The 57,671-nt window shown below is 58.8% G+C and carries 48 protein-coding genes (2 of these 48 cut by a window edge); 29 read left to right on the forward strand and 19 right to left on the reverse strand.

Annotated features, from left to right (window positions below; all coding sequences use genetic code 11):
- From F451_RS25730 to F451_RS0115960, 5 genes are all read left to right on the forward strand, one after another.
- On the forward strand, positions 1-1,928 hold the 3' portion of the coding sequence (locus F451_RS25730; protein WP_156826514.1) for an ATP-binding protein. Its footprint begins 403 nt before the window's first position; 1,928 of the gene's 2,331 nt are visible here — the last part of the coding sequence; its start codon lies beyond the left edge, outside the window; the stop codon is at positions 1,926-1,928.
- 70 nt (positions 1,929-1,998) lie between these two features.
- Positions 1,999-2,619 (forward strand): guanylate kinase, encoded by a 621-nt coding sequence (gene gmk / locus F451_RS0115945; RefSeq protein WP_020682393.1) that lies wholly within the window; start codon positions 1,999-2,001, stop codon positions 2,617-2,619.
- A gap of 62 nt (positions 2,620-2,681) precedes the next feature.
- A complete protein-coding gene (rpoZ, locus tag F451_RS0115950) occupies positions 2,682-2,894 on the forward strand; it encodes a DNA-directed RNA polymerase subunit omega (protein ID WP_026291818.1) in 213 nt (70 codons plus the stop codon).
- Positions 2,895-2,980: 86 nt separating this feature from the next.
- Positions 2,981-5,104 carry a bifunctional GTP diphosphokinase/guanosine-3',5'-bis pyrophosphate 3'-pyrophosphohydrolase gene (gene spoT, locus F451_RS0115955; protein WP_020682395.1) on the forward strand — a complete coding sequence of 708 codons (2,124 nt, stop codon included), beginning with the start codon at positions 2,981-2,983 and terminating at the stop codon, positions 5,102-5,104.
- 303 nt (positions 5,105-5,407) lie between these two features.
- Positions 5,408-6,739 (forward strand): HDOD domain-containing protein, encoded by a 1,332-nt coding sequence (locus F451_RS0115960; RefSeq protein WP_020682396.1) that lies wholly within the window; start codon positions 5,408-5,410, stop codon positions 6,737-6,739.
- A 13-nt stretch (positions 6,740-6,752) separates the two neighbouring features.
- Here F451_RS0115960 and F451_RS0115965 read toward each other — a convergent pair whose 3' ends face one another.
- Complete coding sequence (locus F451_RS0115965) at positions 6,753-8,672, reverse strand: ATP-binding cassette domain-containing protein (protein WP_020682397.1); 1,920 nt, start codon at positions 8,670-8,672, stop codon at positions 6,753-6,755.
- A 121-nt stretch (positions 8,673-8,793) separates the two neighbouring features.
- On the opposite strand from F451_RS0115965, the gene F451_RS25735 reads away from it, so the two are divergent.
- Both F451_RS25735 and F451_RS0115975 read left to right on the forward strand, forming a co-directional pair.
- Entirely contained in the window at positions 8,794-9,318 is a 525-nt protein-coding gene (locus tag F451_RS25735) for a TIGR02444 family protein (protein WP_020682398.1), read from the forward strand.
- 69 nt (positions 9,319-9,387) lie between these two features.
- On the forward strand, positions 9,388-10,116 hold the full coding sequence (locus tag F451_RS0115975; protein ID WP_020682399.1) for an FKBP-type peptidyl-prolyl cis-trans isomerase: 729 nt from the start codon (positions 9,388-9,390) through the stop codon (positions 10,114-10,116).
- Positions 10,117-10,268: 152 nt separating this feature from the next.
- Here the strand turns inward: F451_RS0115975 and F451_RS0115980 are convergent, their stop codons facing one another.
- Together F451_RS0115980 and F451_RS0115985 are read right to left on the reverse strand one after the other, a co-directional pair.
- A complete protein-coding gene (locus F451_RS0115980; RefSeq protein WP_020682400.1) occupies positions 10,269-11,246 on the reverse strand; it encodes a WD40 repeat domain-containing protein in 978 nt (325 codons plus the stop codon).
- 3 nt (positions 11,247-11,249) lie between these two features.
- A complete protein-coding gene (locus F451_RS0115985) occupies positions 11,250-11,735 on the reverse strand; it encodes an Rsd/AlgQ family anti-sigma factor (RefSeq protein ID WP_020682401.1) in 486 nt (161 codons plus the stop codon).
- Between the two features lie 183 nt (positions 11,736-11,918).
- On the opposite strand from F451_RS0115985, the gene F451_RS0115990 reads away from it, so the two are divergent.
- Positions 11,919-12,320, forward strand: a complete 402-nt coding sequence (locus F451_RS0115990; protein ID WP_051103952.1) for a flagellar basal body-associated FliL family protein — start codon at positions 11,919-11,921, stop codon at positions 12,318-12,320.
- Positions 12,321-12,426: 106 nt separating this feature from the next.
- Here F451_RS0115990 and gshA read toward each other — a convergent pair whose 3' ends face one another.
- Together gshA and F451_RS0116000 are read right to left on the reverse strand one after the other, a co-directional pair.
- Complete coding sequence (gene gshA / locus F451_RS0115995) at positions 12,427-13,992, reverse strand: glutamate--cysteine ligase (protein WP_020682403.1); 1,566 nt, start codon at positions 13,990-13,992, stop codon at positions 12,427-12,429.
- 105 nt (positions 13,993-14,097) lie between these two features.
- Positions 14,098-16,395 carry a Tex family protein gene (locus F451_RS0116000; protein WP_020682404.1) on the reverse strand — a complete coding sequence of 766 codons (2,298 nt, stop codon included), beginning with the start codon at positions 16,393-16,395 and terminating at the stop codon, positions 14,098-14,100.
- Positions 16,396-16,584: 189 nt separating this feature from the next.
- Here F451_RS0116000 and F451_RS0116005 point away from each other — a divergent pair, with 189 nt between their 5' ends.
- The 8 genes from F451_RS0116005 to F451_RS0116040 all read left to right on the forward strand — a co-directional run bounded on the left by F451_RS0116005 (position 16,585) and on the right by F451_RS0116040 (position 25,947).
- Positions 16,585-18,864, forward strand: coding sequence for an ATP-binding protein (locus F451_RS0116005; protein WP_020682405.1), 2,280 nt, complete (start codon positions 16,585-16,587; stop codon positions 18,862-18,864).
- Positions 18,865-18,886: 22 nt separating this feature from the next.
- A complete protein-coding gene (locus tag F451_RS0116010) occupies positions 18,887-20,260 on the forward strand; it encodes a sigma-54-dependent transcriptional regulator (RefSeq protein ID WP_020682406.1) in 1,374 nt (457 codons plus the stop codon).
- A 422-nt stretch (positions 20,261-20,682) separates the two neighbouring features.
- Positions 20,683-21,672, forward strand: coding sequence for a TRAP transporter substrate-binding protein (locus F451_RS0116015; protein WP_020682407.1), 990 nt, complete (start codon positions 20,683-20,685; stop codon positions 21,670-21,672).
- 162 nt (positions 21,673-21,834) lie between these two features.
- On the forward strand, positions 21,835-22,512 hold the full coding sequence (locus tag F451_RS0116020) for a TRAP transporter small permease (protein ID WP_020682408.1): 678 nt from the start codon (positions 21,835-21,837) through the stop codon (positions 22,510-22,512).
- A gap of 16 nt (positions 22,513-22,528) precedes the next feature.
- Positions 22,529-24,145 carry a TRAP transporter large permease gene (locus F451_RS0116025; RefSeq protein ID WP_026291822.1) on the forward strand — a complete coding sequence of 539 codons (1,617 nt, stop codon included), beginning with the start codon at positions 22,529-22,531 and terminating at the stop codon, positions 24,143-24,145.
- A gap of 161 nt (positions 24,146-24,306) precedes the next feature.
- Positions 24,307-24,807, forward strand: coding sequence for a hypothetical protein (locus F451_RS0116030; RefSeq protein ID WP_026291823.1), 501 nt, complete (start codon positions 24,307-24,309; stop codon positions 24,805-24,807).
- Positions 24,808-25,005: 198 nt separating this feature from the next.
- Complete coding sequence (locus F451_RS0116035) at positions 25,006-25,311, forward strand: hypothetical protein (protein ID WP_020682411.1); 306 nt, start codon at positions 25,006-25,008, stop codon at positions 25,309-25,311.
- Positions 25,312-25,641: 330 nt separating this feature from the next.
- The gene (locus F451_RS0116040) at positions 25,642-25,947 is read left to right on the forward strand and encodes a hypothetical protein (protein WP_020682412.1); all 306 of its coding nucleotides are present in this window, start codon (positions 25,642-25,644) and stop codon (positions 25,945-25,947) included.
- An 82-nt stretch (positions 25,948-26,029) separates the two neighbouring features.
- Here F451_RS0116040 and ilvA read toward each other — a convergent pair whose 3' ends face one another.
- Complete coding sequence (ilvA, locus tag F451_RS0116045) at positions 26,030-27,553, reverse strand: threonine ammonia-lyase, biosynthetic (RefSeq protein ID WP_020682413.1); 1,524 nt, start codon at positions 27,551-27,553, stop codon at positions 26,030-26,032.
- 148 nt (positions 27,554-27,701) lie between these two features.
- Here ilvA and rpiA point away from each other — a divergent pair, with 148 nt between their 5' ends.
- Positions 27,702-28,373 (forward strand): ribose-5-phosphate isomerase RpiA, encoded by a 672-nt coding sequence (gene rpiA, locus F451_RS0116050; RefSeq protein ID WP_020682414.1) that lies wholly within the window; start codon positions 27,702-27,704, stop codon positions 28,371-28,373.
- A 135-nt stretch (positions 28,374-28,508) separates the two neighbouring features.
- Here rpiA and F451_RS28850 read toward each other — a convergent pair whose 3' ends face one another.
- Both F451_RS28850 and F451_RS28625 read right to left on the reverse strand, forming a co-directional pair.
- Positions 28,509-28,667: a MerR family DNA-binding transcriptional regulator gene (locus F451_RS28850; RefSeq protein WP_083928453.1), complete on the reverse strand. Its 159-nt coding sequence runs from the start codon at positions 28,665-28,667 to the stop codon at positions 28,509-28,511.
- 36 nt (positions 28,668-28,703) lie between these two features.
- Complete coding sequence (locus F451_RS28625) at positions 28,704-28,829, reverse strand: hypothetical protein (RefSeq protein ID WP_020682415.1); 126 nt, start codon at positions 28,827-28,829, stop codon at positions 28,704-28,706.
- A gap of 226 nt (positions 28,830-29,055) precedes the next feature.
- On the opposite strand from F451_RS28625, the gene F451_RS0116060 reads away from it, so the two are divergent.
- A complete protein-coding gene (locus tag F451_RS0116060; protein ID WP_169434523.1) occupies positions 29,056-32,472 on the forward strand; it encodes a DUF748 domain-containing protein in 3,417 nt (1,138 codons plus the stop codon).
- 13 nt (positions 32,473-32,485) lie between these two features.
- Here F451_RS0116060 and F451_RS0116065 read toward each other — a convergent pair whose 3' ends face one another.
- Positions 32,486-34,945 (reverse strand): ABC transporter permease, encoded by a 2,460-nt coding sequence (locus tag F451_RS0116065; RefSeq protein ID WP_020682417.1) that lies wholly within the window; start codon positions 34,943-34,945, stop codon positions 32,486-32,488.
- Positions 34,942-35,637, reverse strand: coding sequence for an ABC transporter ATP-binding protein (locus F451_RS0116070; protein ID WP_020682418.1), 696 nt, complete (start codon positions 35,635-35,637; stop codon positions 34,942-34,944). The genes F451_RS0116065 and F451_RS0116070 overlap by 4 nt, the downstream gene beginning before the upstream one ends.
- Between F451_RS0116070 and F451_RS25740 the strand changes: the two genes are divergently transcribed.
- On the forward strand, positions 35,636-36,271 hold the full coding sequence (locus F451_RS25740; RefSeq protein ID WP_020682419.1) for an arylesterase: 636 nt from the start codon (positions 35,636-35,638) through the stop codon (positions 36,269-36,271). The two genes, F451_RS0116070 and F451_RS25740, sit on opposite strands and share 2 nt — an antisense overlap.
- 69 nt (positions 36,272-36,340) lie before the next feature.
- Here F451_RS25740 and F451_RS0116080 read toward each other — a convergent pair whose 3' ends face one another.
- Complete coding sequence (locus F451_RS0116080; RefSeq protein ID WP_020682420.1) at positions 36,341-36,925, reverse strand: superoxide dismutase; 585 nt, start codon at positions 36,923-36,925, stop codon at positions 36,341-36,343.
- Positions 36,926-37,190: 265 nt separating this feature from the next.
- Positions 37,191-37,742 (reverse strand): ADP compounds hydrolase NudE, encoded by a 552-nt coding sequence (gene nudE / locus F451_RS0116085; RefSeq protein ID WP_020682421.1) that lies wholly within the window; start codon positions 37,740-37,742, stop codon positions 37,191-37,193.
- 49 nt (positions 37,743-37,791) lie between these two features.
- Between nudE and yrfG the strand changes: the two genes are divergently transcribed.
- The 4 genes from yrfG (at position 37,792) to F451_RS0116105 (ending at position 41,786) form a co-directional block, all read left to right on the forward strand.
- Entirely contained in the window at positions 37,792-38,463 is a 672-nt protein-coding gene (gene yrfG, locus F451_RS0116090) for a GMP/IMP nucleotidase (protein WP_020682422.1), read from the forward strand.
- The gene (gene hslR, locus F451_RS0116095) at positions 38,456-38,857 is read left to right on the forward strand and encodes a ribosome-associated heat shock protein Hsp15 (protein ID WP_020682423.1); all 402 of its coding nucleotides are present in this window, start codon (positions 38,456-38,458) and stop codon (positions 38,855-38,857) included. Before yrfG ends, hslR begins: the two co-directional genes overlap by 8 nt.
- 328 nt (positions 38,858-39,185) lie before the next feature.
- Positions 39,186-40,058, forward strand: coding sequence for an Hsp33 family molecular chaperone HslO (gene hslO, locus F451_RS0116100; protein WP_020682424.1), 873 nt, complete (start codon positions 39,186-39,188; stop codon positions 40,056-40,058).
- Positions 40,059-40,238: 180 nt separating this feature from the next.
- Entirely contained in the window at positions 40,239-41,786 is a 1,548-nt protein-coding gene (locus F451_RS0116105; RefSeq protein ID WP_020682425.1) for a phosphoenolpyruvate carboxykinase, read from the forward strand.
- Between the two features lie 93 nt (positions 41,787-41,879).
- Here the strand turns inward: F451_RS0116105 and F451_RS0116110 are convergent, their stop codons facing one another.
- Positions 41,880-43,394: a Ppx/GppA phosphatase family protein gene (locus F451_RS0116110; protein ID WP_020682426.1), complete on the reverse strand. Its 1,515-nt coding sequence runs from the start codon at positions 43,392-43,394 to the stop codon at positions 41,880-41,882.
- A 276-nt stretch (positions 43,395-43,670) separates the two neighbouring features.
- Here F451_RS0116110 and trxA point away from each other — a divergent pair, with 276 nt between their 5' ends.
- From trxA to F451_RS0116130, 4 genes are all read left to right on the forward strand, one after another.
- Positions 43,671-43,997, forward strand: coding sequence for a thioredoxin TrxA (gene trxA / locus F451_RS0116115; protein WP_020682427.1), 327 nt, complete (start codon positions 43,671-43,673; stop codon positions 43,995-43,997).
- A 221-nt stretch (positions 43,998-44,218) separates the two neighbouring features.
- Entirely contained in the window at positions 44,219-45,478 is a 1,260-nt protein-coding gene (gene rho / locus F451_RS0116120; protein WP_020682428.1) for a transcription termination factor Rho, read from the forward strand.
- 208 nt (positions 45,479-45,686) lie between these two features.
- Positions 45,687-47,168, forward strand: coding sequence for a 4-hydroxy-3-polyprenylbenzoate decarboxylase (ubiD, locus tag F451_RS0116125; protein WP_020682429.1), 1,482 nt, complete (start codon positions 45,687-45,689; stop codon positions 47,166-47,168).
- Positions 47,161-48,219: a 2Fe-2S iron-sulfur cluster-binding protein gene (locus tag F451_RS0116130; RefSeq protein ID WP_020682430.1), complete on the forward strand. Its 1,059-nt coding sequence runs from the start codon at positions 47,161-47,163 to the stop codon at positions 48,217-48,219. Before ubiD ends, F451_RS0116130 begins: the two co-directional genes overlap by 8 nt.
- A gap of 106 nt (positions 48,220-48,325) precedes the next feature.
- On the opposite strand, the gene F451_RS0116135 is transcribed toward F451_RS0116130, so the two are convergent.
- Positions 48,326-48,559 (reverse strand): HP1242/YdcH family protein, encoded by a 234-nt coding sequence (locus F451_RS0116135; protein ID WP_020682431.1) that lies wholly within the window; start codon positions 48,557-48,559, stop codon positions 48,326-48,328.
- 442 nt (positions 48,560-49,001) lie between these two features.
- On the opposite strand from F451_RS0116135, the gene fusA reads away from it, so the two are divergent.
- Positions 49,002-51,080, forward strand: coding sequence for an elongation factor G (fusA, locus tag F451_RS0116140; RefSeq protein ID WP_020682432.1), 2,079 nt, complete (start codon positions 49,002-49,004; stop codon positions 51,078-51,080).
- Positions 51,081-51,136: 56 nt separating this feature from the next.
- Here fusA and F451_RS0116145 read toward each other — a convergent pair whose 3' ends face one another.
- Genes F451_RS0116145 through hemC form a run of 4 tightly spaced genes read right to left on the reverse strand, consistent with a single transcriptional unit; the run spans position 51,137 to position 55,316 of the window.
- Positions 51,137-52,393, reverse strand: a complete 1,257-nt coding sequence (locus F451_RS0116145; protein ID WP_020682433.1) for a heme biosynthesis HemY N-terminal domain-containing protein — start codon at positions 52,391-52,393, stop codon at positions 51,137-51,139.
- 1 nt (position 52,394) lies between these two features.
- Positions 52,395-53,561, reverse strand: coding sequence for a uroporphyrinogen-III C-methyltransferase (locus F451_RS0116150; protein WP_020682434.1), 1,167 nt, complete (start codon positions 53,559-53,561; stop codon positions 52,395-52,397).
- A complete protein-coding gene (locus F451_RS0116155) occupies positions 53,561-54,382 on the reverse strand; it encodes a uroporphyrinogen-III synthase (protein ID WP_020682435.1) in 822 nt (273 codons plus the stop codon). The genes F451_RS0116150 and F451_RS0116155 overlap by 1 nt, the downstream gene beginning before the upstream one ends.
- On the reverse strand, positions 54,372-55,316 hold the full coding sequence (gene hemC, locus F451_RS0116160) for a hydroxymethylbilane synthase (protein WP_026291824.1): 945 nt from the start codon (positions 55,314-55,316) through the stop codon (positions 54,372-54,374). Before hemC ends, F451_RS0116155 begins: the two co-directional genes overlap by 11 nt.
- Positions 55,317-55,524: 208 nt before the next feature.
- Between hemC and argH the strand changes: the two genes are divergently transcribed.
- Positions 55,525-56,925 carry an argininosuccinate lyase gene (gene argH / locus F451_RS0116165; protein ID WP_020682437.1) on the forward strand — a complete coding sequence of 467 codons (1,401 nt, stop codon included), beginning with the start codon at positions 55,525-55,527 and terminating at the stop codon, positions 56,923-56,925.
- A 323-nt stretch (positions 56,926-57,248) separates the two neighbouring features.
- On the opposite strand, the gene F451_RS0116170 is transcribed toward argH, so the two are convergent.
- Positions 57,249-57,671 carry the 3' portion of a glycine cleavage system transcriptional repressor gene (locus tag F451_RS0116170; RefSeq protein WP_020682438.1) on the reverse strand. 93 nt of this gene lie beyond the right edge of the window, so 423 of the gene's 516 nt are visible here — the last part of the coding sequence; its start codon lies off the right edge, out of view — the gene reads right to left on this strand; its stop codon occupies positions 57,249-57,251.

The raw sequence follows: 57,671 nt of genomic DNA on the forward strand, positions 1-57,671 counted from the left end.
CCCTGTTGCGTCGGCAGGGACCGACGGCGTCTTCCTCACTTCTCAATATCGCAACCGAGATTAACAACAGCGCCGAGGCGCTGATCTTCAAGGTCCTGCAAGTACGCGCCGAACAGAAAACCGCCAGTCGTAATGATTTCTTTCAGCTGCTGGGCTACCTCGGCAGCATGGGCGTTCTGTTGCTGTTTGGTATCGGCGGCATCATGACGCTGTTGTTCCGACAAATGATGCTGGAGCAGCGCGCACGTGAACAGGCGGAACAGCTCAGCGAACAGCTCAGGCTCAGTGCAGCCCAGGCCGATACGGCGAACCAGGCCAAATCCGAGTTTCTGGCGACGATGAGCCACGAAATTCGCACGCCCCTGAACGGCGTGATCGGCATGAGCAGTCTGCTGCTCGATACCCCGTTGGCGCCACAGCAGCGCCACTATGCCCGCACCATCGGCGAATCCGCTGAAGCGCTGCTGAAAATTCTCAACGATGTGCTGGATATTTCCAAGATGGAAGCGGGCCGGCTGGAACTGGATCTGAGCGAGTTTGACCTGCAGACGCTGCTCGCGGGCAGTGTGGAGCTGCTCTCCGTGCGGCTCGATGACAAGCAGGTCAGCCTGAGTCTTGAAATTGATGCATCCGTGCGCGGCTATTACCGGGGGGATGCCGGGCGACTGCGCCAGGTGCTACTGAATCTGCTGGGCAACGCGGTCAAATTTACCGAACGTGGCCAGGTGCGGCTGCGGGTCAGTCCGGTACCGGGAGCTGAACCTGGCTGGCAGAAGCTGCTGTTTGAAGTTGAGGACACGGGCATCGGCATTTCACCAGAGGCGCAGCCCCGGCTGTTTGCGATGTTTGTGCAGGGAGATGCGCGCACTGCCAGGCGCTATGGGGGAACGGGGCTGGGGCTTGCAATCTGCAAGCGCATTGTCGAGCAGATGCACGGCCGGATTGGCTTTGACAGCGAGGCGGGCAAGGGCAGCCGGTTCTGGTTCCGCCTGGCGCTGGAGCGGTGCGAGGGCAGCACTCTGCCGGCGGATGGCACGGATGACGCGGCCGATGTAGCGCGACTCAGGGAGCGCCCCATGCAGGTGCTCATAGTCGAGGATAACCCGGTCAATCAGCAGGTCGCCCAGGGTATTCTGGCGTTCCTGGGCCAGCAGGTAATACTGGCTGAAAACGGTGTACAGGCGCTGCAGTGCCTTGAAAACAGTCACATCGATCTGATTCTCATGGATGTGCAGATGCCCGTCATGGATGGGCTGGAGGCCACCCGGGCGATTCGCGCCATGCCGGCACCGCTGAACCGGGTGCCGATTATCGGTATGACCGCCAATGTCATGCAGCAGGATCAGCGTGCCTGTCTGGAGGCCGGTATGGATGCGTGCCTGGGCAAGCCGGTCAGGCGCCAAAGCCTGGCGGCCATGCTGCGCCGCTTTAATGAACAGATGCCCGAGGCAGCAGAGTCCTGCGCTCAAAGCCTGGCAGGGCCCAGCATCACGAGCCCGGTCGAGCCTGCCGTCCATGCGTTCAGCCAGGTACTGCAAAGTCCCACGGACGTGCAGGCGTTGCTGGACTCGAGTCGGCTGGATACGGCGTTGCTCGGCTCTTTGGCGGACACGATCGGGACCGACAACTGTCTGGGGTTGCTGGCAGATTTTCGCGCCAGCCTGGCCGATTGCCGCGCGCGTTTGACCGACGCGCTGGCCCAGGCCGATCAGGTCGAAATGAAACGGCTGTGCCACGGCGCGCGCGGCTCTGCCCTTAATCTGGGCTTCACCCAGCTGAGCGGTCAGCTGGCGGCGGTGGAGGCCGCCATCACCCAGGGGGCAGAGCTTGAGGGTCCCCTGGCGCAGCTACACCTGGGTTTCGAGGCCGCCGAGACCATCATGGCGCCAACCATTTTGCGTCAGGTACTGGATGCCACCGATGTATGAGGTTCGGCGCCGGGCGCGGATTGGTTTATCATGTGCGCCTGTCAGCCTTATGTTTACCCGGAGCGGCTAAATGAGCCTTAGTGGAACCCTGTACATTATTTCGGCCCCGTCGGGCGCCGGCAAAACCAGTCTCGTGCGTCAGCTGCTGTCCCGGGACAGTCAGGTACGGGTCTCGGTTTCCCATACCACACGCGCCATGCGTCCCGGCGAAGTGAATGGTTCAGACTACAATTTCGTCAGCCTGGATCAGTTCAACGACATGATCGACAAGGGCCAGTTCCTTGAGTTCGCCGAGGTGTTCGACAACAAGTACGGCACCTCCCAGGCCTGGGTGCAGGAGCAGTTGAATCAGGGCATCGATGTGATTCTGGAAATTGACTGGCAGGGTGCGCAGCAGGTGCGCCGACTGATGCCAGATGCGGTTTCCATCTTTATTCTGCCGCCCTCGTGTGAGGCGCTGCGCGCACGGCTTACCGGGCGGGGGCAGGATGACGCCAGCGTGATCGAGCGGCGCATGAAAGATGCGGTGAACGAAATGAGCCATTACGCCGAATACGACTATCTGGTGATCAACGATCAGTTCGAGCAGGCGCTGGGTGAACTGCAGGCGGTTCTGGTCGCGCGCCGGTTACGGCAGTCGGTACAGCAGCAACGCCAGCAGGCGCTGATAACGGCTCTCTTGTCAGAGTAAGCGCACTCGAGTAGAATCCCCCGTCTTTTTGTTTGCAGTTTACTGCCTTTTCGAGGTTCAAGATGGCACGAGTAACAGTTGAAGATTGCCTGGAAAACGTTGATAACCGTTTCGAACTCGTTATGGTTGCAGCAAAACGTGCGCGTCAGCTGGCCACCGGTGGCAAAGAAGCCAAGGTCGACTGGGAAAACGACAAGGTTACCGTTGTTGCTTTGCGTGAAATTGCCGAAGGTTTTACCGATAAGCGCGTATTGGACGATCAGGAAGAAGACTGATCTTCCAGAAAGCTTCGTGATACGGCATCATTTCAGGTAACACTCGAGGGCATAGCCGACGCTAGCCCCGTACTGCCGGAGTCTCGATGCCAACAATAGACGCACTTTGCCAGCGACTGACCGAATATCTCGAGCAGGACCAGATCCGCAAAGTGCGGCGCGCTTACTATTTTGCCGAGCAGGCGCACGACGGGCAGCGGCGTAAAAGCGGCGAGCCCTATGTGACCCACCCCCTGGCGGCGGCTGGCATCCTTGCCGGCATGCACATGGACCATCAGAGCCTGATGGCGGCCATGTTGCACGACGTCATCGAAGATACCGAAATTAACTATGACTCTATCGAGTCACAGTTCGGCAGTGCCGTGGCGGATATCGTCGACGGTGTATCCAAGCTGACCCATCTGGAGTTCGAAACCAAGGCGGAGGCCCAGGCGGAGAATTTCCAGAAAATGGTGCTGGCCATGGCCGAGGATATTCGGGTCATCCTGGTGAAACTTGCCGACCGGCTGCACAACATGCGCACCCTGGGTGCCATGCCTGCGGTCAAGCAGCGACGCATTGCGCGTGAAACCCTCGATATCTACGCGCCCATTGCCGCCCGTCTGGGCATGCGCGACCTGCAGGTCGAGCTCGAAGACCTGGCATTTCAGTCCTACTACCCGATGCGGGCCCGCTATATCCGCCGTGCGGTGGTCAAGGCGCGCGGGCAGCGGCGGGACATCATCACCGAAATCCAGCAGACCATCCAGCGCAGGCTGGATGAGGAAGGCCTCAAGGGCGTGGTCACCGGGCGGGAAAAACATCTGTACAGCATCTATCGCAAGATGCGCCAGCAGCGCAAATCCTTCGCCGAAATCATGGACATGTTCGCGTTTCGCATCGTGACTGACAAGGTGGACGACTGCTACCGCATCCTGGGTGCCGTGCATAACCTCTACAAGCCGGTACCGGGCCGCTTCAAGGACTATATCGCCATTCCCAAGGCCAATGGCTACCAGTCGTTGCACACCGACCTGTTTGGTACTCGGGACATCGCGCTCGAGGTGCAGATCCGCACGCGCGAAATGGATGCCGTCGCCAGCCAGGGCATTGCTGAACACAGCCATTACAAGGCCTACGGCGGCTCCGACAGTGCCGTGGGGTCCTATAACCGGGCCCGCAAGTGGGTGCAGGGGCTGCTGGAGATGCAGCGCAATGCCGGTGACTCGATGGAGTTCATCGAGCACGTAAAGAAAGACCTGTTTCCCGACGAGGTTTACGTGTTCACGCCCAAGGGGCGGATTCTCGAGCTGCCCCGCGGTGCCACGCCGGTGGACTTTGCCTATGCGGTACACACCGATATCGGCAACTCGTGCGTGTCCTGTCGCATTAACCGTCGCCTGGCGCCGCTGTCGGAGCCGCTGTTCAGTGGCGCCACGGTCGAGATCATCACCACGCCCAGCGCCCAGCCCAACATGGCCTGGCTCAACTTTGTCGTCACCGGCAAGGCGCGCGCCAGTATCCGTCATTTCCTCAAGAATCAGCAGCGCCACGAGTCGGTGGAGCTGGGGCGGCGCCTGCTGAATCAGTTTCTGGGTAACTATGGCAGTAGCCTGGACAAGGTCAAGCGCAGCCGGCTCAGCGCCGTGCTCAAAGATGCGGAGCTGTCCTCCCTGGACGACCTGCTGGAAGATGTCGGCATGGGTAACCGCATGGCGTATGTGGTGGCGCGGCGCCTGAAGCCGGAAGCACCGGTGGAGGAAGACGAGCTTGCCGCAGCGCGGCGCGGTAACAAGCCGCTGGCGATCCAGGGTACCGAGGGCATGGTGCTGAATTATGCCAAATGCTGCCATCCGATTCCCGGCGATACCATCGTGGCGCACATCAGCACCGGGCGCGGCCTGGTCATCCATCGTACCGACTGCCCCAATATCGGCTATTTGCGGGATGACCCCGAGAAATGCATTTATCTTGAGTGGTCCAAGAGCATTGAAGACGAGTTTCGCGTCAGCCTGAAGCTTGAGGTCATGTCACAACGCGGAATTATTGCAAACCTGGCCACTACCGTGGCGACGGCCGGTGCTAATATCATTAAGATCGACAGCGGCGAGAAGGACGGGCAACTGAGCCAGGTACAGCTGGATATATCGGTCCAGAACCGGGTTCATTTGGCGTCGGTGATGAAAAAACTGCGAGTAATCAAGGCTGTGACCCATATCCAGCGTCACTAGGAGGCTGTCCGAGAATGCTGGCCGTAGCGAGAGCCGGCTGATTTGAGTTGGTTTTTGCGGTGTTTTAAGGCGAATAGTGGTTCTATTTAACACTTGGAACGAAGTGGAAAGAACCGCTTTAGCGGGGTCGCAGACCGAGGAGCCTGCGACGAGTAATAAACAGCACAAAAAACAGCCAAACTCAGATGGTTCGCAGTAGGTTGCGTGTTCTAGGACAGCCTCCTAGGAGGCTGTGGTTCTGGTGGTAATAGCCTGCGTGCCAGCCGATCCGGTTCTGGCCGGATAATCGAAGGGAGAAACGATTTGGCAATTGGTGTACGTTCCCTGGAAGGTGACGCCCAGTACGACGGTGTGGCCCGTATTCTGTTGATGCATGACGGTGATGGCAAAGTGCTCGTTCTGCTGCCCTGGGAAGGGCTGCTGAACCTGGAGGCCATCTGGAAAGGCTCAGGCCGACAGCTGCAGCCGGCCCGCAGTGACGATGCGCGGCGCTTTTTCAGCCAGCCCGGGCTTAATCAGGACGCCGGTTTGCGCAAGTTGCTGTCCCTGCCGCTTTATATTGATCTGTCGCTCCAGTCCCGTCCCGACCTGCATGTCTATGAGCCGCATTCTGACCGCACCTTTGTCGTGCAGGGGCACTGGCTCAGCGAAGATCACATACAGGCACATCCGCTGGCGCTGACCCGCGCCGACATCGATGCGGGCCAGCCCGGTGGCGATGATCGAGCCGTGATTACGCGGGCGGTGGAGAAATTCACCGCGTTGCGCATTCGTCAGCGTCTCGAAGATACCCTGGGACTGCCGTCACTCTCACCCACCATGCAGAAAATACTCATGATGCGCTGTGACCCGGAGGCGGGCGTGGATTCGCTGGTGCCGGTGGTGCGGCTGGACCCGAGTCTGTCGGCCCAAGTCATGAGCTGGGCATCATCGTCTTACTATGCAGCACCTGGCAAGGTGCACTCGCTGGAAGACGCTATTATCCGTGTGCTGGGGTTTGACCTGGTGGTTAATCTGGCACTGGGGGTCGCGCTAGGGAAAACACTGCAGATACCCCATGACACGCCCCGTGGAGCCACCGATTACTGGCAGCAGGCCGTCTATACAGCCACGCTGGCCGAAGGGCTGTGTCGCAAGATGTCCATGGCGGAACGCTTGCGGCCGGGACTGGCCTATCTGGCCGGGTTGCTGCACAATTTTGGCTATCTTGTGCTGGCGCACCTCTTTCCACCACATTTCTCGCTGCTGTCTCGTTATATCGAGGCCAATCCGCATATCAGTACCGAATATATCGAGAAGCAGGTGCTTAACGTAACGCGTGAGCAGGTGGGCAGCTGGCTGCTTGAAAGCTGGTCAGTGCCGGCGGAGGTGTGTGTCGCGGTGCGGCGGCAGAATGATACGGACTATGACGGCGAGTACTGCGGCTATGCGCAGCTGGTGCATCTGAGCAATCGTCTGTTGCGCGAGCAAGGCTTGAGCGATGGCCCCATCGAGACGATCCCGGCGGGGCTGACTGAGTCGCTTGGCTTGAGTCGTACCCAAATCAGCGAAGCCATGCAGTATGTGCTCGATTCAAAGAGCAGGTTGGGTGAGGTAACCGAGGCGTTCATCACCCATGGAAGGCACGCGGGTTAGGGCGTTAGCGGCCCTATTCGCCCGCGTCCAGGCTTTGCTCCAGTGCCTCCAGGGCTTCCTGCTGCTCCAGCCAGCTGGTTTCAATCTGCTGTGACTTGCGTGTCAGGTCGGCTTGCTGGCCCAGCAGTGTTCTGAGCCTGTCCTTGTTGGCATCCTGGTAAATGTCGCTGTCACCGAGCTGGGATTCAACGTCGCTCAGTTGCGTGCTGCAAAGCTCCAGCTGCTGTTCCAGTTTTTCTATCATCTGGCGCAGGGGCCGCAGTTTGGCCCGATTCTGCGCTTGCAGGCGCTTTTGCTCCTTGCGATCGGCCGCGCTATTGCCGCGGCTGCCGTCCTGCTTCTCGACTTCGACGGGCGTCTGGCGACGACGTTCGCTCAACCAGGCATGGTAGTCCTCGAGATCGCCGTCGAACGGGCGTGCCTGGCCGTCGGCCACGAGCAGGAACTCGTCAACGGTATTACGCAGCAGGTGCCTGTCGTGGGATACCAGAATCAGTGCGCCTTCGAAGGTCTGCAGCGCCACGGTGAGGGCATGGCGAACTTCCAGATCCAGGTGGTTGGTCGGTTCGTCCATCAGCAGCAGGTTGGGTCTTTCCCAGGCGATGAGCGCCAGCGCGACGCGGGCCTTTTCACCGCCGGAAAATCGCTTGACCGGCTCCAGCGCATCGTCGCCGATAAAACCGAAACTGCCGAGAAAGTCACGAATCTGCTGCTCGCTCGTTTTCGGCGAACGGCGTTTGATGTGTAGCAGCGGTGACGCCTCAAGATCCAGTGCTTCCAGCTGATGCTGGGCAAAATAGCCGACCTTGAGGTGCTCTCCTGCGCGTATCTCGCCGCCGAGCAGGGGCAGGTCGCCGACCAGGGTTTTGATCAGCGTCGACTTGCCGGCGCCGTTGGGGCCCAGCAGGCCAATCCGGGCACCGGGTGCCAGGGACAGGTTGAGCTGCTGCATGATCGGTTTGCCGGCATAGCCGCAGTCGGCTTTGTGCAGTGTCAGCAGCGGGTTGGATACCTTGTCGGCCGGGGTGAAACGGAAGCTGAACGGGCTGTCGACATGGGCCGGTGCGATCAGCTCCATGCGCTCAAGTTCCTTGAGGCGGCTCTGCGCCTGTTTGGCCTTGGTGGCCTTGGCGCGGAAGCGGCGCACAAAGTTTTCGATCTCGGATACACGCTGCTGTTGCTTCTGGAACTGGGCGTCCTGCTGTGCCAGGCGCTCGGCGCGCATGCGTTCAAAGGCGCTGTAGTTGCCCTTGTACAGATCGAGTTGCTCGTGGTGCATATGCACGATGTGACTGACGACATTATCGATAAAGTCCCGGTCATGGGACACCAGCAGCAGGGTGCCGGGATATTGGCGTAGCCATTGCTCCAGCCAGAGCGTTGCATCCAGATCCAGGTGGTTGGTGGGCTCGTCCAGCAGCAGTATGTCGGAGCGGCACATCAGCGCCTGGGCCAGGTTGAGGCGGATACGCCAACCACCGGACAGGTCTCCTACCGGCCGGTTGGCGTCGCCCGGCAGAAAGCCCAGCCCATTCAGCAACAGATGGGCCCGGGCCTCGGCGGTGTAGCCATCGATACTGTCCAGCCGGGCGTGGAGTTCGCCCAGGTGGTGATGTTGCTGGTCGGCTTCCGCTGCAGCAATTTGCTGCTGAACCTGACGCAGCTGGGCATCGCCATCGAGTACATAGTCGAGTACCCGCCTTTCAACCGAGGTGACCTCCTGCGCCATGTGTGAGATGGTCAGGTTGCCGGCGATCTGCAGATCACCCGAATCGGGTTGCAGCTCGCCCAGAATCAGTTTGAACAGGCTGGACTTGCCGACGCCATTGGCGCCAATGATGCCCACTTTCCACCCGTGGTGAATGGTCAGGTTGGCCTGGTGCAGCAGGCGCTGGATGCCGCGTTGTAGGTTAAGCTGGGATATCTGGATCATGGTGGCGAATTTTAACAACCTGTCGAGGTGAAGACTATTTCAATGGCGCTGTTTATCAACTTGCTGCCGTGCACCCGTCGCAATTCGGCTTGGCGGCGCTCAACCGCGTGGAAGGCGCTCGATGAAACTGCATAACGAACTCTGGGATTATGCCGCGCAACTCTACGCTCAGCCGGGCGTTGAAGCGGCTTGCCTGCAGTTGCAGCAGGAATGGTCGCTCAGCGTCAACCGTGTGCTGTTCTGCTGCTGGTTGGCGGCCGAGGGCCGGGGCTTGCAGGTTGAACAGCTGGGTGCCTCGCAGGCGTCGCAGTGGCAGAACAGTACCACAGTGCCGCTGCGCGCGCTGCGCTACCAGGTGCGGGAACAGCGCCAGCAGGAACCGGCACTGGAACACTGCTACCAGGCGCTACGCCGCGCTGAGTTGGTCGCCGAGCAGGTCGAGCTGGGCTGGCTTTTTGCGCTGGGCCGAGACTGGCCTGTCGTGGCAACTGTCGGGTGCCCTGACCTGCTGCTGCAGAACATCGTACAGTATCTGCGGTTTGAAGGTCTCGTGCCGGAATCACGACTGCTGGCCGTATTGCAGGTTCTGGTGCAAGCGGCAGCAGGACCACTGCCCGCCCGGCGGGTACCGCAATTGCAGTGGTAATGGCGTGAACTTTAGAGTTAAATCGGTCACTAAACAACGACATTCAGCATTATCAGTAGGGAATTTGTAATGAAGAAAACGTTTCTGGCAGTAGCCATGGCCTCTCTGGTCGCAGTGACATCGGCCGTTCAGGCTGACGCGCTGGATACCGAAGACAAGAAGCTCAGCTACAGCCTCGGTCTGATCCTTGGCGACAAGCTCAAGCAGGATCTCGATACGCTGGACATCGAGTCGTTCCGCCAGGGTATTGAGGCCATCTACAAAGGCGAGGAGCCGCTGCTCAACAAGGACCAGGTCGGTGAGGTCATGCAGGCCTTCCAGATGAAGAAGATGGAAGAGCAGCGTCAAGAGTTTGCCAAGATCGCTCAGGACAACCTCGACAAGGGCACGGCTTACCAGGCCGATAACGGCAAGAACGAGGCGGTTACGACCACTGAGTCCGGTTTGCAGTACGAAGAACTGACCGCCGGTAGCGGCAAGAACCCCGTTGCGGCCGATACGGTCAAGGTACATTACAAGGGCCAGCTGATCGACGGGACCGAGTTCGACAGTTCATATTCCCGTGGCGAGCCGGTTTCTTTCCCGCTTAACGGCGTGATTCCGGGCTGGACCGAGGGTCTGCAGCTGATGAAGGAAGGTGGCAAGGCGCGTCTGGTTATTCCGGCTGACCTGGCCTACGGCCCGGGCGGCATGGGCAATGCGATCGGCCCCAACGAGACGCTGGTGTTCGAGGTTGAGCTGTTGGAAATCAATCCCAAGGCGGACGACGCTCAGGCAGAGGCTGCGGCCGAGAAATAATCCGGCGCCGGTCTAGTCTGGCAACCCAATGGGTGTTCCCGCCTGTTGGGTTGTTCCATGCAGGATGTGCTATATCCGCTAACCCGCAGTGTTGTGCTGCGGGTTTTTTCGTTTGGGGCAGAGCAGGGTGCTGCGGTATCGGTCGGCGTGACTTAACGCAGCAGATTGATAATGCCGTTGGAGCCGATGGCGTAGTAGCCATCGCTGGCGAACGCCACGGCGTAAGCTGCGGTGCTGGTGGGGCCGTAGGGGGCACGTTGGTGGATTTTCCAGCGCCGCAGTTCCTGGCCGCTGGTGATATCCCAGAGCTGGACCACGCCTGCGGCACTGCCGGTGAGTAACTGTTCGCCACTGGCAGAAAAACGCGCGCTGAGAAAGCTCATGCGGCGTTGAAACAGGCTGCCGAAGTTGGACAGGGTATGCAGTACTTCGCCGCTGGCAGTATCCCAGATGAGGGCCTTGTCGAGGCTGCCGGCACTAAAAGCCAGACGACCGTCAGGGGACAGCGTCACGGTATCAACCACGTTGCCAAACTCCAGCGTCTGCAGCAGAGTGCCGGATTGCAGGTCCCAGAGTTTGGCCTTGTAGGCGTCTGAACCGGTCAGGGCCAGACGGCCGTCCTGGCTAAGGTCTACGGCCCGCACCCGCGCATCGTGGCGCAGGCTGAGTTTTATGCCGCCGTTCTTGATATCGAAATAGACCGCTTCGTGGTTGGCGAGCCCCAGCAGGGCATAGTCGGCACCGCGGCTCAGCTTCAGGGCCAGAATTTCGGCCGGCGAACTCCAGAACCATACTGCCTGACCGCTGACCAGGCTCCACAACACCAGATCCTGTTGACCTGCGGTGGCGGCAAAACTTTCGTCGGGCGACAGAGCCGTGGTCGCGATGATGGAGTATTGGCCCGGCTGATGGTTCCAGTTGAACAGGCGAGCATTACGGGTGTTATCCCATAGACTGGCGCCATGCTGAATAGAACCGATTACGGTGAAGCGTCCCTGGCTGGACAGGCTGGCGGAGTACGCACCCTGCATGGCGTATTCGTGCCAGGAAACAGGAGCTTCATTGCGGCTGCAGCCTGTCAGCAGCAATGCCAGAGTGGCCACCGTGCCGGCGGCCAGGGCGGTGCGCATGCCTTATTCCCTGTTTTCGGCCAGCATCAGATCGCGGTGTGAGTTGTGCAGAATTTCGATCATGCGATCTTCAAGTTCAAAGCGTTCTTCAAGCAATTCGCCCAGGCGTGACAACTGATCAGAAAAATCACGTACCTTGCGCAGCGTGAGTTCAGACAGGCGGCTGGCGCAGTTGTCATTGAAATCTAGGGCGAAGTCGGTGCTCAGCTGAATCAGTGGGAATAGTTTTTGCGCCTTTTCGAGACTGCCGTCATCAAACTCGCTGCCTTCGCGCAGCAGTTGTTCGTAGACTTCGAAATGACCGGAGGACAGATAGTCCATTAGCAGATCGCAAAAGGCTTCGGTCCGGGGCTTGAAATCTTCGTTCAGCGCGAGGGTGGGAAGCGCGACGAAACGACTGATAAGCAGCTGCCGCTCTTCCAGCAAGTGATCAATGATGTCACTGACACCGCCCCAGCGTTCTTTTGCAGTGCGACATTTTTCCAGCATCGCTTGGCTCCTTCTTTCAGTCAGACCCAATACTAATCCCAACGCGAAGGCAGGCGCAATAGACCCCGGCCGATGGTCTGAATGCGGCTTGTGTTATTACGCAAGATGCCTTAACCCTGCTGCGACCCCGGGCTATACTGGCCCGTCTGCCAGGGTCATGAAAACGAAAGGGACGGGAACAGGATGCTTCGAACATTGCTTCTGGGGTTGATACTGGGGTTCTTGCTGCAGCCGGCGTGGGCCGATGAAGGGCAATCAGAGTCCTCCGGTTACATCGGCTATGTCGAGCTCAAGCCGTTTGTGGCCAATTTCGGAGGGCAGGGGGCGCTAAGGTTTGTAAAGTGCGAGATCACGCTTCAGGTCGACAGCGAGGATGGACACCATGCGGTGAACTATCACCTGCCCAGTATCCGCAATGACATCGTGTTTCTGCTCAGTGCCCAGGAGGAGGGCGAGTTGTCTAGCGTAGAGGCGCAGGCGGCGTTGGCCAAAGAGGCGTTGGCGCAGGTGCAGGCAACGCTGCAGGCGGAAGAGGGCGAGTCCTTTGTGACGGATCTGTTTTTTACCAGCCTGGTCATTCAGTAGCCCATTCGCACACCCGTCTAGCAGACGGCGTAGCGCCTTACGGTCGCTTCACTCAGGTGCGCCAGCGCCCGGGGGCGTTGGCGGCACTTGAGCAGGGCAGCGGGTGCTACTGGGCCAGATAACTGGCCAAATATTGATCGAAGTCAAGTTGGTCTTCGGTTTCGATACGGGTCTGGTCTTTGACCGATTTGTGTACCAGTTCGTTAAAGTAGGCTTGGCGTTCCTCGCTCAGGGGTGCCTGCAGCAGGGTTTCACGGTGTGCCCGGCTTTGTGCAAGGCTGAATGCGCAATGGCTGAGCTTGTACTCTCGCAGCTGCGCCAGTATCTGTGCCGAGGGTGTCAGGTCCGGGTTGTCCAGCTTCTGGCGCTGCGCCGTCGCGGCCTGGGTATATACATTTCCATGTTCATTTCTATCCAGCACAGCGGCAGTCTGGCTGACCATGTCGAGAATTTCCGCTCCCCACTGTGCAAGTGAACGTTCGCCCTCGCCGAACTGCAGCATCAGTCCCGGTTCACGGCCGCGCGTAACGATCCGCTTGAGGTTTTCGGTGATGCGTTCGCATTCGTCATCATCGATCAGCGCATCTTCGGCCAGCAGGCAGCTGATCAGGAAGGCGTCCATAAAATCGGCCTGTTGCTGATCGATGCCCAGCGGTAGCAGCGGGTTGATATCTGTGTTGCGAATTTCGACATATTCGACCCCCCTGGTTTGCAGGGCGTGCAGCGGCTTTTCGCCGGAATGGGCGACTCGCTTGGGGCGGATGTCGCTGTAATATTCGTTCTCGATCTGCAGTACGCTGGTGTTGAGCTGGCGGTATTCGCCATCCACTTTCAGGCCAATGGCTGCGTAGCGTGCATAGGGCGTGTGAATAGCCTGGTGCAGTGAGGCGGTGTAGGTATCCAGGTGGTTAAAACAGATGCCCAGCGACGATTGTGCCTTGTTGGAATAGCCCAGGTCGCTCATGCGCAGCGAGGTGGCATAGGGCAGGTAAAGTGTATCTTCATTCAGCGTTTCAAGCTGGTGGCTGCGCCCTTTGAGAAAGGAACTGCACAGCGCCGGCGATGCGCCAAACAGGTACAGCAGTATCCAGCCGTGGCGGCGGAAATTGCGGATCAGGCGAAAGTATTGTGCCGATTTGAAGTCCCGCAGGCTGTCTTTGTTTTGCTGCAGTTCCTGCAACGCCGGCCACAAGGCTTCAGGCAAAGAAAAGTTGTAGTGGATTCCGGCGATGGTCTGCATCATCTTGCCGTAGCGATATTTGAGTCCGGTGCGGTAGACATGCTTGAGCTGGCCCACATTGGAGCTGCCGTAGCGGGCGATCGGGATGTCTTCTTCATTCGGAATATCGCACGGCATGCTGGTACACCAGAGCAGTTCGTCACCGAGTGCGCCGTAGCCAAAGCGATGCAGGTCCGCGAGGAACTCCAGCGCGTCTTCCGAGCGCTTGAATACCGGCGTGATGTACTCCAGCAGGGCTTCGGAATAGTCCGTCGTGATATAGCTGTGGGTCAGCGCCGCACCCAGCCCACTGGGGTGTTCCGTCTGGGACAGCTGGCCCTGTGCGTCAACACGCAGGCCTTCTTTTTCGATGCCGTGCAGGATGCCCTTGAGCAACGCTGCCTGACCATTGCGGACCAACTGGTCCAGCTGCTTTTGAAGTGCTGCAGACAAGATCCTGCCCCTATAGCGTGAGAAACGGCGGCTATTATAAACCAACCGGTCAATAATTAAGACGGAGAAAGCGTGGGGCTGTTTCCGTCCGGTCTGTTGTGCTGATTACCGCTTGCTGAGCCCGGCGGCCCGCAGTTTGGCTGCCAGTGTGCCTTCGGCCTGGGCTGCGGGCCTGGCCGCAGTTTTGGCCGAGGGACTGGAGACCGCTTTGGGGGCTGGTTTCACCGCAGCCTCCCCGGCGGCGCTCTTGTCGGGCGTTTTCATGCTCAGGGCAATGCGCTTGCGCCTGGCATCCACCGTGAGTACACGTACCTTTACAATTTGGCCGGTATTGACCAGATCATGCGGATCCTTCACAAAGTGGTCGGCCAGCTCCGATATGTGTACCAGTCCATCCTGGTGTACGCCAATATCCACAAAGGCCCCGAAGTTGGTGATATTGGTAATAACGCCCTCAAGCTGAAGGCCGGTTGTCAGGTCTTCAATGTTGGTGATGGCGTCATCAAAGCGGGCGCTGTGGAATTCGGGGCGGGGATCGCGGCCCGGCTTTTCCAGTTCACGCACGATGTCGGTCAGAGTGTAGTCGCCAAAACGGTCGCTGCGCAGGGCTTCGAGGTTGAGTTTGGCCAGCCTGGCCGGGTCGCCGATCAGCTGTGGCAGGGAGCAGCCCAGCTGTGCCGCCATGCGTTCGACCAGCGGATAGGCTTCCGGGTGGACAGCCGAATTGTCCAGCGCCTGGTCGCCGTTGCGAATGCGCAGAAATCCCGCGCACTGTTCGTAGGCCTTGGGACCCAGGCGCGGCACTTTTAGCAGTTGCTGGCGTCGCTTGAAGGCGCCTTGCTGGTTGCGATGCTCGACAATGTTGCTGGCGACGCTGCGGCTCAGGCCCGCAATCTGGCTGAGCAGCTCAACGGAAGCGGTGTTGAGGTCAACACCGACATGGTTGACGCAATCCTCGATAACCGTGTCCAGCATGCCGGCCAGTTCTTTCTGGTCGACATCGTGCTGATACTGACCCACCCCAATGGCCTTGGCTTCTATCTTGACCAGTTCGGCCAGCGGGTCCTGCAAGCGTCTGGCGATGGATACCGCGCCGCGTATGGTGACATCGAGGTCGGGAAATTCCTTCGCGGCGAGTTCGGAGGCTGAATAGACCGAGGCACCGGCCTCGCTGACCACAACCGGCACCAGAGACAGCGAGGGTTCTTTCTGGGCCAGTTCGCGCGCCAGCTGTTCTGTTTCGCGGGATGCCGTGCCGTTGCCGATGGCGATTAACTCCACCTTGTGTGTGCGACAAAGCTTTGCCAGCGTCGCCAGTGACTGGTCCCAGCGCTTGTGTGGTGCATGGGGGTACAGGGTTTCATGGGCCAGCAGCTTGCCGGTGGCATCGACGACAGCCGCCTTGACGCCACTGCGCAGACCCGGGTCCAGCCCCAGCGTGGCACGTTGCCCTGCCGGGGCGGCCAGCAGAAGATCACGCAGATTGCGGGCAAATACCTGGATGGCTTCAGCCTCGGCGGCACCGCGCAGCTGGCGCACAAGGTCACTTTCAATGCCGGGGAGCAGCTTTTGTGACCAGCACTGCTGCAGGGTTTCATCGAGCCAGGGCTGTGATTTGCCGTTGCCGGGGCGCAATTGCCAGTGCCGGGCGATGCGCAGGGGGCCTTCCTGCTCCTGGCCTTCGGGTGGCTGCAGGCTGTAGCGCAGCACGCCTTCCTGATGACCGCGCAGAATCGCCAGCGCCCGATGTGAGGGAATGCGGGCGCAGCGTTCCCGGTAGTCGAAATAATTGCTGAATTTCTGCCCTTCGATTTCCTTGCTCTTGACGACGGTGACAACCAGTTCGCCCTGCTGCCATAGCCAGGCGCGCACTGATGCGAGCAGGTCGGCGTTTTCCGCCAGGCGTTCGATCAGGATATGGCGGGCGCCGTCCAGTGCCTGGTCTGGCGTTTCAATGCCCCCTTGCGGATTTACGAAGGCTTGAGCCAGTTGCTGTGGTGATCCCTGGCCCTTGCCGCTCAACAGTGCCTCGCTGAGGGGTTCGAGGCCGGCTTCCCGGGCCTTCTGAGCACGGGTGCGACGTTTGGGGCGGTAGGGCAGGTAAAGGTCTTCGAGCCGGTTTTTCGTATCGGCGGCCAAAATCTGCTGCTCCAGCTCGGCACTGAGCTTGCCCTGGCTGCGGATGCTGTCCAGCACGCTGCTGCGCCGCTCTGCCAGTTCGCGCAGATAGCCCAGGCGCTGCTCAAGGGTGCGCAGCTGAGTATCGTCCAGGGCACCGGTTACCTCCTTGCGGTAACGGGCAATAAAGGGCACTGAAGCGCCTTCGTCCAGTAGCTGTACGGCGGCAATAACCTGTTCGTGGCGAGCATTCAGCTCGCTGGCAATCAGCTTTTCTATCTGCATGGCGAATCTCTTGCCAGTTTGCCTGGCCTCGGTGGGCGCAGGGAGCTGGAGTTGAACGGTCGGGCAGTGCGGTGCCGCACCCTGGATAATATCGTTAAGCACGGCGAGTCGGCGGAACTCTGGCACACAGTAAGGGCGCGGTGATGCTATTTCAAGTTCATGCATGCCGGCGCATAATGAGACCTGACTATGAATAATACTCAACGTGCCCCCCAGACATCGAATTTACCTGTGCGGACGCACCGTCCGGTTGCGGTAATACTGCTGTTGCTGCTGTTCCTGTTTCTGATGGCGCAGGTGTCTGTACTGGTACGTCAGCAGGCGATGCAGGACGTCAGGCTGCGCAGTGCTGCAGACATGAACCGCTATACCCTGAGCCTGCAGCAGACGCTGGATCGATACAAGGACCTGCCGCAGTTGCTGGCATCGCATTCCGAGCTGCTCAATGCGCTATTGCATCAGGGCGACGCCGATGCGCGCATGCGTGCCAACCTGTATCTGGAAAAGGTCAACACCATTATCGGCACCACTGATGCCTATCTGATGAACGCTGCGGGCGACACCATTGCGGCAAGCAACTGGTTTAAGGAACGGACCTTTATTGGCCAGAATTTTTCTTTCAGACCCTATTATCAGCAGGCCATGGCGGGACACGCCGGCCGCTATTTTGCGCTGGGTACCACGTCGAACAAGCGGGGGTACTTCTATTCCTACCCGGTGAAAATTGCCGGCAAGGTGGCGGGGGTCATTGTCGTCAAGATTGACCTCAATGATATAGAAGGCGACTGGAACGACCCCTTGCTGGACATACTGGTGACCGATGAAGACGGCATCATCGTTATATCCACCCGGCCGGACTGGAAATTTCGCACGCTAAAGCCGCTGTCCCAGCCGGACCTGTACCGTATCGTCGACAGTCTGCGCTACGGTGGTCAGGAGCTGAGTACGCTGGATATACTGTGGCGCGACAAAGGCCCGGATGGCAGCCAGCTGATTACGCTGGTGGAAGGTTCACGGCTGGATAATCCGAGCCTTGACGGGGTGCGCACACGGCACTATCTGTTGCAGAGCAACCCGGTGCCCAACAGCGGGCTCAGCGTTGCAGTGCTGGCCAGCATGAAGCCTGTTGAACAGCGGGTCTTCCGCGCCCTGCTGCTGACGGCGGTCATCTATTTTGCGCTGCTGCTATTGGTTCTTTTTATGCTGGCGCGTAACCGCATCAAGCAGGAGCGTGCGCAATTTCGTGAGCGTGAGCTGCATGCGCTGGAAGAGAACGACGCCCGTATACGGGCGATTATCGATAATACTCAGGCCGGCCTGATGACCCTGGATGCTCAGGGGCGCATCGAATCCTGCAATCCTACGGCACAAAAGCTGTTCCACTACCGGGAAGAAGACATTCGTGGTGAGTATTTCAGCAAGCTACTGGCTTATCCGGACAGGCCTGTTTGCTGGCAGCACATTACCGCAGCGCCGGGCGATAGCGCGCAGGAACTGCATATCGAGGCAAAGGCCAGGCGCGCGGACCATTCTCTCTTTCCAATCGAACTGACGATCGGGCGCATGGCCGCCAATGACGAGCGTCACTTTATCGTGACCATTCAGGATATCACCGAGCGCAAGCAACAGGAGTCACAGCTGCAGCGGGCGCAGCAGCAGCTCGAAAGCCGGGTGGAGCAGCGCACCCAGGATCTCACCCTGGCCAACGCGCGCCTGCAGCAGGAAATGACCCAGCACCAGCAAACCCAGAATGAGCTGATTCAGACGGCCAAGCTGGCCGTGCTCGGGCAGATGTCTGCCGGGATCAATCATGAGTTGAATCAGCCACTGACTGCCATTCGCAGTTATGCCGACAATGGCCGCGTATTTCTGCAGCGGGGCCGGCCGGAACGTGCCGAGGCTAACCTTGAGGAGATTTCCCGGCTGACCGAACGCATGGCGAAGATCATCCATCCTCTGAAGGAGTTTGCCCGTGTCAGCAGCGGGTCGCCGGAACCGGTCTGTCTGAAATCGGTTCGCGATGGTGCCATGTCCATCCTTTACGGCCGTCTGGATCGTCAGTCAGTCAGTGTTCACTGGCCAGGGGGGCTTGAGCATGTCTATGTACTGGGTGATATCCTGCGCCTGGAACAGGTGCTGGTTAATCTCATTGGCAACGCCATGCAGGCGCTGGAAGGTCAGTCCGAGGGGCGGATCGATATAGGCCTGCAGTGCAGTAATGCTGCCGTACAGCTGAGCGTACGGGACAATGGGCCAGGCATCTCCCCCGAATACCTGGAGCACCTGTTCGAGCCCTTCTTTACCACCAAGAAAGCCGGTCAGGGGCTGGGGCTCGGCCTGTCGATTTCCCACCGCATTGTGGAAAGCCTGGGTGGGCGTCTGCTGGCCAGCAACCATCCTGCCGGCGGTGCCTGCTTTACGCTGGTGCTGCAGCCTGTACGGCAGCCCTTTACCACCGGCCAGCCCTGATTATTAGCGGATCAATTTGCCTATGCCCATGAACAAGAATGCACAGGATCGCCCCATTATTCTGGTGGATGACGAGAAGCACATACGCCTGGCGGCCGGTCAGACGCTGGAGCTGGCGGGTTACGATGTGACGACCCTGGAACGGGGCGAGCGGGTTCTGGAGCTGCTCAGCGATGACTGGAACGGGGTGCTGATATCCGATATCAACATGCCCGGGATGGATGGGCTTGAGTTGCTGGAGCGGGTCCGTGCCATCGACGCGGATCTGCCGATGATTCTGATTACCGGTCACGGTGATATTTCGATGGCGGTGTCCGCCATGCGCGCCGGCGCCTACGATTTTATCGAGAAGCCCTTTGCGGCAGACCTGTTGCTGGATGTGGTTCGCCGGGCCATGGAGAAGCGTGCCCTGACCATCGAGAATCGGCGCCTGACACTGGAGCTTGAAGCCCAGAGTGCGCCCGGGCCGCGCCTGCTGGGCAATGCACCGGCGATGACCCAGCTGCGACGCTTGCTGCACAGCATCGCCGACGCCCCGGCCGATATCATGATTCAGGCCGAAACCGGTGCGGGCAAGGATTTGATGGCGCGCTATATCCACGAACACAGCGGCCGGCGTGACCACAACTTTGTCGCCATTAACTGCGGCGCCGTGCCGGAAAACCTGATTGAGTCAGAGCTGTTTGGGCATGAGAAGGGCGCCTTTACCGATGCGCGTACTCGGCGCATCGGCAAGTTCGAGCACGCCAATGGCGGCACCCTGTTCCTCGACGAGATCGAGAGCATGCCACTGGCGCTGCAGATCAAGCTGCTGCGGGTGCTGGAAGAACGCGCGATTGAACGCCTGGGCTCCAATGAAGTGATCGGCCTGGACCTGCGCGTGATTGCGGCCACTAAAACCGATCTCAAAGCGCTGGCAGCACAGGGGGCGTTTCGCGAGGACCTGTATTACCGGCTCAATGTCGTGCGGCTGGATATACCGCCGTTACGCGAGCGACGCGAGGATATCGGCCTGCTGTTTCAGCATTTTGCGCTGGTAGCCTCGGCGCAGTACAACCGCGAGATACCCACGCTCTCAGCCGAGCGCATGCACAGCCTTATGCTTTATGACTGGCCTGGCAATGTCCGCGAGCTGCGCAATATTGCCGAACGCTACGTTCTGCTCGGGGAATCCGGCACCTTTGACTTCGACAACCGGCTGATTACCGACGGCGCTGGCGGGGCTGCACAGTCGCTGCCGGATCAGGTGGAGCGGTTCGAAAAAATGCTGATTCAGGCGGCGCTGTCGCGCACCGGCGGTTCGATTCGGGACACCCTGGAATTCCTTGGGCTGCCGCGCAAGACGCTCTACGACAAGATGAAAAAATACGCCCTGGACAAGAGCGACTTCAAGTAAGCATGCAGCCTCGCGCGGACTGGGTGGATATCCGCCAGCCCACCGAAAGCCGCCTGTGCGAAGTCGCCTGGGTGGACAGAATAGACGGGCCTCAGGGGCCGCGATGGCTGCCTTGAGGGTGATTTAAAGCGTATCAGGGGTGTTTTTGAGTGCGCTTGGGGGCACTTCCGCTGCATAACTGCAAATGGGTGGTTATCCGCACATTCGTGTTGTTTGTATGGGTGGTTTTCCGTCTTTTTCCGCTGTTTTTTCATTTCGCTGCTACCCTAAGTAGAACTTATGAGCGCGGCATGCCTTGCTTCTACAGGGTTTTTTATGTGTTGGCACGCCATGTGCTTATTTGACTGTGTTGTAAGTCCCGGTGGGCGAATCTGGCCGTTGGCTGGCCGCCCCCAAGTACACACCTCAATGGAGACACAATAATGAAAAAACTCACTCTGGCACTGTCCGCTCTTGCACTGTCCATCTCTGCCTCAACGGCGTTCGCCTCCTGCGAGAGCGGCGAGATTGTTGCCAAACTGAGCCATGTGACTGGTGGAACAACACATCCGAAGGTGGTTGCGGCCAATCAATTCGCCGAACGTGTTAATACCGAAATGAACGGTGTGATGTGCGTTGAGGTATTCCCGAATTCGACATTGTTTGGTGACAGCAAGGAGCTTGAAGCATTGCTGCTGGGTGATGTGCAGATTCTGGCACCGTCGCTGTCCAAGTTTGGCTCCTACAGCCCCAAGTATGGTGTTTTCGACCTGCCGTTCATCTTCAAGGACATGGACGCCGCCATTCGCTTCGCCAATTCCGAAGCCGGCAAGGGCCTGCTGAACGAAATGCAGGATGTTGGCTTTGTCGGTCTGGGGTACTGGATGTCCGGCATGAAGTATTTCTCGGCCAACAAGCCGCTGATTGAACCGTCCGATGCCAATGGCATGAAGTTCCGCGTGCAGACCTCCGATGTGGCCAAGGCCATGATCGAAGCCATGGGTGCGTCGCCGCAGCCGATGGCCTTTGCCGAAGTTTACGGTGCGCTGCAGACCGGCGTGGTGGACGGCCAGGAGAACACCTGGTCCAACATCTACACCAAAAAGTTCTTCGAAGTGCAGGACAGCGTGACTGAAACCAACCATCAGTTGCTGGCCTACCTGTTCATGACCTCGTCCGAGTTCCTCGATGGCCTGGAGCCCGAAGTGCGTGAGCAGTTTCTGAAGATTGCCGATGAAGTCACTCAGCAGGCCAACGAACAAGTGAAGGCCGCAGAAGCTGAAAACCGCGCCAACATTCTGGAGGCCGGTGGCAAGATCAACACCCTGACAGACGAACAGCGTCAGAAGTGGGTTGATACCATGAAACCGGTTTGGAAACAGTTCGAAGGCGAAATCGGGGCCGACCTGATCGAAGCTGCCGCAGGTTCCTGATCGCAGTGTCCGGTACCGGGGGCCGAGGCTTCCGGTACCGGTTCCTGTCTTTGGCGGGATCCAGCCCCTATCCGGGTTGCCGCAACACCGACAACCCATCCAATGCTGTTCCCTTTAATCCGCTCCAGGCTGGCCACGGCCTGATCCTTAATGGTGTCTCCTATGGACTACTGGCCGCACTTATATCTACTGGTTTTCATTGTCATCCTCTGGATTCTGGAAAAACTGTTTCCAGTGGCGATGGCCAAGGCTGAAGAAAATCTGCTGGTCATCATTATCAGCTCAATCATGCTGGTGTCGTTTGGGCAGGTTATTGCACGCTATGGCTTCAATTCCGGCTGGTCTGCTGCGCTGGAATTTAACACCCTGGCGTTTTCCTGGCTGATCCTGCTGGGCATGAGTTATGGCATCAAGACCGGCATTCACCTGGGCGTGGATATAGTGTTGAACGCAGTGCCGCACAAGGTGTGCAAGGCGCTGTCACTGTTTGGTGCCTTTGCGACCCTGATGTACGGCCTGATCCTGCTCGACTCCACCTGGCTGGCGATGCTGGGTGTGGACGTGCGCGGTGGCGCCATCGAGTACTGGGCCAAGATGTACAAGATAGGCATTGGCGTGGAAGAACTGCGTTACCCCGAATTCATGCAGGAAGCCTTCGGCATACAGCCACGCGTTCACCGCTGGCTGGTACTGGTTATCCTGCCGATCAGCCTGGCGCTGCTGGTTTACCGTTCATTGCAGGCGTTCATCGATATCTGGCGGGACAAACGCCCCATGCTCATCAGCGGGCATGAAGCGAAAGACCTGGTGGAAGACAACCTGAACGTTTTGAAAGACTGATAGCGAGGAGTCTGACGTGGATGCAATGATTCTGTTTGTGATGGTGATGGTCCTGCTGTTCCTGGGCCTGCCCGTCGGTATTTCTCTGGGGTTGTCATCAATCCTGTTTATCAGTTTCTTTTCGAGTGATTCGCTGTCCTCGGTGGCCATATCGCTGTTCGGTGCCGGTCAGCACTACACGTTGCTGGCGATACCGTTCTTTATTCTGGCATCGGCCTTCATGTCCACCGGCGGTGTGGCCAAGCGTCTGATCAACTTCGCCATCGCCAGTGTCGGACACTTTCGTGGCGGACTGGCCATGGCTTCCGTGCTGGCGTGCATGATGTTTGCGGCCCTGTCCGGCTCCTCGCCGGCCACGGTGGTCGCCATCGGTACCATCGCCATCGCAGGTATGCGTCAGGTTGGTTACTCCAAGGAGTTCGCCTCTGGCATCATCGCCAACGCCGGTACCCTGGGTATCCTGATCCCGCCGTCCATCGTGATGGTGGTGTACGCCGCCGCCACCGATGTCTCTGTGGGGCGCATGTTCCTGGCCGGCGTCATTCCGGGCCTGATGGCCGGTTTCATGCTGATGCTTGCGATCTATGTGGTGGCGCGTATCAAGAACCTGCCGGCTGAACCCTGGAAGGGCTTTGGCGAAATTGTCCGCGGCGGCAAGGAAGCGGGCTGGGGCCTGTTCCTGATCGTGATCATCATGGGTGGTATTTACGGGGGTGTCTTTACACCGACGGAAGCCGCCGTGGTGGCAGCCGTTTATGCCATGCTGATTGCGCTCTTCGTTTACCGCGACATGGGGCCGCTCAAGGGCATGCCCTGGGTCGCGGATAGTGATTCCGATGTTGCACGAGTCGGCTTTAACGGCAGTGTTTACGGCGTTTCCTTCTTTCTGGTCTGGATGATCATGTCGTTCTTTGCCACTGCTCAGAGTGGAACGACCACCGTTGGTGAGCGCGCGGTCTGGGGACTGGGCATGAGCCTGGTGATTGCCCTGTTCTACATTTTCAAGCGTGGCAAGCATGTGGACGCGTCCCTGATGCGCTGCCTCGTATCGGCTCTGCCGATCTGGCGTCGCAACCTGGTGGCGGTCGGGCGCAGCTTTTTCCCGGCTATCCTGGGGGGCGAAAGCCGCAAGGTGATTCTGGAAGGCACCAAGACGACGGTCATGCTGATGTTCATCATCGCGAATGCGCTGCTGTTTGCCCACACGCTGTCCTCGGAACGGATTCCGCAGATGGTGACCGAGTGGATGCTGGATGCGGGCTTCAACTGGTTTACCTTCCTGATTGCGGTCAACGTGCTGCTGCTGATCGGCGGGCAGTTCATGGAACCGTCCGGTCTGCTGGTGATCGTGGCGCCGGTGGTGTTCCCCATTGCCATGGCGCTGGGTGTGGATCCCATTCACCTGGGCATCATCATGGTGGTTAACATGGAAATCGGCATGATTACGCCACCGATCGGGCTGAACCTGTTCGTCACCTCGGGCATTACCGGCATGAGTCTGGCGCGCGTCGTCAAGGCCGCGATGCCGTTTGTGGCGGTGCTGTTTGTGTTCCTGATTCTGGTGACCTACATCCCTGTGCTGTCCACCTGGCTGCCCTACAGCATCATGGGACCGGAGATCATCACCAAGTAGCTTCTCGCCTGCCGATAAGCGTCCGGTTGACCGAAAGCCACCTGCCTGTGCAGGTGGCTTTTTCGTTGTGGGCTGTTTGCTGTACGTGCAGCGCACAAGGATGTCCAACGGCTGGCAGAAGGCTATAATAGCGTCCTCTTTGAGTCAGTCAGGGCAAGGCAGTGTTGGGTTCTCTTGCGGCAATTTGGGGTTTCAGCGGCATTGTGCTGCTGTTTGGCGGTGCCATTTATCGTCTGAGTCAGATCAGCTGGCAGATGTTCAGTCAGCCGTTGAGCGTCTATCACTGGGCCGCCCTGATGTTCAGTCTTGTTTTCATGGGCTTTTCCGAGGGCTATCGTGGTTTCCAGTGTGGCTTTTCGCCCCGGGTCGCTGCGCGCATTCATTACCTGTCACGCCATGTTACGCCGTTGCGGTTTTTGTTGGCGCCGCTGTTCTGCATGGGTTTTTTCCATATTCAGCGTAAACGCCAGATCATCACCATCTGCCTGACTCTGGGCATCATCGGGCTGGTGCAGCTGGTGCACCAGTTGGCTCAGCCCTGGCGCGGGATTGTCGATGCTGGCGTCGTGCTGGGCCTGGTGTGGGGTATCGTATCGCTGGGCTTCTTTACACTGCAGGCGTTTTTCAGCACTGATTTCCACCATTCGCCTGAAACGCCCTGAGGGGCAAATTTCGCGATGTGTGTGGTGTCCTGTGCGGTTTCATCAAACGGCAAAGACTTGATGGCAGGCTGTAAAAGGCAGCGAGGGCAGGCTGGAGGATATTTTTGTGCACTGCACAAAAAAAGACTTGATCCTGCCCGCATTCGCCTTATAATGGATTCAATTGTGCGGTGCACAACAACTTAGGAGAGTAGAGCAATGACCATGTCCGTAGATTTCCAGAAGCCTTTTGAAGCCATGCAGAACCTGATGAACATCCAGGTTGCCGCTATCACCAAATCTGTTGAACAGCAGAAAAAAACTGGCGAAGAGCTGGCTGCTTTCTTCAAGAGCGAAGTTGAAAAAGCCAAAGAACTGAAATCACCTGAAGACGTGATCAAGTTCAATGTTGACACCAACAAGGCACTGTTCGAACTGCTGAAAGGCCAGGGCGAAGCGTTCACCGCTATTGCCAACGAAGCCCGCGAATCTGCTACTTCCGAGTTCAGCAAGCTGTCCAAGTAAGCTGCTTTCGGCAAGTCGCCTGGTTGTGATCTGATACTGCACGGCAGTATTGTTGAACGACAGATTCAGGTGACAAGCAAAAAAAGCCCCGTAGACGAAAGTTTGCGGGGCTTTTTTGCGTGTGTCCTTCAGGTGTTGTGGGACAGCCAGCAGGCAGGTTCGTCAGACCGTGCGCTCGGGGCGGCTGTTCGGTGTGGGTGTGGTATAGCCTGGCGGCCAGCGGTCGTAAAAATTTATTGTGCACTGCACAAATTTATTGCCAGGCGCGGCTGGATGGGTATAATCATTGTTATTGTGCAGTGCACAATTAACTAATAGAGGAACGATATCATGAGTGCCAACGCGACTATCAAGACAGCTTTTGAAACCGTGCAGTCTCTGGTTGAACTCCAGACCAGCACCATCAGCGAGTCCATTGAACTGCAGAAGAAAAACGGTGAAGAACTGGCCGCTTTCTTCAAAGCCAATGCCGACAAGGCTCAGACGCTGAAAACGCCGCAGGAGCTGGTTTCGTTTAACCTGGACTCCAGCAAGGCGCTGTTTGAGATGCTCAAGGCCCAGGGCGAAGCCTTTAGCGGTCTGGCGACCAAGGCAAGCGAAGCAGCGACCGCGGATTTCTCCAAACTGGTCAAATAAGGGCGCTTAACTCGCCCAAGAAAAAGCCCCGACGGTGCAGACCGTCGGGGCTTTTTGCTTTCAGGCGGCCAGGGGAGGGGTATTACGCCTGACCCAGAAACAGACGGTAGGCCGTATTATCGGTTTCATCCCAGTAGTTGTAGCCGATTTCACCCAGGAACGCCTTGACCTGCTCGTGCTCGCTGGCGGGTACCTGCATGCCGACCAGTACGCGACCGTAGGCCGCGCCGTGGTTACGGTAATGGAACATGGAGATGTTCCAGCGCCCGCCCAGCTTGCTGAGGAACTTCATCAGCGCGCCCGGGCGTTCCGGGAATTCGAAACGGAATACTACCTCGTTGCTCACGGTTGCCGGGGCGTGTCCGCCCACCATGTAACGGATGTGCAGCTTGGCCATCTCGTTGTCGGTCAGGTCGATGACCTCTTCGAGGTGCTCCTGTAACTCGGTCAGCAGGGCGGCGCGGCCGGGGCCTTCGCTGCTGGTCTGGATGCCGGCAAAGACGATGGCTTCATTGTCATCGCTGTAGCGGTAGTTGAATTCGGTGATGTTGCGCTTGCCCAGCGCGGCACAGAACTTGCGAAAGCTGCCGGGGCGTTCCGGTATGCGGGCGGCGATGATGGCTTCGCGTTTTTCGCCGACTTCGGAACGTTCGGCGATATGTCGCAGGCGGTCGAAGTTGACGTTGGCGCCGGAGTCGATAGCAATCAGGGTGCGTTCGCTGCATTGCTCACGCGCAACGTATTTTTTCAGACCGGCAACGCCCAGGGCGCCGGACGGCTCACAGATCGAGCGGGTGTCGTCAAAGATGTCCTTGATGGCGGCGCAGATTTCGTCAGTGGTCACTTTTATGACCTCATCGACATACTGGCGTGCCAGGTCAAAGGTATGTTCGCCGATCTGGGCCACGGCCACGCCTTCGGCGAAGATGCCCACCTGTGACAGTTTTACGCGCGCATCGGCTGCCAGCGCAGCGTGCAGGCAGGCGGAGTCTTCGGACTCGACGCCGATGATCTTGACGTCCGGCCGCAGGTATTTGATATAGACAGCAATACCGGCGATCAGTCCGCCACCACCCACCGGGACAAAGACAGCCTCGATGGGGCCGCTTTCCTGGTGCAGCAGCTCCATGCCAATGGTGCCCTGACCGGCAATGACATCGGGGTCATCGTAGGGTGGTACATAGACAAGCCCTTTCTCGTCGACCAGGCGCTCTGCATGGGCCTTGGCTTCCTCAAAGGTATCGCCGTGCAACACGACCTTGCCGCCCATTGCCTTGACGTTGCTGACCTTGATGTCCGGCGTGGTCTTGGGCATGACGATGGTGGCTTTGACATTCATGTGGCGCGCCGAGTAGGCCAGCCCCTGGGCATGGTTGCCGGCTGAAGCCGTAACCACGCCTTTGGCTTTTTCGTCGGCGCTCAGCTGAGCCATTTTGTTATAGGCGCCACGGAGCTTGAACGAAAACACCGGTTGCAGGTCTTCGCGCTTCAGGAGTACCCGGTTATCCAGCCGTTCGGACAAGCTGCGGGCATAATCCAGCGGGGTCTCGATGGCAACGTCATAGACACGTGCCTCCAGAATCTTCTTGATATATCGATGAGCCATGGGAATGCTGTGCCATAAGTTAGGTCTGGCGGCGCCAGTGCAGCCGCAAATAGCAGGAAATGGTATAAGCTGACACCGCTTGCGTCTACAAGCGCGCCGGCACAGTGCGTATAATTTATCGCCTTACTAGCATACGGGTTTAAGTGTGATGACGCAGGATGAAATGAAGCGGGCTGTTGCGCGGGCGGCTCTGGACTATATCAAGGGCGGCTTGCAGAGCGATTCCATCATCGGTGTCGGCACCGGTTCCACGGCCAACTTCTTTATTGATGAGCTGGCCGGCATCAAGCATTTGTTTGAGGCTGCGGTGGCGAGTTCCGAGGCGACCGCCGAGCGGCTGCGTGGGCACGGCATCCCGGTCTATGACCTGAATGCTGTAACGGGGCTGGATACCTATGTTGATGGGGCTGACGAGTTTGATGCCGATCTGAACCTGATCAAGGGCGGCGGCGGCGCTCTGACCCGGGAAAAAATCGTTGCAGCGGCAGCAAAGGAATTTGTCTGTATCGTCGATGCATCCAAGCAGGTTGAGTGCCTGGGGGCTTTTCCGCTGCCGGTGGAAGTGATTCCAATGGCGCGTTCACTGGTGGCCCGTGAACTGGTGCGCCTTGGCGGTCAGCCGGAGCTGCGCGAAGGGTTTGTCACCGATAACGGCAATCTGATTCTTGATGTTTATAATCTGAAAATCCGGGACCCCAAGGCTTTTGAGGCCGAACTGAACAACATTGTTGGTGTTGTTACCAACGGGCTGTTTGCGCGCCGTGCGGCGGATGTCGTGCTGATGGGCACCACCGGCGGCGTTGAAACCATCAAGCCGTAACCGACATTCCCTGCGGTTTCCCGGCGTCTGCCTCTGGGAGCCGCTGCCGGAGTGCTGTTTGACCTGCGTCGATCCTGCCGTGTTAGCGAGCTGCCGCAGGTCCTGAATTTCATACAGTACAGCTGCGAGCGACTTTCAGCGCCGGGTAAAGTGCGGTCGTTCCAGGCTGTGTTCGTTGTGGCAGCGGTCGCCTGAGGGCAGGCGGCCGGGGGGACTGATCAGGCCGAGGCGTTCGAGATATCGAATGATTTCAGCGCTCAGGCCCGATCCATTGGCGATATCGCCGATGCGCAGCGCGGGCGTGTCAAATGGCCAGCTGCAGGTGGAGCCTTACCACTGCACGACCTTTATCAGCGCGATGCTGACCGGCATCGTGATCCAGAGCAACGCCAGCAGATTAATGACAATCCAGCCGTAGCCAGCATTATCACGGAAGTTTTCGTCGTGATGTGCCATGTCGTATTCCCGTTTAATTAAGGTTTGAGATTAATTGCGGCGATTCTACCAATAAAACATGGGCCTTTATAGTTGCCTGCGCGGTTTGCGTATTCAGGCACATGCGGGCTTACCCTGCTGCCCGTTGCCGTTGAACCTGTGGTGACGGCCCTGTCTTGAGGCTGTTTCGGGGCCGGCCATGGTTATAATGAAGCTCTGTTTTGTCGAGTCACGGGCGGGGAGCTGCATGAAAGGGATGAAGTGGGCGTGTGGAGTACTGGTGGGGTTTTTACTGCTCTTCCATACGCTGCCCTATGTTTTGAGGGATCAGGCGGTCATCTGGTTGCAAAAGCAGGGGGCCGAGGATGTGGGTCTTAGAGCGCTCAAGCTGAACTGGCAGCAGGGCCGTATCGAAGTCGATGCGCTTCACGCCCGTGCACCTGGCCGCCTGCCACTTAACGTGGGGCAGCTGGTGCTGGATATTGATATTCCCCACCTGTTTGAGCAGCAGCTGCTGGTGAGTGAACTTGCACTGGCGGATATCGAATCCGGGGTTCGCCTCAGGGATGGGGAGCTTTGGCTGGGTCCTGTGAACCTCAGCGCATTGCAGAATGACCAAGAGCCACGGGATACCACTCAGGAGCAAGACGAGCCTTCGTCCTGGCGCGTCGGTGTCGACCGTATCCGTATTGACCGCTTTAACTGGCGAACCGAGCTTCCTGATCAGGAGCACAGTCTCGAGCTGGCCGTCGGTGAGTTGGACGAACTTTATCAGTGGCGTGAAAACGAGCAGAGCCGGTTGCGCCTTGACGGGCGCCTCAATGGTGCTCCGTTCCATATCGATACTGAGGCTGTACCGCTGCCGACCGAAAAGACATCGAACATGAGGCTGTCGCTGCAGGGGTTCCCGCTTGAGTCTGTCACAGCGGCTTTTGTGCCTGGTTTGAGCGCGAATCTGTCCTTCGACCTGGCCCTGTCTGCGTCCCTGGCGGGTAGTGATGGGCTGCTGCAACCCACGGGTCGCCTCAGCCTGGAAAGCCTGAACTACAACAGCAACGACCTGAGTCTGGTGAATCAGCAGATCCGCTGGGAAGGGGAGCTCAGCATTGAGCTTAAGAGCCTGTTGCCGAGCCGTGTCGCGATGAAGGCGGCAATAGAGCTGATGCAGCCATCTTCGAAACAGCCCTCAGGGCTGGAAGCGACCCTCGAAACCCTGAGCTGGAACGGTGACCTGGGGCTTGAGTTCGACAGTAGCGCTCAGCCCAGCCGTCTGGACATGCAAGCTGCGATTGAGTTGTTGCAGCCATCGGCGAGAGACGCCGCAGGACTGGAGGCGGGGCTCGAAAGCCTGAGCTGGAACGGTGACCTGGGGCTTGAGTTCGACAGTAGCGCTGATCCCAGCCGTCTGGACATGCAAGCTGCGATTGAGTTGTTGCAGCCATCGGCGAGAGACGCCGCAGGACTGGAGGCGGGGCTCGAAAGCCTGAGCTGGAACGGTGACCTGGGGCTTGAGTTCGCGAGCGGCGCCCCGGGTAGCCTGGTACTGGACGGGGATCTCAAGCTGGCCGGTAATCGCGCGCAGTTGCCGGGTACGCTGAACGGTTCTCTGGCGGGGCTGGACTGGCAGGGGCGCGTGGATCTGGCACTGGCGCAAGGTGCTCCTGCCAACCTGACCGCGAAGGGGGTATTGGGGCTCGGTGAGACCCGTTTGCAGCTGCCCGACACGGGCAGCATCGGATTGCAAAAGGGCCGTTGGGACGGCAGCCTGCAGCTCGGTTTTGCAAGCGGGCAGCCACAGGATCTGACGCTGACCGGAGACCTGCTGCTCGACAGTCACCAGTTGAACCTGCTGAACCAGCAAATGGACGCCAGTCTTGGCATGCTGGGCTGGTCGGGAAATATAAATGTTCGTCTGCCGAAAGCGACTCGCCAGGTCGAGGTGGACGGTGCCTTGAATGCAACACAGGGGGCGGTCAGCGCACCTCAGTTCAGTGCATCGCTGGGCGAGCTGAACTGGCAGGGCGGTACCCGCCTGGTGCAGCAGAGTCTGAACGTGGATGGCGAAATCGGCGTCTCTGTACTGGCTTTCAAGCAACCGCAACGACTGAATGCGCAGCTGGATTCGCTTAATGGCCGTGTGCAACTCAGTAGTGCGGACCTGGCCGCATTCGCCGTGCAGGTGCCGGCACTCAGTGTCAGCAAGGTCAATGTCAGCGCCGGTCAGCAGGACTATCCGCTGGCGACTCTGGACGCGCTGGCGCTGGAGGCCATGAGCCTGCAGGAGTCAATGGACCTGGACCTCAGGGAATTGCGCCTGAACGGGCTGAACGTGGCCAGGGCGGGAGGCAAGCCACTGACGGCCGTGGGGCAGGTGCAGATGAATGGTCTGACATACCAGAATGGCCGGCAGGCGGTCCTGTCCAGGCTGTCGGTCCATGACAGCAGCACCCGGATTCGACTCGACAAGGATGGGCAGCCTGCCGACATTGTTGCGCTGCAGATGGCACTGGATGAAATGTCCGGGGTCTCTTCAGCCTCCAGTGGTGATAAGACCGGTGTCGCCAGCTCAGGCAGTGCCGGCGGTGAAGCGCTTGCCTGGAAACTCGACCGGCTCGAACTGGGTGGAAGCAATCATGTGCTGTTCGACGATGCCTCGTCGGAACCTGCCTTTACGGCTGATGTTGATATCAAGCGCTTTCAGGTACTTGAATTGGGCAGCCTGCACAGAGCACCCAGCCCGTTCGAACTCAAGGCAAGCATCAATCAGTTCGCTCAACTCGATGCCAATGGCGCGGTTAACCTGATCGGTGGCGTTAGTGACGGTGAGTGGCAGGCGACGCTGTCGGGAGTCGAACTGCCTGCTCTGAGTCCCTATAGCATTCGTTATACGGGCTATTACCTGAACAGCGGTCAGCTGAACATCAAGACAGAGGGAACACTGACGGCTCGCAAAATCGATGGCAACAACAATGTGCGCCTTAACCGGGTTGCGGTTGACCGCGTTGATGCCGACCAGAGTGCCGAGCTGAGCCAGCAGCTGGCCATGCCGCTGGAAACTGCATTGGCATTACTGCAGGACGATGACCAGAATATCGAACTCGACGTGCCGATCAGTGGCTCACTCGACAGTCCCGATTTCGGTTACCAGAGCGTGATAAACATTATTGCCGAGAAAGGGCTCAAGTCGGCGGCGATGGGCTTTCTGACCTCCGCGCTGCAACCCTACGGTGCACTGATTACCCTGGCCGGAATGGCGGCCGATGCGAGCAAGACCGGCAGCGCCATTGAACTGGCCCCCGTCGAGTTCGCGCCCGGCATCGCAGAGCTGGATCCGGGCAGTCACGATTATCTCGATAAGATTACCGACATGCTGAACGCGCGTGAGGGCCTTAGGCTCAACCTCTGTGGCCAGGCGGTCTTGCAGGACCGGGCCGTGTTGCAGCCGGCTCTGGTCGAGGAGCAGGGCTCGCGCGAGGTACCGCTGGATGAGGTCGGGCTCGCAGCGGAGCTGAAAAAGCGCCTGCAAAGCCTGGCCGATCGCCGAGCCGCGTCGGTCAAAAGTTATCTGGGCAGCCGCGTCGAGGGCGATCGGCTGTTCCTCTGCTACTCCCAACTGGAGCTGGCAGAGGCCGAGGCCAAGCCGGTCGTCTTCCTCGGTCTGTAAGCAGCCGCCCGTGTCAGGAGGCTTTCAGCAGACTGTAACAGCGGGCCTGGTCCAGCGGCTTGCGGATCATTGCGCCTATGCCGGTAAACAGCAGGGCAGACAGCACGGGCAGTAGCAGCCAGCTCAGTGGGTGCAGTGTCAGCGGAATCTCCAGTACGTAAGCATGGATCAGCCAGAGTATGGCTTCGCTTGCCACGGCTGCGAGCGCACCGCAAATCAGGCCGAGCCAGAGCAGTTCGAGCAGGTCGAGCTGCCGGCTCTGCCCTGGCGTGGCCCCGAGCGTCTGCAGCAGGGCGTTTTCATAGCGGCGCCGTTCCAGCTCTTGCATCAGTGTGACCACCAGTAACAGCAGTCCTGCCAGTAGCGTCAGCAGCAGAATCATGCTGGAACTGTCTACAAGCTTTTCGATGAGTGCCTGGGCCTGATTGAGCAGCTGATCGATGTCGATCAGGGTCAGGGTGGGAAACTGTTTGAGCAGTGTGCGCGCCAGCTGGCGCTGCTCACCGTCCAGGCGCAGGGCCGTGATGAAGGTTGCCGGCAGGTTCTCCAGCGCGCCAGGTGAGAATATTACGTAGAAGTTTGGCCTGAACGACTCCCACTGTACCGCGCGTATGTTGCTGACCCGCGCTTGCAGCACTTGGCTGCCGACCTGAAAGCCGACCCTGTCTCCGTTGCTGACGCCCAGTGCCTCGGCAAGATCCTGCTCCACCGATATCAGGGGCTCGGATGGCGTACCCTCCCACCAGCTGCCGCTAAGCAGCGTGTTATTGTCCGGCATTTGTGCAGCCCAGGTCAGATTCAGCTCTCGCCTCAGGGCATTGTGCCGGCGCTGCTCCGCGCTGAGGGGCGCCTCGGCCAGCGGCGTGTCGTTGAGGCTGCTGATGCGCCCGCGAATCATGGGATACAGGGCCGGACTCAGGCCCTCGTCGGCAAACAGCTGGTCCAGCGGCGCCTTTTCCCAGGGCTGTATGTTGATCAGGAAGTAGTTAGGCGTTTCGGGCGGAAACTGCGTGCGCCATTGCTGCAGCATATCGCCGCGGGCAATGATCAGGGTCGTCAGCAGGGTTAGCAGCAACGTCATGGTGGCCGCCTGCAGGCGGTGCCACTTGCGTTGCTGGCGAATGCGCAGAATCAGCAGGCTGCCAAGGCGCATGCGGTAACGCAAGGCCTGAGCCAGGCGCTGCAGCAGTGCCTGGGCCAGCAGCCCGACGGCCAGGCCGCTCAGAGTCAGGGCGCCCAGCAGCAGCAAGGCCAGCGTCAGCGACTCGATGTAGATGCTCATCAAGGCTGCCAGCATACCGAGGCCAAGCAGTTGAAACAGTCGTAGCCGCACGCCGGATGGCAGGCTCGTTTCCCGGAACAGGGCGACTACCGAGACCTGGCTCAGGCGGTAGAATGCCGGCAGCCCCAGGGTGGTTAACAGCAGCAGGCCTATCAGGGCACCGCTGGCCATGGCGGCGACGCTGGCCTGTGGGACAGGCTGCGGCAACAGGTTGCCGAGTAGCTGCACCAGCAGCTGCTGCAGCCCAAAGCCCAATGCGGTGCCCAGCAGGGCGCAGATGAGCCAGCCGAACAGCAGCTGGTAGCCGTAGAGCAGCAACAACTGGCGACTTTCCAGCCCCAGGCTCAACAGCAGGGCGGCGCGCGAATGCTGCGCGGCATTGTAGCGTCGCAGGCTCAGGGTGATCGTCAGGGCCCCCAGCAGCAGCGCAAACAGAGCACTCAGGCGAAGATACAACTCTGCGTTGCGAAGGGCCCGGCCGGTCATCGGCTGCTCGGCCCGCAGGGAATAGAGTCGCTCGTCCGGCCCCAGGTTTGCCCGCAGCTGCTCTTCCAGCGTCGCGATGGCGTCGGTGGGCCCGGCAAACAGCTGACGGTACTGGACCCGGCTGCCTGGCGCGATGACGCCGGTGGCCTCCAGTGCATCGGACCTGATGATGAGGCCCGGACTGAAGCTTCGAAAGCCGCTGCCGCGGTCCGGCGAGCTGATCAGGCGGTGGCTCAGGCGAAACTGGCTGTAACCCAGCTGCACTGTGTCGCCGGGTTCCAGCTGCAGCATTTCAAAAACTCGCGGCTCAGCCCAGGCGGTGCCCGGCTCCGGGGTGTCCGGGTGCAGCGCGGGCTCCGTGACGATGGTGCCGCGCAGTGGGTAGGGGGCGGTCACGGCCCGTACCGAGACCAGCATCATCTCGTCGCCGGCCTCGATCATGGTGGGGAATTGCGCCACCTGGCTGCTGCGGATTCCGTTCTGGGCGGCGAGCGCAACCGGCTCCTCGGCGCGTAGTACCAGGTCGGCCCCCAGCAATTCAGCGGTCCGCCGGTTGAGGCTTTGTTCCAGTCGGTCGCCGAGCTGGGTCAGCAGCGATATCAGACTGATCGCCACTATCAGCGCTGCCAGCAGGGCACGCCACTCAGGACTGCGCAGGCTGCTGATGGCCTGTTGTCTGGCGAGTCGCGGTACGGTCCTGTTCATGCATGGGCCTCAAGCAACTGTCCCTGGCGTAACTGCAGGCGGCGGGAGCAGCGATTGGCCAGCTGGCTGTCGTGGGTAATCAGGATCAGGGTAGTGTGCTGCTGCGCATTCAGTGAGAACAGCTGATCAACAATGCTTGCACCGGTTTCGCTATCCAGGTTGCCGGTGGGTTCATCGGCGAACAGGATGTCGGGCCGGGTGGCGAAGGCCCGCGCTATCGCGACACGCTGCTGTTCACCACCGGACAGCTGTCCTGGCAGATGTCCGGCCCGGCTGGCCAGGCCCACCTGGGATAACCACTGTTGCGCCTGTTGCTCGCTGTTGGCTTCGCCACGGATCTCCAGCGGCAGACGTACGTTGTCCAGTGCGCTCAGTTCCGGCAGCAGATGGAAGGACTGAAACACAAAGCTGACCGATCGCGCCCGCAGGCGGGCGCGATCGGTCTCGTCGAGTTCGGCCAAATTCTTGTCTGCGAGCCGGATCATGCCGGCTGTCGGTTGATCGAGTCCTGCCAGCAGACTCAGCAGGGTTGACTTGCCAGCCCCGGAAGGGCCAATAATGGCAACACTTTCGCCGCGATGGACCTCTAGGTTCAGGTCCTCGAACAGTTGCAATTCACCGGCCTGGGTCTGGAACTTTTTGCTGACCCCGTGGGCCGAAACGACAACTTTATCTGGTTTTGGAGAGTCCATGTTCCGCCTGCTGCTGTTTATCTGCGTGTTGTTGATACCGGGTGTTGGGGCTGCTCAATCCATTCTGGTCCTGGGGGACAGCTTGTCCGCAGCCTACGGCATGCCGGTTGAGCAGGGCTGGGTAGCACTGATGCGCAAGCGCATCGAGCAGCAGTCTGCCGATACGGTGGTCGTCAACGCCAGTATCAGCGGTGAAACGACCCAGGGCGGCATTACGCGCCTGCCGGCTTTGCTTGATGAGCATAATCCGGACATTCTTATTCTGGAACTGGGTGCCAATGACGGTCTGCGTGGTACGCCGTTGCCGGTTATACGCCAGAACCTGAGCCACCTGATCAGTCTGGGCCAGTCGAAAGGTGCCCGCGTGCTGCTGGTGGGCATCCGTCTGCCGCCCAACTATGGACCGCGCTACAGCGACGGTTTCTATTCTATCTTCGCAGAGTTGTCTGAGTCGCAACAGGTGGCGAGAGTTCCTTTTCTGATGGACGGTGTTGCGCTGGATCGGGCGCTGATGCAGAGCGACGGTCTGCATCCCAACAGCGAGGCTCAGCCGCGCTTGCTGGAAAATGTCTGGGAGCCTTTGCAGCAGCTGCTAATGGCCAGGCCTGCGAGGGCGGTAACGGAAGCGGGTTGAAGTGCGAGTGCGTATTGCCAGGACTATAAAAAAGGCACCCGAGGGTGCCTTTTTTAGAACCGGATTTGCTTAGCCCGCCAGGTTGGCGTTAGCGAAGTCCCAGTTGGCCAGAGCCCAGAAACCTTTCAGGTATTCCGGGCGCAGGTTGCGGTAGTCAATGTAGTAGGCGTGTTCCCACAGGTCGACAGTCAGCAGTGCGGTCTGGCCGGAAGTCATCGGCGTGCCGGCGTTGCTGGTGTTGACGATCTCCAGGGAACCATCGGCATTTTTCACCAGCCAGGTCCAGGAAGAACCAAAGTTGTTAACGGCCTTGTCATTGAACTCGGCCTGGAAGGCTTCAAAAGAGCCCCACTTGGCGTTGATGGCATCAGCGATGGCACCGCTGGGTGCGCCGCCGCCGTTCGGAGACAGGCTGTTCCAGTAGAAAGTGTGGTTCCAGATCTGGGCGGCATTGTTGAAAACAGGGCCAGCCGGTGCGGCCATGATGACCTCTTCCAGTGTCTTGCCTTCGTATTCAGTGCCCGGTACCAGGCCGTTCAGCTTGACCACGTAAGTGTTGTGGTGTTTACCGTGGTGGTAGTCCAGCGTTTCTTCAGAGATGTGCGGAACCAGTGCGTCTTTGGCGTAAGGCAGCGGCGGTAATTCAAAGCTCATGAGATTTCCCTTTTTTCTTGATCGACAGGTTCAGTATACAACTCAGTTTGCCGAGTCTGTGTGTTCGACAGAGCACAGACTATAGCACCGTTGTTGTGGCTTTTCATGGCACAAAATGTAGTGGCTTTCACGTCGTAAGCGGCCCTAGCACGCGTCAATCAACGCGGGATAAACGGCCGCCTGACAAGCCCGCGTCAGTGGCTAATCTGCGTTGAGCGCTCCCGTGTGTTGCTGATACGGGCTAACGCTCACTGAGTCGGCGCGGTCAGCAGGATTTTTGTTCAAGGAAGGTTCTGGCCATGTAAAGTGCCGCGATGGCTCGCCCTTCGCTGAAGTCTTCCCGCTGTACCAGCGTTTCCAGTTCGGACAGTGGCCAGTGCACGGGCTCCAATGGCTCAGGTTCATCCCCTTCAAGGCTGCTTGGGTACAAATCCCGGGCCAGCAAAACCGTCATGCGGTGTCCCATATAGTTGGGGGCGCTGGTCATCTCTTTCAAGCGCTCAAGCTGCCGGCTGCCATAACCGGCTTCTTCCTGCAGTTCACGCTGGGCGGCCTGTTCGGGGTTCTCTCCCGGGTCGATCAGCCCCTTTGGCAGCGTAAGGGTGTATTCGTCGAGGCCCGCGGCGTACTCGCGAATAAGCACCACGTCGCCGTTGGGCAGAATTGGCACGATCATGACGGCACCGCGGCTTCGCGTGGCAAGACGCTCGTAGCTTCGCTCAACGCCATTGGAGAAGCGCAGTTCCAGCGCTTCGACATGAAACAGCCGGCTGCGTGCAACGCAGGTTACCTTCAATATCTGTGGTTTTACGGGCATACTGATTGCGTACCTGAGACTGAATTCTGACCTGACCCCGGACGATAAAATGCTGGACTGGCGTGCCGTCGATACTGTGTTGCTCGATATGGATGGAACACTGCTGGATCTCCATTTCGATTCCTATTTCTGGCTGGAACACCTGCCCATTCGCTATGCACAGCTGCACAGGCTGGCGCCTGAAGACGCCCGGGAGTGGTTGCATCAGCGTATCATACAGGAGCAGGGCACGCTCAACTGGTATTGCCTGGACTACTGGTCCGAGCAGCTGGGTGTCGACATTCCTGCGCTGAAACGGGAGGTGGTCGATCGCATCGGCTTTCGGCCCCAGGTGCAGCACTTCCTGCAGCGCCTGCGTCAACGGGACATGCGTTCCGTTATCGTAACGAACGCACACCGCGACAGCCTCAGTCTTAAGTTGCAGGTGACCGGTCTCGATACCCTGGTCGATGCAATCATCTGCTCCCATGACTTCAAACTGCCCAAGGAAGACGTACGGTTCTGGTCGTTGCTGCAGGAAGTTGAGCCCTTTAATCCGGACCGGACTCTGCTGGTGGATGACAGCCTGGCGGTGCTGCGTTCTGCCGAGCGTTATGGTATTGCACACCTTTTGTCCATTTCCCGGCCTGACAGCCAGGCGCCGGCGCGCAGCACTGATGACTTCCGCGCTGTCGACCAGTTTGATGAATTGTTTAAGGATGGTGATCACCACGATGAATGATGCCCACGCAGACAAGGTGCGGCTGGACAAATGGCTCTGGGCGGCGCGTTTCTACCGCACGCGGGCTATTGCCAAGGACATGATTGAAGGCGGCAAGGTGCATTACAATGGACAGCGTAGCAAGTGCAGCAAACTCGTAGAGGTGGGGGCCATGTTGCAGATTCGACAGGGGCTGGATGAAAAGGAAGTCGAAATCCTGCAGCTGTCCGATCAGCGTCGCGGTGCCCCCGAGGCCCAGCTGCTTTACCGCGAAACACCCGAGAGCATTGCGAAGCGTGAAAAGAAGGCGGCGGAGCGCAAGCTCAATGGCGGCAGCAGTCTGAATCCGCGCCACCGGCTTAACAAGAAGGACCGGCGGCAGATTCGCAGCTTCAAAGATCGGCAGGTGGAGTAATCCCCGGTGCCGATCTGCGATATCAGTTCCGTCAGTTGATACAGCGCCTTTGGCTTTGCGGCAACGTGCCGGTACATAATATGCGGGACGATCAGACGCGGGCGCGTCGAGAATCCTGGGCAATGCAGATCTCACCGGACATGCTGGGATCCTATTCGGTTGTGATAAAATACACGAAAATGGTAACAGCGCGGCCTTTGGTCACTTTAGCCGGCCGCTTTGAATTGGCCGTCAGCAAGGCGCCCCGATGTTGCTACACCTGATTATCCGCGCACCGCTACTCCATGCAAGGTCTGGCGCGCGGCGCCTGTTGTGAGATAAAACACCGATGAGCAATTCCGATCAGATACAGCCTGTGCTGTTCGACAAACTTGATATCCGTGGCGTTCTGGTGGGGCTGGAGGCCAGCTATCAGCAGGTGCTGGAACTGCACGACTATCCGCCTTTGTTGCAGCGTGTGCTGGGAGAGATGATGGCAGCGGTGAGCCTGTTGAGTGCTACGCTGAAATTTGAGGGCCGGTTGATCCTGCAGGCAGCGGGCGAAGGCGCGGTGCAGTTGCTGATGGCGGAATGCAATCACCAGCAGGATTTGCGGGCTATTGCGCGTTACGAGGGAGACATTCCGCAGGACCTGGCGTTCAATGAATTGCTGGTCAACGGCCGTCTTGCGATTACCATCGAACCCGCTCAGGGACGTCGCTACCAGGGTGTCGTGCCGCTGGAAGGCGAGACCCTGGCGCGCTGTATCGAAAACTATTTCAGTCAGTCCGAGCAGCTGCCCACCCAGGTACATCTGGTGGCGGATGGCCAGCGCGCAGCGGGTTTCCTGCTGCAGGTCATGCCCGCGGCGGGAACCGCTGAGCAGGACTGGTCCCATATCAGCCAGCTGGGAGCCACGCTGAAATCCGAAGAGTTGCTTACGCTGGATAATGAAACGCTGTTGTACCGGCTGTTTCACGAGGAGGAATGTCGCCTGTTCGAGCCGCGTACGCTACGTTTTCATTGTGACTGCAGTCGAGAGCGCTGCGGCAATGCATTGCAGTTTATGACCCGTGAAGAGTTGCTGGCCATTGTGGAGGAAGAGGGGTCTGTGGGCGTGAGCTGTCAGTTCTGCAATGAGCACCACAGCTTTGATGAAACGGATATTCTGAGCATGTTCTCCGACAGTGCAAATGTTCCCCGATCGGATCTGTTGCATTGAGGCGCACGCGGTACGTCTGTGCCGTTCATAGAATAGTCAATGTGTTATTTTTTGTGCGATAATGCGCCTCCCCAAATAAGTACTATAACCGCGATAGGGGCGCGATTGGGTCTTTCATCTGCACGACAGCATCTGCCAGACAGGTAGCGTTATTGGCGCCTATGCCAAGGGAATCCAGTAATGACCATAGAAACTGAGAATACCGTACACACCAATCTGAGCCGCGCTCAGTTGGTTGAAAAAGCGATCGAGCGTGGTGAAGGTCAGCTGGCCGACACCGGTGCGCTGGTCGTTACCACAGGCAAGCGCACCGGTCGCTCGCCGCTGGATCGTTTCATCGTTCAAGAAGCCAGTACAAGCGATGAAATCGACTGGGGTAACATCAACCGTCCGTTCGATGCGGACAAGTTTGATGCGCTCTGGGAGCGGGTTGAAGCCTATCTGGCCGATCGGGAACAATTTGTCTCGATGGTTCACGTCGGCGCCGACCAGAGTCACTACCTGCCGGTAAAAATGACTACGCAAACTGCCTGGCAGAATTTGTTCGGTCAAAACCTGTTTATCCTGCCTGAAGAGTATAACCCCAAGGGCAAGGAAGAGTGGCAGATCCTCAACGTTGCAGGTTTCCGTTGTGAACCTGAGCGCGATGGCACCAATACTGACGGTTGTGTGATTCTTAACTTTGCCAAGCGCAAGGTGCTGATCGCCGGCATGCAGTACGCAGGTGAAATGAAGAAAGCGATGTTCTCGGTGCAGAACTTCCTGCTGCCTGAAAAAGACGTGCTGCCGATGCACTGCTCGGCCAACGTTGGCGACGATGGCAGCACCACGCTGTTCTTTGGCCTTTCTGGCACCGGCAAGACCACCCTTTCCGCTGATCCCGAACGCTACCTGATCGGCGACGACGAGCACGGCTGGGGCAAGGGTGTCGTATTCAACATAGAAGGTGGTTGCTACGCCAAGACCATCAACCTGAGCAAGAAAAACGAACCGATCATCTGGGACGCCATTCGCTTTGGCGCCATCGTTGAGAACGTTGTGCTGAACGAGTCCCGCACAGCGGACTACAACGATACCAGCCTGACTGAAAACGGTCGTTGCGCCTACCCGCTTGAGCACGTTGAGAAACGTACCGAGCATAACCTGGGTGGTGAGCCTCAGGCGATCATCTTCCTGACCTGCGACCTGACCGGTGTTCTGCCGCCGGTATCTATCCTGAGCAAGGAAGCGGCGGCTTATCACTTCCTGTCGGGTTATACCGCGCTGGTGGGCTCAACCGAAATGGGTTCAGGCGGCGGTATCAAATCGACTTTCTCGACCTGCTTTGGTGCACCTTTCTTCCCGCGTCCTGCGCGTGAATATGCCGACCTGCTGATCAAGCGTATTGAAGAGTTCGGCTCCAAGGTCTACCTGGTCAACACGGGCTGGACCGGTGGCTCTTTCGGTACCGGTGAGCGCTTCAGCATTCCGACGACCCGCAGCATCATCGCGGCGATTCAGAGCGGCGCTCTGGTGGATGTTGAGACCGAGTATCTGCCGGGCCTTAACCTGTCGGTTCCCAAGGCTGTACCGGGCGTCGAGACCAACCTGCTTAACCCGCGTAACACTTGGGCGGACAAGGGTGCGTTTGATGCCACCGCCAAGGACCTGGCCGGACAGTTTGTTGAGAACTTCCGCAAGTTCAGCGGTATCGATGAAAGCATCGTAGCGGCAGGTCCGAGTCTGTAAGCACAGACTCACTGCAGCTTAAAAACCCGCCGTGGGGATTCTCCACGGCGGGTTTTTTGTGGCTCAAACTTTAATTTGTTTCACGCGCTCTAGCTAATTCACCTGCAGCTTCAGTCCCAGCGCCTTGAGGAATTCGGCTTCCTGCTCCAGGTCCGCCTGTGTCAGGGGGTGCTGTGCGAGCCAGCCTTTCGGAAAGCTGAGCTGCAGTTCTTTGCCGTCGACCTGTAGCTGCATGGATGGAAGCTTGATGCGGCTGCGATTGCGGTGCAGCAGGCTCGCCAGGCGCAGCAGTATCGCCAGGCGGCGGCAGGCCTGCTGGCGGCTCTCGGGCAGCTGCTTGAAGTCTTCCTTGGGGAATTTGCGGCGATGGCTGCGGGCCAGCAGTGCCAGCTGCTGGCGGTCCAGATTGGTAAAGCCGGAGATATCCGAGTTCTGCAACAGGTAGGCACTGTGCTTGTGGTACTGAGCGTGGGATATTGCCCGGCCGATCTCATGAGTGTGTGCCGCCCAGCGCAGCATTTGCGTGTGCTGAGGGTCGTCCAGTCCCCAGCTGTCACGCAGCTGTGCCAGGGCATGCAGGGCGCTACGCTCGACGCGTTCGGCCTGGTGGCGGTCTACATGGTATTGCCGCATCAGCTTGCTGATGCTGTGCTCTCTAATATCTTCATGTTGCAGGCGGCCGGCCATCTCGAACAGGAGGCCCTCGCGGAGTGCGCCATCGGAGCAGGCCATCACGCGAATACCCAGCGAGTCAAAGGCGGCGCTGAGAATGGCAAGTCCGGCCGGCAGGACTGCTCGACGCTCGGCTTTAACCTCGGTGATCTCATCGACATGGCCATAACTTAGTATCCTCTGGCGTAGCTGATCCAGTGCCCGTGCCGTGATGTGCTCTTCGGTGAGGCCGAGACTGATGCAGGCGTTGCGGATAGCCTTGATGGTGCCGGACGAGCCGACGCAGTTGCTCCAGCCGATACGCCGGTAGCGTTTCTGGATCGACATCAGTTCGCGCAGTGCTGCATAGACCGCTTTCTGGAAGGATGCCTTGGTGATCTTGCCGTCGGGGAAGTAGCGCTGGGTGAAGCTGACGCAGCCCATTTCAAGACTTTCGAGCGCCCGGGGCTGAAATTTCTCGCCCAGTACCAGTTCGGTGCTGCCGCCGCCAATGTCGATTACCAGTCGCAGGCCGTCTTCCGGAGGCCGGGTCTGGCATACGCCCAGATAAATCAGCCGGGCCTCTTCGCGTCCTGGAATAATCTCCAGTGGTGTGTGCAGGATGGCTTCGGCTCGCTTGAGAAATTCGCGACTGTTGACGGCTTCGCGCAGTGCATTGGTGCCAACAATGCGGATAGAGCGACGCGGCAGGTCAGATACGCGCTGTGCGAAACGGGCCAGGCACTCCAGGCCGCGCTGCTGGGCTTCTTCGCTCAGCACTTTGTCTGCGTTCAGGCCGGCGGCAAGCTGTACCTTTTCGGACATGACATCCTGCAGCTTGACTTCACCGTCAACGAGTTGGGCGACGACCATGTGAAAACTGTTGGAGCCGAGGTCGATAGCCGCCAGCAGGGAGGGGCTTGCCGCGGCCGTGGCGGAGGGTCTCGTATCGTTCATCTTTCTGGTGCATTCCATGCCACTGGATCAGAACGCATAAGGGTATCAGAATAATGTGTCAGTCGATGTTTTTATCCCGGCCCAAAAGTCGACTTTACAGAGGCTGAAAGCGTCCTGATCCTCGCTTAGTGTTCACATTTTTTTTTGTGCAATGGTATCATCGGCAGCAGTTGAGGATATCCCAGCATATTTGTCCTGTCTTACCGGGGGGATCTCGGCTTGGAAATTCCGAAAAGCAATAATATGAACACTTCGCGTGTTTGGAGAATGGATCCTATGAGCGAAAACATCGTTAACGTCACCGATGCATCATTCGAAGAAGAAGTGCTCAAAGCAGAGCGCGCGGTGCTGGTGGATTACTGGGCTGAATGGTGCGGTCCCTGCAAGATGATTGCACCGGTCCTGGAAGAGATTGCCAAGGACTACGAAGGCAAGCTGAAGGTTTGCAAGCTCAACATCGATGAAAACAACGAAACACCGCCGAAATTCGGTATTCGTGGCATCCCGACCCTGATGCTGTTCAAGGGTGGTAATGTCGAAGCGACCAAGGTCGGCGCGCTTTCCAAGTCTCAGCTGGCTGCCTTTATCGACGCCAATCTCTGATTTGTGAATTGGAGGGCAGAAATCTCGAGTCGGCGTCGTCGATTTATATTTCTTGCTCTCCAGTCTGGACAGCCGCGGTCCAAGCCTTTATATTGACTGCGACTGCTGGGTACTTGTCGCCCCCTTTGACAAGCTTCAGACTCCCAGTCACTAGTATCGACCTCTGATTTTCTCCTGTTTTCCACCCTAACTTGGTCACTCGTGGCCCTTCTCCAAAGCATATGAATCTAACCGAGCTGAAAACAAAAAGCGTTCCGGAGCTTCTGGAAATCGCGCAAGAAATGGGAATGGACAACCTTGCCCGTTCTCGCAAACAGGATGTGATCTTCGCAATTCTGAAGAAACACTCCAAAAGCGGCGAAGATATCTCTGGTGACGGTGTACTCGAGATATTGCAGGACGGCTTCGGCTTCCTTCGCTCCGCTGATTCATCCTACCTGGCTGGTCCTGACGATATTTACGTTTCACCGAGTCAGATCCGCCGTTTTAACCTTCGCACTGGCGATACCATTACCGGCAAGATCCGACCGCCGAAAGATGGCGAGCGTTACTTTGCGCTGCTGAAAGTTGACGAGATCAACTACGACAAGCCGGAAAACGCCAAGAACAAGATTCTGTTCGAGAACCTGACGCCGCTGTTCCCACAGGAACGCCTGCGCATGGAGATCGGCAACGGCAGCACCGAAGACATCACGGCCCGCGTTATCGACCTGGTCTGCCCGATGGGCAAGGGCCAGCGTGCCCTGATCGTGTCTCCGCCCAAAGCCGGTAAAACGCTGATGCTGCAGAACATTGCCAGCAGCATTACGCGCAATAGCCCGGATTGCCACCTGATCGTACTGCTGATCGACGAGCGGCCTGAAGAAGTGACCGAAATGCAGCGCACCGTGCGCGGCGAAGTGGTTGCTTCCACCTTCGATGAGCCGCCCTCACGTCACGTGCAGGTCGCCGAAATGGTGCTTGAAAAGGCCAAGCGCCTGACCGAGCATAAGAAGGACGTGGTCATCCTGCTGGACTCCATTACCCGTCTGGCCCGTGCCTACAACACCGTCATCCCGTCTTCGGGCAAGGTGCTGACCGGTGGTGTCGACGCTCATGCACTGGAACGCCCCAAGCGTTTCTTCGGTGCGGCGCGTAACATCGAGGAAGGCGGCAGTCTCACCATTATCGCGACTGCACTGGTTGATACCGGCTCGAAGATGGACGAAGTCATCTACGAGGAGTTCAAGGGTACTGGTAACTCCGAAGTACACCTGGACCGCAAGGCGGCAGAACGTCGCATGTTCCCGGCGATCAATATCCGCCGCTCGGGTACTCGCCGTGAAGACCTGTTGACCACCGAAGATGAAATGCAGCGAATGTGGATTCTGCGTCGTTTGCTGGATCCGATGGAAGACACTGCTGCTACGGAGTTTGTCATCGACAAGCTGAAGGACTTCAAGACCAACAATGAGTTCTTCCTGTCGATGAAACGTCAGTAAGCGTTGTTTTGAACTGGAAAAGGGTAAGCCTGTGCTTACCCTTTTTTGTACATGGAAGTACCAATCCTGCGAGTATGGTGACGTACAGGAGCAGGATTTATGTTCGGAATGACCAGTCACCCAATTAGGCTCCTGCACGCTGGATTTACGCCCTGAGGGGTGCCCATGCATGCTGCAGGTGTACTGTAACGACTGAAGTTTATCGATTATGTCCTCACCCAAATACAAAGACCTGCGTGATTTCATGGCGATGCTGGAAGCGCGCGGCGAGCTCAAACGCATTTCCCAGCCGATTGATCCAAAGCTTGAAATGACCGAGATTTGCGACCGAACGCTGCGCGCAGGCGGACCGGCTTTGCTGTTCGAGAACCCCAAGGGCTATGACTATCCGGTACTTGCAAATCTGTTCGGTACACCGGAGCGTGTGGCACTGGGTATGGGCGAGGAAACGGTTGAGGCACTGCGCGAAGTTGGCAAGGTGCTGGCGCAGCTGAAAGAGCCGGAGCCGCCCAAAGGCATGCGCGACGCCTGGGAGAAGTTACCGATCTTCAGGCAGGTGCTGAACATGGGGCCCAAGGTCGTGAAGTCGGCCCCCTGCCAGACCCATGTGCTCGAAGGTGATGATGTCGACCTGTACCGGTTGCCGATCCAGACCTGCTGGCCGGGGGATGCGGGTCCGCTGGTCACCTGGCCGCTGGTTATTACCCGTGGCCCGAACAAGGCGCGCCAGAACCTGGGAATATACCGTCAGCAGCTGATCGGGCGCAACAAGCTGATCATGCGCTGGCTGGCGCATCGTGGCGGCGCACTGGATTTCCGCGAATGGAAGGAGCAGCACCCGGGCGAACCTTTCCCTGTCGCGGTGGCGCTCGGTGCCGATCCTGCGACCATCCTGGGGGCGGTCACGCCGGTGCCCGATACGCTGTCCGAATATGCCTTTGCCGGTCTGTTGCGCGGTGGCAAGACCGAGGTGATCAGCTGTCTTGGCAATGACCTCCAGGTGCCCGCGAGCGCGGAATTTATCCTGGAAGGTTACATTCACCCCGACGAGATGGCGGACGAAGGCCCCTTTGGCGATCATACCGGCTACTATAATGAGGTAGACAGCTTTCCTGTCTTCACCGTCGAGCGCATCACGCACCGTAACCGGCCCATCTATCACAGTACCTATACGGGTCGGCCGCCTGATGAACCGGCGATTCTGGGCGTGGCACTGAACGAGGTATTTGTACCGATCCTGCAAAAGCAGTTTCCGGAGATCGTTGACTTCTACCTGCCGCCGGAGGGCTGTTCGTACCGCATGGCGGTTGTGACGATGAAGAAGCAGTATCCGGGTCATGCCAAGCGCGTGATGCTGGGTGTCTGGTCCTTCCTGCGACAGTTTATGTACACCAAGTTCGTGATTGTCTGTGACGACGACGTCAATGCACGGGACTGGAACGATGTGATATGGGCCATTACCACCCGCATGGACCCGACGCGTGATACGGTGCTGATCGACAACACGCCGATCGATTATCTGGACTTTGCCTCGCCCGTGTCGGGGTTGGGGTCCAAGATGGGATTGGACGCAACCAACAAGTGGGAAGGCGAAACCCAGCGCGAGTGGGGTGTACCGATCCGCATGGACGATGACGTTAAGGCCCGTGTCGATGCCATCTGGGATGAGCTGGGCATCTTTAATGGCTGAGCAGCCCCGCCGGGTGTTGCTGGACGGGCTGGATCGGGTGATTGAGACGGTCCCCGGTGAAACCCTGCTGCAGGCTTTGGAGCGGCTGGGCTATGGCATGCGGCGCAGTTGTCGCAATGGTGTCTGTGAAATCTGTGAGGTCAGCTTGCTGCAGGGAGAGTTGCAGCAGCGTTATCCGAACCGTCATCTGTGCGCCCCGCCAGCAGGCGCAGTGTCTGCCAGTACCGTCGCACTGGCCTGTACCAGTGTGCCGCTGACCGATGTTAGAGTAGAGATAAAGGGATTGAAGCTCCCTGGAGAAGTATTTGTGAAAAAGCTGAACTGTGACATTACCTCGGTCGAAGTGCTTAACCGGGACGTGTATCGAGTCTTCCTGCGCTTGCCGGCCACCGCATCACTGGCGCTGGATTTCCGTGCCGGACAGTATCTGGATATTTGTCTGCCCAATGGCCGCAAGGCCTCGTTCTCCATTGCATCTGCGCCGGAGCTCGAGCGTGCGGTTGAGCTCCATATTCGACTGCTGCCAGACAGCGAGATGTCCTGTGCCGTGATGGCGCATTTGCAGAACGAAAAAACGGTGCAGATCGAAGCACCCAAGGGTCTTTGCTGCCTGGATGCCGTATCTCTCGATGCGAACGATCGTCTGGTGTTCGCCGCGGCGAGTACCGGTTTTTCCCAGATCAAGAGCATGGTTGAGCATCTGCTGGCCCGGCAGGTCAAAAATCAGATCCGAATTTACTGGGGCGCCCGGGACGCCGCAGATCTGTACCAGCTGGCACTGCCCGAGCAGTGGGCCCGGGAATATGCCAATGTGCACTTCGTGCCGGTGGTCAGCGAGCCGGAGTTGTCGCCGGACTGGATCGGGCGTACCGGAGTATTGCCGCAGGCGATCCTCGAAGACCTGGATCATTTTGGAGATACCCACGTCTATGCCAGCGGTTCACCAGCCATGGTTTACGCGCTGCTCGATGCCTGCGAAGCGCACGGTATGGAAACATCCCAGCTGCACTCCGACGTTTTCGCCTACGCGCCCCGTCCCGCAAAAGCCTGATCCCGAACATGCAGAAGCCGCCCATGGGCGGTTTCTGCGACGGGGATATATCTGGGGCCTCATGCCCGAGCCGGTCAAAAACAGTCTGAACGGACGATTCCGGGCGTTACTGCAACATTTTCATAATCTGGTCCTTCAGCTGCACCCGGCGTAATTTCATCTGCTCAAAGTTTTCATCCGTCGTGGGAACATTGCGCATCTCGAGACCGCGTACGCTGTGGTCCAGCTTGTGGTATTCACTGGCAAGTCGGGCGAAGGTTTCATTTTCCTGCTTCAGTTGCCGGATGCGCTCGGCATACTGCGGAAAGTCGTTATAGAGACTATGGTTGAGGTCGGACATAGAGCGCACTCCATCGGCTTGGTTAACCCGGATTGTGCTGCAGCGAGGCCTGCTGAGCGTTCCTGCTTTTTTAGTCTAGCCAGCTTGCCGTAGCCTTGCCATGACCCCTTCCAAATAATGAATTGATTAGGGCTTTATAACTTAACGTTCTTTAGCGGTGGCTCTTGTGTCGACCGCTGTTGCCCTAAGCTTTAGGGAGCCTGCGAACAAGTCCCAATGAGTCGCTGGAAACCGCCGCAGGGCGGGCCCTTAAGTACGCATTTGCTTTGACAGGAGCTAATCAAAGTCCCCGTAAATTCGGGTACTGTGCTCTTCAGGGAATTGCCTGCGCGGTGCGTCGGTATGCAGCATCCAGTGGCAGCGGCGCGTTTCTCGGGCCGCAGAGGCCAACTGGGTCTTGTTCATAGGCCCTTACGCTGAAAAAGGTGGCAGGAGCAGCAACATGGACACGCGACACTTCGATCCGGACAAAATCCGTAATATTGGCATCATTGCCCATATCGATGCGGGCAAAACCACGGCCACCGAACGGATGCTGTTCTACAGTGGCTTTGCTCACAAGCTGGGTTCAGTGGACGATGGCACCACCATTACCGACTGGATGGACCAGGAGCGCGAGCGGGGCATTACAATCGTTTCGGCCGCCATCACCACTCAATGGCGTGACCACCAGATAAATATCATCGACACCCCGGGCCACATCGACTTTACCGCGGAGGTGCAGCGCGCACTGAGGGTGCTGGATGGCGGAGTGGTGGTGTTCGATGGTGTCCACGGCGTTGAGTCCCAGAGCGAAACCGTCTGGCGCCAGGCGGAACGCTACAAGGTGCCGCGTATCTGCTTCATCAACAAGATGGACCGCACCGGCGCCGATTTTGAACACGCACTGCAGACCATCCGCCAGCGACTGCACGTGGAGCCCGTGCCGGTGAATATTCCCATTGGCGTCGAACATGACTTCACCGGCGTTATCGACCTGTTGAACATGGAGGCTGTCCACTGGAGTGACGAGCTCGGTGCCAATCCGGAACGCGGACCGATTCCCGAGGCATTACGTGAATCGGCGGACGCGGCGCGGCGGCAGATGCTCGAAGCCGTGTGTGAAACCGATGATGCGCTGCTTGAGCGGTACCTCGGCGAGGAGCCGGTGGAGGCTGCCGAGTGGCGTGCCGCGTTGCGCCGGGCGACGCTGGAGAATCGCCTCTATCCAGTCTTGTGCGGTGCTGCACTGCGCAATGTAGGCATTCAGTCACTGCTCGACGCGGTGGTCGACTACCTGCCCTCGCCGGAGGATCGCAAGGAGGTGGTCGGTCATCATCCGCAGACCGGGGAGGAAGAGCATTGGCCGCTGCGCCTCGAAGAGCCGCTGTGCGCGCTAGTGTTCAAGACGGTGACCGATCCCTACGCCGGGCAGATGGCCTATGTTCGGGTCTACTCGGGGCTGTTGAAAAGCGGCGATCAGGTGTTCAACCCGCGCACGGGACGCAAGTTGCGCATCGGCCGGCTGGTACGGGTTTTCGCCGACCGTCGTGAGGACGTCGACAGCATACCGGCCGGCGAAATTGATGCGGTGATCGGGCTCAAGGCAGCCCATACCGGCGATACCCTCTGTGCGCTGGATCATCCGCTGGTGCTCGAGTCGATTCAGTTTCCGGAGCCGGTCATTAATATCGCCATTGAGCCCATCGCGACCCGCGACCGGGACGAGCTTGACCGCGCCCTGCACCAGCTGATGGAAGAAGACCCAACGTTCCATGTCCACGTCGACGAATACAGCGGCCAGACCATTCTGGCGGGCATGGGCGAACTGCATCTTGAGATCCTGATAAACCGGATCGAGCGCGAGCACCAGGTCAAGGTGCGCAGCGGTGCCCCGCGTGTAACCTACAAGGAAACGGTGTCACAGCCGGTCAGCCGGGTCGAGGGACGTTACGTGCATCAGAGTGGCGGCCATGGCCAGTACGGCCACGTATACATTGACCTGCGGCCTGGCGAGCCGGGGTCAGGCATCGTGTTTTCGCAACAGATCAAGGGGGGCGTCATTCCGGCGGCCTTTATACCGGCGGTCAGGAAAGGGGTCGAGGAGGCAGCTCAATCCGGACTGCTTGGCGGCCAGGAGATCACAGATGTAGAGGTCGTGCTGGTCGACGGCTCGACACACCCGGTGGACTCCAGCGAGTTGGCCTTCAAGAACGCGGGCGTGCAGGCGTTTCGCGACGCGGCGCAGCAAGCGGGGCTGAAGTTGCTTGAGCCGGTCTGCAAGATTCAGGTGATAGCGCCCGAGGAGAACCTCGGAGACGTGTTGGGGCAGCTTAATGCAAGGCGCTGCGAAGTACGCAGCACCGAGCCGCGCTCCGACGGTACCCACGATATCCAGGGTATGGTGCCATTGGCGGAGATGTTCGGCTATGCCACCGATCTGCGCTCGGTGACCCAGGGTCGGGCGCTTTTTACGATGGAGTTCGATCATTACAGCCCGGTACCGGACAAGGTGCTCGATAAGCTCCAGCTAAGATCCTGAACGCAAAAACGGACCCTGCAGGGTCCGTTTTTGTGTGACGCATCAAGTGTCCGGCATCAGTCGTTAAGTGCCGCCATTTTTTCCGGCATCGGCAGGTTGGGGAGGCCGGCACCGGTGGTGCTGAGTCCTTCCTGCAGCCGTGTGGCCAGCTTGTCGTGTTCGCCCAAATGCTGCAGCAGGCGACACAGTTCGGCGTAGGCTTCGGCGCTCGGTTGCAGTGCGATACTCTGTTCGAAAAAGCCGATGGCCTTGCCCCAGTGCTCGTTGCGCATCGACAGGCGACCCAGGGTCAGCAGCAGAGCGGCGCTGTTGGGGTGATCCTTCTCCCACTTGCGGGCGATTTCAAGCTGCTTGTGGGTGTTTTCACCCTTCAGGCGGCCGTATATGCGCACCAGCGTTTCGTTCCAGTTGCGCTTGATCTGGTCGCGCAGGAATATCTCGGCGCGAGCATCTTCACCCAGGGTGGTCAGCTGGGATACATAGTCGCACACCAGACTTTCATCGCTCGTCAGCTTGGTCGGCAGGTTCTGCCAGGCGCGGTTCAGCGCCTGTACCCGGGTCTCGTGCTCCGTTTCCGGCGGCAGCTGCGCCAGGGTGTGGCCGAGCATTTCGCGGTAGCAGCGCAGCTCAAGCGCCTGCAGGGATTCTTCCGGCAGTATCTTATTCTGGCGCAGGCTGGGTATGAGGCTGGCCAGGCCTTGCCAATCGCCCAGCTGGGTCAGGGTGCTGTGCAGCAGGCGGAGCACCTGGCTGTGTTTTGGCAGCTTGGCCTGCAGCGCCGACAGTGTCGCAAGGCACTCCTCAAACTGACCGCGGTCGAATTGCAGCTGCGCCTGGGCAATATCTACCGCCGTGGCGCTTTGGGGGCTGCGCTGACGCGCCTGCTGCAGGAAGGTATCGGCGGCCTTGTCGTCACCCTGCTCCTGGGCGGCCCGGGCGGCGACCAGGTAATTGACCAGTGGCAGTTCGGCACGCGGCGCTGCCTGGCCCAGAAAACGCTGTGCCTTCCACCAGCTGCCGTCGGCGAAGGCCTGCAGCCCCTTGAGGGTTCTGCGGTGGGCATTGCGCAGTGCCCGGCGTTCGCTCCAGTGACGCAGTTCGGAGGTGGGAATACGGGCCTTGGACAGCAGACGCAGCAGTAAATGGGCCAGCAGGAAACTCACCAGGCCGATTACGAGCAGGACCCAGAGGCTGGTTTCGATGGTGGTGCGGTCGTAGGAGATCAGGACATAGCCCGGATCTTGCACCATCTTTTCGCCCAGCCAGGCGCCAGCAAAGAGAATGATCAGTAAAAGCAGGAGTCCTCGTTTCATATCACGCGGCTCCTTCCTGCTTCAGTTTGGTCATGTGCTCCAGATAGGCCTTGAGCGTATTGAGGGAGCCGGAGATGTCCGGTATCTCGGGCGCAACCTGCAGCTGCTTGAGTTCGGCGATACCGCGCAACAGAGCGTTGGTGGTGGAATCCTGCGGGTCAAAGTAGGTATCGATCCAGTTTTCCGACTTGCTCAGAGCGCTGTCATAGGCGTTCTGTTTGCGCTGTAGCAGTGCAAGCTGGGCCTGTTCCAGCATCAGGTGCAGGTTTTGCTGCAGGAAAAAGTGCTGCTCGGGGGAGAGCAGTGGCTCGACCGGCTCGTCGCGATGCTGGATAACGATGAGCTGCTCAAACTTGTCGATGGCGTCGCTCCAGGAGGCCTTCAGGCCCTGGGTCCAGGACTGGGAGACACTGTCCGGCGTTATCTGCTCAAGCAGGGCTGGCAACTCACGCTTGTTGGTGATCGGTATGAGGCTCAGACGGTCGACCTGGGTGTTCAGCGCGCCAAGTTGCAGGAAGGCACCTTCGGTGTCGAGACGGGGCACGGCCTCCAGTGCGGCGATGTCTGCGGCCAGCGCCTTGCGCACTTCGTAGATTGATACATCGTCTGTTTCTTTCAGAATCAGGTCGGCGGACTTGAGCAGTTTCAGCGCGCCATCGGCAGTCTGTTCCATCAGCACGCGCTGATTGGCGAGTCGTAGCAGGTATTCAACTTCTGCCAATAGCCAGTCCTTACGCGTGCTCTGCTGGCGTGACATGACCTGCTGAATGCTCTGGGTCAGACGTTCCTGCAGGGCATCAATGCCACTTTTGTCGGTCTGGGCCTGGGATTGTAATGCGGCCATCTGCTGCTGCAGGCTGTCGAGCTCCTGTGTCAGCTGAGCCTGGCTTTCGGTTTGTATGCTTTGGGCCTGTTCACCGATCTGTTGCAAAGCCTGGACATTGCTCTGCTGCCACTGCCAGCCCTGCCAGCCCAGAAAGGCGACAAGTACCAACGCGACCAGTGACAGCAGCAGTGCGGCTAGTGCGGGCCAGCGGGCACCTGATGTAGCTTTTTTGGGGGTATCCTTATCGGAAGGCGGTGGACTCTGTGTGGGTATCTCGGACACCTCGGCGTCGATGATTTCAGGCGTCCGGTTTTCTTTGTTTCTATTCCCTGCGTCGCTCATCAGTCTTTTTCCGCGTCGATTTTAGTCAACAGCGCCCCGATCATGTTTTGGTCATCGGGGCCGCTAGCAAGAATAACCTGTTTAAACCCGGCTCCATAGGCCAGAGTCGCGATACGCTGGCTTGGAACCACCAGTGGGCACTGTTGCAGATGTGCCATTCCCTCGGGGTTTCCCATCTGCTTTGCCAGTGCGACAAGGTTACTCAGGCTTTCGCCACTGGTGATCAGGATAGCGGATAAGGGGGGAGCATAAATAGCACTTTCGATGCAGGCCCGCTCCAGTACAGGGCGAGAGCGCCGGTAAAGCACGGCCTGATCGACCCGGGCGCCGCGTGCCTGCAACTCGCTGGCAAGTGTTTCACGGCCGCTGTCACCGCGCAGGATCAGGATGCGCTTGTCGTCAACCTGCTGCAACGCGGGCGCCTGCAGCAGCGCTTCGGAGTCGTAGCCGTTGCTACTGTGGTAGGCCTCTATGCCGTAGTCGCGCAGGCAGGCAGCCGTGCTGGCGCCGATCGCCATCCAGTGCACGCCCAGCGGCAGTTGTGGCCAGTAGTCATCGACCAGATCAATCCCCAGGCGTGCGGCATTGGCGCTGACCACAATGACGGCGTGGTACAGATCCAGATCCAGTACACACTGCTTGGCGTGCATGAATTGAGCATCGGTTTCGGCCAGCGGCTCTATGGTCAGTAGCGGCAGCAGCACGGGTTCGGCGCCCTGGGCGCGCAGCAGGGCGGCCTGTTGCTGAGCCTGGTGGCTGGGCCGGGTGACGAGTATGCGCTGGCCGCTAAGCGGACCTGTCGTGCGCTGCTCAGTCGGCATTCTGGTCGTACACTGCGGCGAGGATGCGATCGGCACCGGCGGCCAGCAGACGTTCAGCCAGCTCGATGCCCAGTGCCGGGCCTTGTTCCGGTGTGCCCCGAATATCGTCGGTCAGCACTTGGGTGCCGTCGGGGCTGGCGACCAGGCCACGCAGCCAGAGTGAGTCCTTGGCGTCGTTCAGGGTGGCGAAGCAGGCAATGGGAACCTGGCAGCCGCCCTCGAGGCGTCTGTTCATGGCGCGCTCGGCTTCGACGCACCAGGCGCTTGGCTGGTGGTGCAGTGGCGCAAGCAGGTCGCGGGTGCGCTTGTCATTGAGGCGGCATTCGATGCCCACGGCGCCCTGGCCACCGGCTGGCAGGCTTTCTTCGGCGGGAATGGCGACACGGATTCGATCCTGCAGCTTCAGGCGAATCAGTCCGGCGCTGGCCAGAATGATCGCGTCGAACTCGCCTTCGTCCAGTTTGCGCAGCCGTGTCTGAACATTGCCTCGCAGGCTGCGAATAACAAGGTCCGGGCGCCGGGCGCGCAGCTGGGATTCGCGACGCAGCGACGACGTGCCAACCACGGCGCCAGCGGGCAGGTCATCCAAACAGGCATAGGTGTTGGAGACAAAGGCATCGGTCGGGTCTTCCCGTGGGCAGATCACCGCCAGGCCCAGGCCTTCGGGGAACTCCATGGGTACGTCCTTCATGGAGTGAACGGCGATGTCGGCGTCGCCGTCGAGCATGGCGTTTTCCAGTTCCTTGACGAACAGGCCCTTGCCGCCCACTTTTGCCAGCGGGGTGTCGAGAATCTTGTCACCACGGGTGGTAAAGCCAATGAGTTCAATTTCGATGCCCGGGTGGTGGCGTTCCAGTTCGGCTTTGACGTACTCGGCCTGCCAGAGTGCCAGCAGGCTTTTGCGGGTGGCGATGCGTATTTTATCGGTATTCATCAGGCTCTCGTTTTGACTGTCCCGGGCCAAGCGCCGGGTCCTGAACGGGGTTGCAGTGATTGTAACAGATCACCTGAGTACTCTGGACCCGTGCAGTGAAAAGCGGAATGTTGCTGCTCCGGTTTTGCGTGTTAAAGATGGTATAATTCGCCTCCAGTTTCTTCAGCTGCCGGAGGCCCGGTGGTCACTCCAGTCAGAGGTTTTCCTGATGAGCAACAAAACCAATCAGCAATGGGGCGGTCGTTTCAGCGAGCCGACCGATGCCTTCGTCGCCCGTTTTACCGCATCCGTTGAATTTGATCAGCGCATGTACCTGCAGGATATTCAGGGTTCTATCGCCCATGCAAAGATGCTTGCCGTTGCCGGGGTTCTGACCGAAGCCGAGCGCGACGACATTATTCGCGGCCTGGGCGAGATCCGCGTTGAAGTTGAGCGGGGCAGCTTTGAGTGGTCCATCGCACTGGAAGACGTGCACATGAACATCGAAGCGGCGTTGACCCAGAAGATCGGCATTACCGGTAAAAAACTGCATACCGGCCGTTCACGCAATGACCAGGTCGCAACCGATATACGGCTCTACGTGCGGGACGAGATCGACCGCATTCTGGCCGAGATCACGCGTCTGCAGCAGGGCATGCTGAGTCTTTCCGAGCGCGAAGCCGATACCATTATGCCGGGCTTCACTCACCTGCAGACAGCCCAGCCGGTGACCTTCGGTCACCACGTCATGGCCTGGTTTGAAATGCTGAGCCGTGACTACGAGCGTTTTGTTGACTGCCGCAAGCGCGTCAACATCATGCCGCTGGGCGCAGCAGCACTGGCCGGCACGACCTATCCCATTGACCGCAGCATGACCTGCAAGCTCCTGGGCTTCTCGGCCCCGGCGGGTAATTCACTCGATGCCGTATCGGATCGGGATTTCGCCATCGAGTTCTGTGCTGCTTCCAGTGTGTTGCTGATGCACATGAGCCGAATGTCTGAGGAGCTGGTGCTTTGGGCGTCGGCGCAGTTCAACTTCGTCAACCTGCCGGACCGTTTCTGCACCGGTTCTTCGATCATGCCGCAAAAGAAAAACCCGGATGTGCCCGAGCTGGTGCGTGGCAAGAGCGGGCGAGTCTATGGTCACCTGATGTCTCTGCTGACGCTGATGAAGTCCCAGCCGCTGGCCTATAACAAGGACAACCAGGAAGACAAGGAGCCGCTGTTCGACACCATCGATACGGTCAAGGGCTGCCTGCGTGCTTTTGCTGACATGGTGCCGGCGCTGGAGTCCAAGAAGGACAACATGCGTGAAGCTGCCATGCGTGGCTTCTCTACCGCAACGGATCTTGCCGACTACCTGGTACGCAAGGGTGTAGCGTTCCGTGATGCCCACGAAATCGTTGGCAAGTCGGTCGCGTTCGGCATCGCAGAGGAGCGTGACCTGAGCGAAATGACACTGGCTGAACTGCAGCAGTTCTCCGATGTGATTGGAGCGGACGTGTTCGACGTATTGACGCTGGAAGGTTCGGTGGCGGCGCGCGATCATATCGGTGGCACAGCACCCAACCAGGTGCGTGCAGCCATCGTGCGCGGCACTGAACTGCTGGCAGCCCGCGACGACGACTAGGAGGCTGTCCGACAATACTCAACCTACTGCGAACCACCTGAGCTTGGCTGTTTTTTGTGCTGTTTTTCGTTAAATAGAACCACTATTCGCCTTAAGACACCGCAAAAACCAGCTCAAGTCAGCTGGCTCTCGCTATGGCTAGCATTCGCGGACAGCCTCCTAGGCACAAAGCGTCTTGGCGGATCCCGTCACGCACTGCCCCTGCAAGGCTGCTCAGCTTGCAGGGGCAGTGCGTTTGGGACCTGGAGACGTCTTGTATGCGGACTCAAGTGAAGGCAAGCAGGCCATGGCTTTGATGCTTGAGCGCATTCCTGCGAGGTTGTTTACTTCAGTGTAATGTCTACCATCAGATCGCTGGCGATGGCTTCAAGTGCCTGCTGCAGCTCGTCGAGATCCAGATCCTGTGGTGCCAGCAGACTGGCCTCGGCCTTGAACAGCTGTTCGCCGGACATGGATCCGGAGGTCAGCGCGGTGTCCAGGCTTTCTACGTTGATGTGACGTGCGGCCAGCGCCTGGGCAATCTCGCGCACAATGCCGGGTTTGTCATGGCCTACCAGTTCCAGCAGTATCGGGCTGCGGCTGGTGTCACTACCGGTTTCTTCACTACGTTCGATTGTGACCTTGAGCCCCTGGCCCTGCAGCTCGCCCAGCGCCTGCTCCAGAGCATTTGCGTCGTCCGTGGGTACACTGACGATCAGAATGCCGGCAAACTTGCCGCCCAGGCGCGACATGCCCGACTCAAGCCA

This window comes from Marinobacterium rhizophilum DSM 18822 (assembly GCF_000378045.1).
Taxonomy (GTDB): Bacteria; Pseudomonadota; Gammaproteobacteria; order Pseudomonadales; family Balneatricaceae; genus Marinobacterium_A; species Marinobacterium_A rhizophilum.

Excerpts from the sequence above, each read along its gene's own strand:
- gmk (WP_020682393.1), top strand. The coding sequence starts at position 1,999 with ATGAGCCTTAGTGGAACCCTGTACATTATTTCGGCCCCGTCGGGCGCC.
- rpoZ (WP_026291818.1), top strand. The coding sequence starts at position 2,682 with ATGGCACGAGTAACAGTTGAAGATTGCCTGGAAAACGTTGATAACCGT.
- spoT (WP_020682395.1), top strand. The coding sequence starts at position 2,981 with ATGCCAACAATAGACGCACTTTGCCAGCGACTGACCGAATATCTCGAG.
- F451_RS0115965 (WP_020682397.1), bottom strand. The coding sequence starts at position 8,672 with ATGATCCAGATATCCCAGCTTAACCTACAACGCGGCATCCAGCGCCTG.
- F451_RS25735 (WP_020682398.1), top strand. The coding sequence starts at position 8,794 with ATGAAACTGCATAACGAACTCTGGGATTATGCCGCGCAACTCTACGCT.
- F451_RS0115975 (WP_020682399.1), top strand. The coding sequence starts at position 9,388 with ATGAAGAAAACGTTTCTGGCAGTAGCCATGGCCTCTCTGGTCGCAGTG.
- F451_RS0115980 (WP_020682400.1), bottom strand. The coding sequence starts at position 11,246 with ATGCGCACCGCCCTGGCCGCCGGCACGGTGGCCACTCTGGCATTGCTG.
- F451_RS0115985 (WP_020682401.1), bottom strand. The coding sequence starts at position 11,735 with ATGCTGGAAAAATGTCGCACTGCAAAAGAACGCTGGGGCGGTGTCAGT.
- F451_RS0115990 (WP_051103952.1), top strand. The coding sequence starts at position 11,919 with ATGCTTCGAACATTGCTTCTGGGGTTGATACTGGGGTTCTTGCTGCAG.
- F451_RS0116000 (WP_020682404.1), bottom strand. The coding sequence starts at position 16,395 with ATGCAGATAGAAAAGCTGATTGCCAGCGAGCTGAATGCTCGCCACGAA.
- F451_RS0116005 (WP_020682405.1), top strand. The coding sequence starts at position 16,585 with ATGAATAATACTCAACGTGCCCCCCAGACATCGAATTTACCTGTGCGG.
- F451_RS0116010 (WP_020682406.1), top strand. The coding sequence starts at position 18,887 with ATGCCCATGAACAAGAATGCACAGGATCGCCCCATTATTCTGGTGGAT.
- F451_RS0116015 (WP_020682407.1), top strand. The coding sequence starts at position 20,683 with ATGAAAAAACTCACTCTGGCACTGTCCGCTCTTGCACTGTCCATCTCT.
- F451_RS0116020 (WP_020682408.1), top strand. The coding sequence starts at position 21,835 with ATGGACTACTGGCCGCACTTATATCTACTGGTTTTCATTGTCATCCTC.
- F451_RS0116035 (WP_020682411.1), top strand. The coding sequence starts at position 25,006 with ATGACCATGTCCGTAGATTTCCAGAAGCCTTTTGAAGCCATGCAGAAC.
- F451_RS0116040 (WP_020682412.1), top strand. The coding sequence starts at position 25,642 with ATGAGTGCCAACGCGACTATCAAGACAGCTTTTGAAACCGTGCAGTCT.
- ilvA (WP_020682413.1), bottom strand. The coding sequence starts at position 27,553 with ATGGCTCATCGATATATCAAGAAGATTCTGGAGGCACGTGTCTATGAC.
- rpiA (WP_020682414.1), top strand. The coding sequence starts at position 27,702 with ATGACGCAGGATGAAATGAAGCGGGCTGTTGCGCGGGCGGCTCTGGAC.
- F451_RS28625 (WP_020682415.1), bottom strand. The coding sequence starts at position 28,829 with ATGGCACATCACGACGAAAACTTCCGTGATAATGCTGGCTACGGCTGG.
- F451_RS0116060 (WP_169434523.1), top strand. The coding sequence starts at position 29,056 with ATGAAAGGGATGAAGTGGGCGTGTGGAGTACTGGTGGGGTTTTTACTG.
- F451_RS0116065 (WP_020682417.1), bottom strand. The coding sequence starts at position 34,945 with ATGAACAGGACCGTACCGCGACTCGCCAGACAACAGGCCATCAGCAGC.
- F451_RS25740 (WP_020682419.1), top strand. The coding sequence starts at position 35,636 with ATGTTCCGCCTGCTGCTGTTTATCTGCGTGTTGTTGATACCGGGTGTT.
- F451_RS0116070 (WP_020682418.1), bottom strand. The coding sequence starts at position 35,637 with ATGGACTCTCCAAAACCAGATAAAGTTGTCGTTTCGGCCCACGGGGTC.
- F451_RS0116080 (WP_020682420.1), bottom strand. The coding sequence starts at position 36,925 with ATGAGCTTTGAATTACCGCCGCTGCCTTACGCCAAAGACGCACTGGTT.
- nudE (WP_020682421.1), bottom strand. The coding sequence starts at position 37,742 with ATGCCCGTAAAACCACAGATATTGAAGGTAACCTGCGTTGCACGCAGC.
- yrfG (WP_020682422.1), top strand. The coding sequence starts at position 37,792 with ATGCTGGACTGGCGTGCCGTCGATACTGTGTTGCTCGATATGGATGGA.
- hslR (WP_020682423.1), top strand. The coding sequence starts at position 38,456 with ATGAATGATGCCCACGCAGACAAGGTGCGGCTGGACAAATGGCTCTGG.
- hslO (WP_020682424.1), top strand. The coding sequence starts at position 39,186 with ATGAGCAATTCCGATCAGATACAGCCTGTGCTGTTCGACAAACTTGAT.
- F451_RS0116105 (WP_020682425.1), top strand. The coding sequence starts at position 40,239 with ATGACCATAGAAACTGAGAATACCGTACACACCAATCTGAGCCGCGCT.
- F451_RS0116110 (WP_020682426.1), bottom strand. The coding sequence starts at position 43,394 with ATGAACGATACGAGACCCTCCGCCACGGCCGCGGCAAGCCCCTCCCTG.
- trxA (WP_020682427.1), top strand. The coding sequence starts at position 43,671 with ATGAGCGAAAACATCGTTAACGTCACCGATGCATCATTCGAAGAAGAA.
- rho (WP_020682428.1), top strand. The coding sequence starts at position 44,219 with ATGAATCTAACCGAGCTGAAAACAAAAAGCGTTCCGGAGCTTCTGGAA.
- ubiD (WP_020682429.1), top strand. The coding sequence starts at position 45,687 with ATGTCCTCACCCAAATACAAAGACCTGCGTGATTTCATGGCGATGCTG.
- F451_RS0116130 (WP_020682430.1), top strand. The coding sequence starts at position 47,161 with ATGGCTGAGCAGCCCCGCCGGGTGTTGCTGGACGGGCTGGATCGGGTG.
- F451_RS0116135 (WP_020682431.1), bottom strand. The coding sequence starts at position 48,559 with ATGTCCGACCTCAACCATAGTCTCTATAACGACTTTCCGCAGTATGCC.
- fusA (WP_020682432.1), top strand. The coding sequence starts at position 49,002 with ATGGACACGCGACACTTCGATCCGGACAAAATCCGTAATATTGGCATC.
- F451_RS0116145 (WP_020682433.1), bottom strand. The coding sequence starts at position 52,393 with ATGAAACGAGGACTCCTGCTTTTACTGATCATTCTCTTTGCTGGCGCC.
- F451_RS0116150 (WP_020682434.1), bottom strand. The coding sequence starts at position 53,561 with ATGAGCGACGCAGGGAATAGAAACAAAGAAAACCGGACGCCTGAAATC.
- F451_RS0116155 (WP_020682435.1), bottom strand. The coding sequence starts at position 54,382 with ATGCCGACTGAGCAGCGCACGACAGGTCCGCTTAGCGGCCAGCGCATA.
- hemC (WP_026291824.1), bottom strand. The coding sequence starts at position 55,316 with ATGAATACCGATAAAATACGCATCGCCACCCGCAAAAGCCTGCTGGCA.
- argH (WP_020682437.1), top strand. The coding sequence starts at position 55,525 with ATGAGCAACAAAACCAATCAGCAATGGGGCGGTCGTTTCAGCGAGCCG.